At 46.4% G+C, this 56,763-nt stretch carries 53 protein-coding genes; 25 read left to right on the top strand and 28 right to left on the bottom strand.

All coding sequences use genetic code 11. The annotated features are described in order from the left end of the window. From ACNA7P_RS06360 to ACNA7P_RS06315, 10 genes are all read right to left on the bottom strand, one after another. Positions 1-414 (bottom strand): F0F1 ATP synthase subunit delta (locus tag ACNA7P_RS06360; RefSeq protein WP_416257783.1); only part of this gene is annotated, 414 nt, incomplete at its 3' end. Positions 415-431: 17 nt separating this feature from the next. Beyond that, positions 432-902 carry a F0F1 ATP synthase subunit B gene (atpF, locus tag ACNA7P_RS06355; protein ID WP_416257782.1) on the bottom strand — a complete coding sequence of 157 codons (471 nt, stop codon included), beginning with the start codon at positions 900-902 and terminating at the stop codon, positions 432-434. Between the two features lie 38 nt (positions 903-940). After that, positions 941-1,195: a F0F1 ATP synthase subunit C gene (gene atpE, locus ACNA7P_RS06350; RefSeq protein WP_143235714.1), complete on the bottom strand. Its 255-nt coding sequence runs from the start codon at positions 1,193-1,195 to the stop codon at positions 941-943. 86 nt (positions 1,196-1,281) lie between these two features. Continuing rightward, a complete protein-coding gene (gene atpB / locus ACNA7P_RS06345; protein ID WP_416257781.1) occupies positions 1,282-2,130 on the bottom strand; it encodes a F0F1 ATP synthase subunit A in 849 nt (282 codons plus the stop codon). Positions 2,131-2,145: 15 nt separating this feature from the next. Then, on the bottom strand, positions 2,146-2,559 hold the full coding sequence (locus ACNA7P_RS06340; RefSeq protein WP_416257780.1) for an ATP synthase subunit I: 414 nt from the start codon (positions 2,557-2,559) through the stop codon (positions 2,146-2,148). Between the two features lie 237 nt (positions 2,560-2,796). After that, positions 2,797-3,681, bottom strand: coding sequence for a ParB/RepB/Spo0J family partition protein (locus tag ACNA7P_RS06335; RefSeq protein ID WP_416257779.1), 885 nt, complete (start codon positions 3,679-3,681; stop codon positions 2,797-2,799). Positions 3,682-3,683: 2 nt separating this feature from the next. After that, the gene (locus tag ACNA7P_RS06330; protein ID WP_416257778.1) at positions 3,684-4,502 is read right to left on the bottom strand and encodes a ParA family protein; all 819 of its coding nucleotides are present in this window, start codon (positions 4,500-4,502) and stop codon (positions 3,684-3,686) included. Positions 4,503-4,524: 22 nt separating this feature from the next. Continuing rightward, positions 4,525-5,172: a 16S rRNA (guanine(527)-N(7))-methyltransferase RsmG gene (gene rsmG / locus ACNA7P_RS06325; protein WP_416257777.1), complete on the bottom strand. Its 648-nt coding sequence runs from the start codon at positions 5,170-5,172 to the stop codon at positions 4,525-4,527. A gap of 82 nt (positions 5,173-5,254) precedes the next feature. Then, on the bottom strand, positions 5,255-7,156 hold the full coding sequence (mnmG, locus tag ACNA7P_RS06320; protein ID WP_416257776.1) for a tRNA uridine-5-carboxymethylaminomethyl(34) synthesis enzyme MnmG: 1,902 nt from the start codon (positions 7,154-7,156) through the stop codon (positions 5,255-5,257). Positions 7,157-7,768: 612 nt separating this feature from the next. Continuing rightward, on the bottom strand, positions 7,769-8,215 hold the full coding sequence (locus ACNA7P_RS06315; protein ID WP_416257775.1) for a flavodoxin domain-containing protein: 447 nt from the start codon (positions 8,213-8,215) through the stop codon (positions 7,769-7,771). 423 nt (positions 8,216-8,638) lie between these two features. On the opposite strand from ACNA7P_RS06315, the gene ACNA7P_RS06310 reads away from it, so the two are divergent. Genes ACNA7P_RS06310 through ACNA7P_RS06295 form a run of 4 tightly spaced genes read left to right on the top strand, consistent with a single transcriptional unit; the run spans position 8,639 to position 11,826 of the window. Then, positions 8,639-10,117: a SulP family inorganic anion transporter gene (locus tag ACNA7P_RS06310; protein ID WP_416257774.1), complete on the top strand. Its 1,479-nt coding sequence runs from the start codon at positions 8,639-8,641 to the stop codon at positions 10,115-10,117. A 16-nt stretch (positions 10,118-10,133) separates the two neighbouring features. Then, positions 10,134-10,985 (top strand): universal stress protein, encoded by an 852-nt coding sequence (locus ACNA7P_RS06305; RefSeq protein WP_416257773.1) that lies wholly within the window; start codon positions 10,134-10,136, stop codon positions 10,983-10,985. Between the two features lie 13 nt (positions 10,986-10,998). Next, entirely contained in the window at positions 10,999-11,346 is a 348-nt protein-coding gene (locus ACNA7P_RS06300) for a TraR/DksA family transcriptional regulator (protein WP_416257772.1), read from the top strand. A 33-nt stretch (positions 11,347-11,379) separates the two neighbouring features. Then, positions 11,380-11,826: a hypothetical protein gene (locus tag ACNA7P_RS06295; RefSeq protein ID WP_416257771.1), complete on the top strand. Its 447-nt coding sequence runs from the start codon at positions 11,380-11,382 to the stop codon at positions 11,824-11,826. 76 nt (positions 11,827-11,902) lie between these two features. On the opposite strand, the gene ACNA7P_RS06290 is transcribed toward ACNA7P_RS06295, so the two are convergent. From ACNA7P_RS06290 to rpmH, 8 genes are all read right to left on the bottom strand, one after another. Further along, entirely contained in the window at positions 11,903-12,157 is a 255-nt protein-coding gene (locus tag ACNA7P_RS06290; protein ID WP_416257770.1) for a hypothetical protein, read from the bottom strand. Positions 12,158-12,262: 105 nt separating this feature from the next. After that, positions 12,263-13,423: a dicarboxylate/amino acid:cation symporter gene (locus ACNA7P_RS06285; RefSeq protein WP_416257769.1), complete on the bottom strand. Its 1,161-nt coding sequence runs from the start codon at positions 13,421-13,423 to the stop codon at positions 12,263-12,265. 150 nt (positions 13,424-13,573) lie between these two features. After that, entirely contained in the window at positions 13,574-14,470 is an 897-nt protein-coding gene (locus tag ACNA7P_RS06280) for a patatin-like phospholipase family protein (RefSeq protein WP_416257768.1), read from the bottom strand. A gap of 81 nt (positions 14,471-14,551) precedes the next feature. Beyond that, on the bottom strand, positions 14,552-15,985 hold the full coding sequence (mnmE, locus tag ACNA7P_RS06275) for a tRNA uridine-5-carboxymethylaminomethyl(34) synthesis GTPase MnmE (protein ID WP_416257767.1): 1,434 nt from the start codon (positions 15,983-15,985) through the stop codon (positions 14,552-14,554). A gap of 199 nt (positions 15,986-16,184) precedes the next feature. Then, complete coding sequence (gene yidC / locus ACNA7P_RS06270; RefSeq protein ID WP_416257766.1) at positions 16,185-17,855, bottom strand: membrane protein insertase YidC; 1,671 nt, start codon at positions 17,853-17,855, stop codon at positions 16,185-16,187. Positions 17,856-17,857: 2 nt separating this feature from the next. Then, positions 17,858-18,148: a membrane protein insertion efficiency factor YidD gene (gene yidD / locus ACNA7P_RS06265; RefSeq protein ID WP_416257765.1), complete on the bottom strand. Its 291-nt coding sequence runs from the start codon at positions 18,146-18,148 to the stop codon at positions 17,858-17,860. Next, positions 18,103-18,474, bottom strand: a complete 372-nt coding sequence (gene rnpA, locus ACNA7P_RS06260; RefSeq protein ID WP_416257764.1) for a ribonuclease P protein component — start codon at positions 18,472-18,474, stop codon at positions 18,103-18,105. Before rnpA ends, yidD begins: the two co-directional genes overlap by 46 nt. A gap of 31 nt (positions 18,475-18,505) precedes the next feature. Next, on the bottom strand, positions 18,506-18,640 hold the full coding sequence (gene rpmH / locus ACNA7P_RS06255; RefSeq protein WP_416257763.1) for a 50S ribosomal protein L34: 135 nt from the start codon (positions 18,638-18,640) through the stop codon (positions 18,506-18,508). Positions 18,641-18,901: 261 nt separating this feature from the next. Here rpmH and dnaA point away from each other — a divergent pair, with 261 nt between their 5' ends. From dnaA to gyrB, 4 genes are read left to right on the top strand one after another with little or no spacing between them, the layout of a single operon-like run. Further along, positions 18,902-20,401, top strand: coding sequence for a chromosomal replication initiator protein DnaA (gene dnaA / locus ACNA7P_RS06250; protein ID WP_416257762.1), 1,500 nt, complete (start codon positions 18,902-18,904; stop codon positions 20,399-20,401). Between the two features lie 40 nt (positions 20,402-20,441). Continuing rightward, a complete protein-coding gene (gene dnaN, locus ACNA7P_RS06245; protein ID WP_416257761.1) occupies positions 20,442-21,542 on the top strand; it encodes a DNA polymerase III subunit beta in 1,101 nt (366 codons plus the stop codon). A gap of 31 nt (positions 21,543-21,573) precedes the next feature. Then, entirely contained in the window at positions 21,574-22,662 is a 1,089-nt protein-coding gene (gene recF, locus ACNA7P_RS06240; RefSeq protein WP_416257760.1) for a DNA replication/repair protein RecF, read from the top strand. A 13-nt stretch (positions 22,663-22,675) separates the two neighbouring features. Continuing rightward, positions 22,676-25,099, top strand: a complete 2,424-nt coding sequence (gene gyrB, locus ACNA7P_RS06235; protein ID WP_416257759.1) for a DNA topoisomerase (ATP-hydrolyzing) subunit B — start codon at positions 22,676-22,678, stop codon at positions 25,097-25,099. A 135-nt stretch (positions 25,100-25,234) separates the two neighbouring features. Here gyrB and ACNA7P_RS06230 read toward each other — a convergent pair whose 3' ends face one another. The 3 genes from ACNA7P_RS06230 to glyQ are packed head-to-tail and all read right to left on the bottom strand — an operon-like array spanning position 25,235 to position 28,603. Beyond that, entirely contained in the window at positions 25,235-25,543 is a 309-nt protein-coding gene (locus ACNA7P_RS06230) for a hypothetical protein (protein WP_416257758.1), read from the bottom strand. 37 nt (positions 25,544-25,580) lie between these two features. Next, on the bottom strand, positions 25,581-27,650 hold the full coding sequence (gene glyS, locus ACNA7P_RS06225) for a glycine--tRNA ligase subunit beta (RefSeq protein WP_416257757.1): 2,070 nt from the start codon (positions 27,648-27,650) through the stop codon (positions 25,581-25,583). 2 nt (positions 27,651-27,652) lie between these two features. Continuing rightward, positions 27,653-28,603: a glycine--tRNA ligase subunit alpha gene (gene glyQ / locus ACNA7P_RS06220; protein WP_416257756.1), complete on the bottom strand. Its 951-nt coding sequence runs from the start codon at positions 28,601-28,603 to the stop codon at positions 27,653-27,655. Between the two features lie 100 nt (positions 28,604-28,703). On the opposite strand from glyQ, the gene ACNA7P_RS06215 reads away from it, so the two are divergent. From ACNA7P_RS06215 to ACNA7P_RS06205, 3 genes are all read left to right on the top strand, one after another. Beyond that, on the top strand, positions 28,704-29,285 hold the full coding sequence (locus tag ACNA7P_RS06215; protein ID WP_416257755.1) for a DNA-3-methyladenine glycosylase I: 582 nt from the start codon (positions 28,704-28,706) through the stop codon (positions 29,283-29,285). Positions 29,286-29,294: 9 nt separating this feature from the next. Next, a complete protein-coding gene (locus tag ACNA7P_RS06210; protein WP_416257754.1) occupies positions 29,295-30,488 on the top strand; it encodes a hypothetical protein in 1,194 nt (397 codons plus the stop codon). 204 nt (positions 30,489-30,692) lie between these two features. Continuing rightward, positions 30,693-31,175, top strand: a complete 483-nt coding sequence (locus ACNA7P_RS06205; RefSeq protein ID WP_416257753.1) for a GNAT family N-acetyltransferase — start codon at positions 30,693-30,695, stop codon at positions 31,173-31,175. Between the two features lie 22 nt (positions 31,176-31,197). Here the strand turns inward: ACNA7P_RS06205 and tusA are convergent, their stop codons facing one another. From tusA to fadB, 3 genes are all read right to left on the bottom strand, one after another. Beyond that, complete coding sequence (gene tusA / locus ACNA7P_RS06200) at positions 31,198-31,443, bottom strand: sulfurtransferase TusA (protein WP_416257752.1); 246 nt, start codon at positions 31,441-31,443, stop codon at positions 31,198-31,200. A gap of 197 nt (positions 31,444-31,640) precedes the next feature. Then, positions 31,641-32,804 carry an acetyl-CoA C-acyltransferase FadA gene (gene fadA / locus ACNA7P_RS06195; RefSeq protein WP_416257751.1) on the bottom strand — a complete coding sequence of 388 codons (1,164 nt, stop codon included), beginning with the start codon at positions 32,802-32,804 and terminating at the stop codon, positions 31,641-31,643. A gap of 18 nt (positions 32,805-32,822) precedes the next feature. After that, the gene (fadB, locus tag ACNA7P_RS06190) at positions 32,823-34,964 is read right to left on the bottom strand and encodes a fatty acid oxidation complex subunit alpha FadB (RefSeq protein WP_416257750.1); all 2,142 of its coding nucleotides are present in this window, start codon (positions 34,962-34,964) and stop codon (positions 32,823-32,825) included. Positions 34,965-35,385: 421 nt separating this feature from the next. On the opposite strand from fadB, the gene ACNA7P_RS06185 reads away from it, so the two are divergent. Together ACNA7P_RS06185 and ACNA7P_RS06180 are read left to right on the top strand one after the other, a co-directional pair. Beyond that, entirely contained in the window at positions 35,386-37,476 is a 2,091-nt protein-coding gene (locus ACNA7P_RS06185; protein ID WP_416257749.1) for a transglycosylase SLT domain-containing protein, read from the top strand. Between the two features lie 44 nt (positions 37,477-37,520). Continuing rightward, entirely contained in the window at positions 37,521-39,020 is a 1,500-nt protein-coding gene (locus ACNA7P_RS06180; RefSeq protein WP_416257748.1) for a TrkH family potassium uptake protein, read from the top strand. 51 nt (positions 39,021-39,071) lie between these two features. On the opposite strand, the gene trkA is transcribed toward ACNA7P_RS06180, so the two are convergent. Genes trkA through def form a run of 4 tightly spaced genes read right to left on the bottom strand, consistent with a single transcriptional unit; the run spans position 39,072 to position 43,322 of the window. Next, positions 39,072-40,454 carry a Trk system potassium transporter TrkA gene (gene trkA / locus ACNA7P_RS06175; protein WP_416257747.1) on the bottom strand — a complete coding sequence of 461 codons (1,383 nt, stop codon included), beginning with the start codon at positions 40,452-40,454 and terminating at the stop codon, positions 39,072-39,074. 2 nt (positions 40,455-40,456) lie between these two features. Beyond that, positions 40,457-41,818, bottom strand: coding sequence for a 16S rRNA (cytosine(967)-C(5))-methyltransferase RsmB (gene rsmB, locus ACNA7P_RS06170; protein ID WP_416257746.1), 1,362 nt, complete (start codon positions 41,816-41,818; stop codon positions 40,457-40,459). After that, positions 41,815-42,798: a methionyl-tRNA formyltransferase gene (gene fmt, locus ACNA7P_RS06165; RefSeq protein ID WP_416257745.1), complete on the bottom strand. Its 984-nt coding sequence runs from the start codon at positions 42,796-42,798 to the stop codon at positions 41,815-41,817. The genes rsmB and fmt overlap by 4 nt, the downstream gene beginning before the upstream one ends. A gap of 11 nt (positions 42,799-42,809) precedes the next feature. After that, positions 42,810-43,322 carry a peptide deformylase gene (gene def, locus ACNA7P_RS06160; RefSeq protein ID WP_416257744.1) on the bottom strand — a complete coding sequence of 171 codons (513 nt, stop codon included), beginning with the start codon at positions 43,320-43,322 and terminating at the stop codon, positions 42,810-42,812. Positions 43,323-43,518: 196 nt separating this feature from the next. Between def and dprA the strand changes: the two genes are divergently transcribed. The 12 genes from dprA to ACNA7P_RS06100 form a co-directional block, all read left to right on the top strand. Next, complete coding sequence (dprA, locus tag ACNA7P_RS06155) at positions 43,519-44,610, top strand: DNA-processing protein DprA (protein ID WP_416257743.1); 1,092 nt, start codon at positions 43,519-43,521, stop codon at positions 44,608-44,610. Positions 44,611-44,615: 5 nt separating this feature from the next. Next, positions 44,616-45,092 carry a DUF494 family protein gene (locus ACNA7P_RS06150; protein ID WP_416257742.1) on the top strand — a complete coding sequence of 159 codons (477 nt, stop codon included), beginning with the start codon at positions 44,616-44,618 and terminating at the stop codon, positions 45,090-45,092. 67 nt (positions 45,093-45,159) lie between these two features. After that, the gene (locus tag ACNA7P_RS06145) at positions 45,160-45,723 is read left to right on the top strand and encodes a topoisomerase DNA-binding C4 zinc finger domain-containing protein (protein WP_416257741.1); all 564 of its coding nucleotides are present in this window, start codon (positions 45,160-45,162) and stop codon (positions 45,721-45,723) included. A gap of 54 nt (positions 45,724-45,777) precedes the next feature. Further along, positions 45,778-46,356: a Sua5/YciO/YrdC/YwlC family protein gene (locus ACNA7P_RS06140; protein WP_416257740.1), complete on the top strand. Its 579-nt coding sequence runs from the start codon at positions 45,778-45,780 to the stop codon at positions 46,354-46,356. Further along, positions 46,353-47,285, top strand: a complete 933-nt coding sequence (gene hemF, locus ACNA7P_RS06135; protein ID WP_416257739.1) for an oxygen-dependent coproporphyrinogen oxidase — start codon at positions 46,353-46,355, stop codon at positions 47,283-47,285. Before ACNA7P_RS06140 ends, hemF begins: the two co-directional genes overlap by 4 nt. Before the next feature lie 150 nt (positions 47,286-47,435). After that, positions 47,436-48,014: an RNA polymerase sigma factor gene (locus ACNA7P_RS06130; protein WP_416257738.1), complete on the top strand. Its 579-nt coding sequence runs from the start codon at positions 47,436-47,438 to the stop codon at positions 48,012-48,014. Beyond that, the gene (locus tag ACNA7P_RS06125) at positions 48,011-49,105 is read left to right on the top strand and encodes a FecR family protein (RefSeq protein WP_416257737.1); all 1,095 of its coding nucleotides are present in this window, start codon (positions 48,011-48,013) and stop codon (positions 49,103-49,105) included. The genes ACNA7P_RS06130 and ACNA7P_RS06125 overlap by 4 nt, the downstream gene beginning before the upstream one ends. A gap of 137 nt (positions 49,106-49,242) precedes the next feature. Next, entirely contained in the window at positions 49,243-52,362 is a 3,120-nt protein-coding gene (locus ACNA7P_RS06120; RefSeq protein ID WP_416257736.1) for a TonB-dependent receptor, read from the top strand. 17 nt (positions 52,363-52,379) lie between these two features. After that, positions 52,380-53,579 carry a M14 family metallopeptidase gene (locus ACNA7P_RS06115; protein ID WP_416257735.1) on the top strand — a complete coding sequence of 400 codons (1,200 nt, stop codon included), beginning with the start codon at positions 52,380-52,382 and terminating at the stop codon, positions 53,577-53,579. Positions 53,580-53,693: 114 nt separating this feature from the next. After that, positions 53,694-54,470, top strand: coding sequence for a hypothetical protein (locus tag ACNA7P_RS06110; protein WP_416257734.1), 777 nt, complete (start codon positions 53,694-53,696; stop codon positions 54,468-54,470). A gap of 187 nt (positions 54,471-54,657) precedes the next feature. Next, the gene (aroE, locus tag ACNA7P_RS06105; RefSeq protein WP_416257733.1) at positions 54,658-55,527 is read left to right on the top strand and encodes a shikimate dehydrogenase; all 870 of its coding nucleotides are present in this window, start codon (positions 54,658-54,660) and stop codon (positions 55,525-55,527) included. Positions 55,528-55,553: 26 nt separating this feature from the next. Next, positions 55,554-56,763 (top strand): SLC13 family permease (locus ACNA7P_RS06100; protein ID WP_416257732.1); only part of this gene is annotated, 1,210 nt, incomplete at its 3' end.

Raw genomic sequence — 56,763 nt, 5'->3', positions numbered from 1 at the left:
CTTGATTTTGCGTGCGAGACGTTTTTCCAACGTTGCGCTTAAATTAGCCTGTTCAGCATCATTTAGAGCTACCGCAGAAGTAACTTCTACGGTTATCTCTTTTTCGTGCTCCGCTCGTAACTCGGCAAAAAGCCGAACAACTTCAGGAAGCGCCGATAAGCGTTCGTTATCTGCCATAACCTTAATTAGGTTTTGGCCGTTCTCATTGAGCTGTTCACCACAAACTCCAATAAATACATTGGTTACATGTTCACGGCTATTAGCACTTTTCAGAAAAGTGCGGATGTCCTCTTGAGTTGCCACCGCAGCAGCAAACTCCAACATTTCGTGCCAGTTCTGAATCGCACCCTGCTCAACAGCAAAATTAAAAGCTGCTTTAGCATAGGGGCGAGCAACCGTAGTAAATTCGGACATGTGCTCAACCCCCTTGATTACAGTTCAGCGACAAGTTTTTCAACAATGTCGCTTTGCTTCTGTGCGTCTATTTCCCGCTCAAGAATTTTCTCGGCACCGGCAATCGCTAAGATGGCTAGTTGCTTACGAAGTTCTTCACGAACACGATTGCGCTCAGTTTCTACTTCTGTATGACCAGAGGCGATAATCTTCTCACGCTCTGCATGACCACGTTGAGTTTCTTCTTCAACCAATTTAGTTGCCCGTTTCTTGGCTTGGTCGATAATTGCAGCGGCTTCAATTTTTGCCGCATTAAGCTCTTCATTGGCTTGTGCACGAGCTTTCTCAAGGTCTTTTTCTGCGAGATCTGATGCTTCTAAACCGCTAGCAATTTTTTGCTGACGTTCTTCGATAGCATTAATAATCGGTGGCCAAACGTACTTCATACAGAAGAGTACGAAAACCACAAACGCAATTAAAAGACCAACTAGAGTTAAGTTGATATCCACAACGGATCTCCTCTATGTTGGTGACCGTCGATGCTCAATTAACCCAGTAAGCCAACAAATGGGTTTGCAAATACGAAGAATAAAGATACACCAACACCAATCATTGAGATTGCATCGATAAGACCAGCTAAGATGAACATCTTCGTTTGTAATTGAGCAGCCATTTCTGGTTGACGAGCTGTTGCTTCTAGGAATTTACCACCCATGATTGCGAAACCAATCGCTGTACCAAGAGCTGCTAAACCGATGATGATCGCTACGGCTAAGATTGTAAACGAAACTACAGTTTCCATTTTTTTCTCCAGTTTTTCAGATAGTTAAAGTTAAAAGTAAAATCATTAAAAACAGTATTAAATGGGCCTAATCAAAAGCCCTAATTTTAGTGCTTCTCGCTTGCCATACTCAAATACACGATAGTGAGCATCATAAAGATAAACGCTTGCAAAACGATAACCAAAATATGGAACACAGCCCATGCGAAGTGCAACGGTAGCTGCCACAAACCAATCATTGCAATCAAAATAAAGATAAGCTCGCCGGCATACAAGTTACCGAACAAACGTAATGACAATGAAATTGGTTTTGCAATCAAAGTTACTAATTCAAGAACCAAGTTAAATGGTATTAAAGACCAATGGTTAAAAGGATTCAGCGTAAGCTCTTTAATAAAGCCACCTAACCCTTTATGCTTTACAGAGTAGAAAATAATCAGCAAGAATACACCGATAGCGAGCGCTAAAGTGGTGTTCAAATCTGTTGTGGGAGCGGCTTTCATGTAGCTCCATGGGTGGTCCATGGCGCGCTCAAAAATACCGGCATCATCTGGCACAGAGCCTTTTACAGCGCTACTGGCAAATGTTAAACCGAATAACCCGGCCAGCACTGGCACGAAATCAACCGGAATTAATTTCATGGCGTTCATTAAAAATACCCAAACGAAAATAGTTAGCGCTAACGGCGCTATCAATCGGCTTTTCGCATGAAAGGTTTCTTTTACTGATTTATCAACAAACTCAACTAACATTTCAATTGCGCATTGTAGTTTGCCGGGAACACCGGTTGTTGCTTTGCGGCCTACGCGCGCAAACAACCATAAGAAAAACACACCTAGCACTATAGCAATACCTAAAGAATCGATATTGACAGCCATAAAGCCTTCGCCAATTTGTAACGGCGTTAAGTGGTGAGAAATGTACTCAGTTGGAGTCATATTTCCGTTTGCAGCCATGATTAATAACCCAGATTAGTTAGATTTAAAATGTAAAATTGGTGCTAGCCAGTGCGTTAGGGTGATCGCTATAAAAACGGCGAAAAGAGGAAACCAAGGGCCGTTAAGAACAATAAATGCTAATACAAATAAAATTAGCGTAAGCGCCATTTTGGTAGCTTCACCCGCGTAAAAATTATTCACCACTTGTGGTGCTGCGCGAGCGCCTCCATGTCGGAACGCAATTGCCGCAAACGCGATATTGGGTATCAACCCAATAACAGCTCCGGCTATGGCCGTATACAATGCTGCAACGCCTAAAAATACGCCGAACAACACAATCATTAAAGTTGAAATACGTGCCTGCAGCCTAATTAACTTTGTTGCCATATTACGGCCACCATGCAACATTGCGCTATGGTTTGTTGCTTCGTTCCGATCGGCAGCCATTTGGTTTTCCTTGGTGCAAAAAACGTATCCAAAAAGATGCAAAATTAAAGCTGCGCAGATTATAAAGTTTTCGGTTGAAAATGCAACATAAGTGAATTTTTTTCGGGGAAGATACTTTAAAAGATTGTATTGGCATTGTTGGTTGCACTGTTAAATCCAACCCTGATGCATAATATTGAACGCGCAATAACGCGTTCAACAACCGGCTCTATAGTTGATTAGGGTGAGCACTACTGATTATTTAAAATGTTGTAAAATACCATCCAGCTCATCAAGGGAGGTATAGTTGATTACTAACTTGCCTTTACCTTTGCGGTTATGGCTAATAGCTACTTTGGCGCCTAAACGATCGCTAAGCGATGTTTCTAGCTGCTGTACATCTGGATCTGGCGTTTTCGTTTCTGGTGCATGTGGGTTAAGTGCTTTATTTATCAAGCGTTCGGCTTCTCGCACGGTCATCGCTTTTGCCGCTATTACCCGAGCTAACTCACTTTGCATCTCACCTTGCACGCCTAGCAATACTTTAGCGTGGCCAAGTTCGATATCCCCCCGTTCAAGAAGTACTTTTACATCATCATTTAGCTGCATTAAACGCAGTAAATTAGTAACCGTTGTACGCGATTTGCCCACTGCATCGGCAACGCTTTGTTGCGTAAGTTCGAATTCATCCATCAAGCGTTGCAACGCAATGGCTTCTTCCATTGCATTTAAATCTTCCCGTTGAATGTTTTCAATTAAGGCAATCGCAATAGCTGCTTCGTCGCCAACATCTTTAATAATACAAGGAACGGTATCTAGCTGCGCCAACTGAGCCGCGCGCCAACGCCGTTCACCGGCAATAATTTCGTAACTATCTTCCGCCAACGGCCGCACGATAATAGGCTGAATAATGCCTTGGGCTTTTACTGAATTGGCGAGCTCTTCTAGCGCTTCCGGCTCCATGTCTTTGCGTGGTTGGTATTTTCCGGGGCGTAAAAATTCGATAGGAAGCTTCCGCAGTTCACCTTTTTCAAGGTTTTCACTAAGCTGATCAAGCTGGGCTTGATGCCGAGCTGCAGCATTCGCGCTCGTAGTAAGTAAAGCATCAAGGCCCCGCCCTAAACCGCGTTTTTTTGCCGACATAATTATGCTTCCTCTTCGGTGTTCGTTGCGTGTTGTTGTGTTTGCTGCTCTGCGGCAACTTCAGCGCGGCGAATTACTTCGCCGGCCAACGCTAAATAAGCCTTTGAACCAGTTGATGATTTATCATAATACATAATGGGGCTACCAAAGCTTGGCGCTTCTGCTAGGCGAACATTACGCGGAATCACCGTACGGTAAACTTTTGCACCGAAATGCGCTTTTAGTTGCTCGGAAACATCAATGGAAAGGCGTACATTCGAGGCATACATAGTGCGTAACAAGCCTTCGATATAAAGCCCTGGGTTCACCACCGAGGCAAGCTGCTCGATGGTATCAATTAATGCGGTTAACCCTTCTAAGGCATAGTACTCGCACTGCATTGGTACCAACACAGAATCGGCAGCGGCCATAGCGTTTACAGTAAGCAAGTTCAACGAAGGAGGGCAATCGATAAAGATGTAATCGTAATAATCACGAACAGGTTCTAAGGCGCGGCGTAATCGAGTTTCCCGCGCAAATACTTCCATCAACTTAATTTCAGCGGCGGTTAAATCACCGTTCGCGGCAAGCAAATGATAGCCACCGCTCGTTTCCGTTTGAATTACGTTGGCTGCCGGCTTTTCATCTACCAATAAATCGTACACGGTAGCAGGTACGTCATATTTATCAACGCCGCTAGCCATAGTGGCATTGCCTTGTGGATCTAAATCAATAAGCAGCACTTTACGGCGAGTTGCTGCCATGGAGGCCGCTAAATTCACCGCAGTGGTGGTTTTTCCAACACCACCTTTTTGATTGGCAATTGCTATTACTTTAGCCACGAGATTTCCTCAGCAGATTTAATTATTCTTTTTGAATTTCAACCACATGGCGAGCTGCATCGAGCTCTGGCACATGTAACGCATATACCCCTTTAATCGAGTAAGGTAATGCCACTGTGGCTAATTCTTCTTCCGTAGGTTGGCCTTTTAATGCAATAAAACGCCCATCGGCCGAAGGCAAATGATGACACCAGCTCAACATATCTGCAAGTGATGCAAATGCGCGGCTAATTACCGAACTGAACCCTTGGCTCGGTTGGTAATCTTGAACCCGCGCTAACACTGGGGTTACGTTGGTTAATTTAAGCTCATGAACCACTTGCCGAATGAAATTAATGCGTTTACCTAAACTATCGAGTAGCACAAATTGCTTATCAGGATTACAAATTGCCAGTGGTAATCCTGGCAAACCTGGCCCGGTACCTACATCAATAATATGATCGCCGTGTAAATACGGGCTAATCACTAAACTATCGAGAATATGGCGCACTAGCATTTCTTGCGGATCACGCACTGAGGTTAAATTATAGGCTTTGTTCCACTTCTGCAGCATGGCCACCAAAGCAATTAACTGTTGTTCTTGTGCAGAAGTAATTACCAGATCTGTAGCGCCAATTAATTGCTGTAAACGGGCTAATAATTTTGCTTCAGGGAACGGCGCCTTGCTCATTACAGATCTTTCCTATGCTACTGAATGCGAATTAACGAATAATTGGGTGATACATCGCGCAGTATGGCGTTGTTAGGTACTTTTACGCACTTTTGCGCAATAACCCCTGCTTTTTCAGATGCACCAGTAACATAGATACCGCCGCCGGCGTTATTCCCGAAATGCGCATGGCTTGGCCAACGGTATCAGGGCGGTGCTCCGTTAACTTAGCAATTACCTCGTTAGATAACCCAGAAATCGTACTGTAATTAAATTCCGGTGGTAATTTCGTATTTTCATGGCGCAATGTTTTCGCGATTTCTTCTTCTTGGCGCTTAATGTAGCCAGCATATTTAACCTGAATTTCAACTTGCTCAGCGGCCAACGGATCTTGCAAACTTGGGCCTAAGCCTTCTACAGAGGTTAACCCCAGGTAGGTAACTTCAGGCCTACGTAATAATTCTTCCAAGCTCGCTTCTTTGCTAATTGGGGTTTTTAGCATGGGGTTAACCGCGCCAACTGCAGCATGATCTTTATGTAACCAAGTGCTGCGTAAGCGTTGTTTTTCTTGCTCAACAGCTTCTAATTTATCGTTAAACACTTGCCAACGATGATCATTTACTAAGCCTAGTTCACGGCCTTTGGTGGTAAGGCGCATGTCGGCGTTATCTTCGCGCAGCAACAAACGATATTCCGCACGGGAAGTAAACATTCGATATGGTTCTTTGGTACCCAATGTGGCTAAATCATCAATTAATACGCCTGTGTAAGCTTCATCACGGCGCGGACACCAAGAATCTTTACCATCGATAGCTAACGCTGCATTTACGCCCGCCATAAGCCCTTGAGCCGCAGCTTCTTCATAACCTGTAGTGCCATTAATTTGGCCGGCAAAATATAACCCTTGGATATATTTTGTTTCTAACGATTGCTTCAGATCGCGCGGATCAAAGAAATCATATTCTATGGCGTATCCTGGCCGCGTAATATGGGCATTTTCAAAACCACGAATGGAATGCACCAAGGCTAGCTGTACATCAAATGGCAAGCTGGTAGAAATACCATTGGGGTACAATTCATTGGTGTTTAAGCCTTCTGGCTCAACAAAAATTTGGTGCGAACTTTTATCCGCAAAGCGTACAACTTTATCTTCAATTGATGGGCAATACCGTGGGCCAATACCTTCAATTACACCAGAATACATGGGCGAACGATTTAAACCACTTTGAATAATTTCATGGGTTTGCGCGTTGGTATGGGTAATATAACAGCTGATTTGTTCAGGATGATCAGCGCGGCTACCAATGTAAGAGAATACTGGCCGTGGATCATCACCGGGTTGTTCTTGCATTACTGAAAAATCAACGGTTTTTGCATCAATTCGTGGTGGTGTGCCGGTTTTTAATCGATCTACCCGTAATGGTAATTCGCGTAATCGTTGTGCTAAAGCAATTGAGGGAGGATCGCCAGCTCTGCCACCACTGTAATTGCTTAAACCAATATGGATTTGGCCACCTAAAAAAGTACCCGTAGTAAGCACTACCGTAGGTGCATAAAACTTTAAGCCCATTTGTGTTATTACGCCTTCAACTCTTGGGCCTTGGCCTGTTTCAGTAACAATCAAATCATCTGCGGCTTGTTGGAAAATTTGTAGGTTCGGTTGTTGTTCTAAAGTTCGGCGAATAAACGTGCGGTATAACGAGCGATCTGCTTGTGCTCGAGTAGCACGAACAGCTGGGCCTTTTGAACCATTTAAGGTTCTAAATTGAATACCCGCATGATCAGCGGCTTGCCCCATGATGCCACCAAGAGCATCAATTTCTTTTACTAAGTGGCCTTTGCCAATACCACCGATGGCTGGATTACATGACATTTGCCCAAGTGTATCGATGTTATGGGTGATGAGTAGGGTGCGTTTGCCCATGCGAGCAGCTGCAAGCGCTGCTTCAGTGCCTGCGTGTCCTCCACCAATAACGATAACTTGGTATTGCGCGTTTGTTGCCATGTAGCTCGTAACCTCGGATCAAAAAAATAATGTGTGATTTCAATAAGGATCGTGAATGTAGATCGTTGCACGGGTATCTTCATGAATCACAGAGCCAAATAGTGTAGCACTTTTATGGTGATGTAAAAACGCTTTTACATGGTGTTAGTACTGAATTTAAGGGGGATCTTGGCTTTTTCTGAATTGCTGAAATACAGCCTAAACAAGTTTCTAGGAAGCTTGGTTTTGTTTCGATCGGTGGTTGGGGGTGGTTTGGTAATATATAGATCTATATTTCTTTAGATCTTTTTTATTATTCTTATTATTAGCTCGGCCTGAATCTGTGGGTATCTCGTTTTAGCGATTTTAAATCAATAACTTAGAATTAATGATTAGGTGTGCGTAAACAGCGATCTTAAATGCGTATAACCAGTGGGATAAATCGGCACTTATACACAATGGAAGTTATCCCCAGATCTATCCCCGGATCCGATCACAAGAAAGATCATAGCTTATCCCCAGCTTTTAAAAATTTTGTATAAGGATCTGCGTATAGTGTGGATAAGATCCGAATAAGTTTGTAAATCATACGAATATTAGGTGGTAGCAGCGTGGATAAAAAAATCTAGGTGTTTAGGTATAAGTTGCAATCCATTGGTTTAGCCAAGAAATTGCATTGGCTTCAGGATCTAGCTCATTGAACATATCGATCGTTAATGTTGGGGCGATCAACTGCGCATTTAGCTCTAAAATAATTGCTTCAGCATCGATGCCAGCTTTACAAAAAGTATCGTAACTAGAATCCCCAATCGCTACGATAGCAACTTTTACGGCGCTTAAATTGGGCTGAGTTGTGGTAAGTGCTTCCATAAAGCCAATAATGCTTTCAGCATATTCGCCTGCACCATGGGTAGCCATACATAGTAACCAATTGGCAGCGTTATCGGTTGGTACCTCCGCTAGTTCAGGTTGATCATGCAGGGTTGTGGTGTGGCCAAGGTAAGCTAAACGCTCACTCAAAGCATCGGCAAGATATTCGGTGTTGCCAGAGGTTGTGCCTACAAGTATATGGAAATGCATAAATGCCTTCTAAAATTAGATGTTCACGTACAAAAATAACTGTAATGGCTAAAACTCAACAAAAAACCCTAATGAAAGTGCTTGAATACTAACCGATAGGGAATTATCATGCGCTCACATTTTACTCCTGTTCTAGGAGAAAAGGCTCTAAATAGCTGTTTCGCTGTTTTTACATAGTGAATTATCGCTATTGCTCTACAACTTGAGCCTAAACTATCTATTTTGGTAATAAAAATGCTTGGCGGTATCCGAAAAAGAAGCTGAACTTCAGTTTTTAAAAGGATTACAGCCGAGCTAGCTGTTGTGTAAAAAAACGACAACCGCATTATTTCGATCTATTCTGGTGAAGAAACAGATTGAACACAAATGCCGATGGGTAAGGTTGCATCGGCTCTATTCTACATTTGGTATGGGAAAATTAACATGCGTCAAACATGGCAAAAAACTTGGTTTGGAAATATTCGCGGCGATGTACTCGCCGGGCTGGTAGTGGCACTTGCGCTTATTCCAGAGGCCATTGCATTCTCGATTATTGCCGGTGTAGATCCAAAAGTGGGATTGTATGCCTCATTTTGTATTTGTGTGATTATTGCATTTGTAGGTGGCCGCCCAGGGCAGATATCGGCCGCTACCGGTGCAATGGCGCTGCTGATGGTTACGTTGGTGCGTGACCATGGCCTTGAGTATCTACTAGTGGCCACGCTACTTACGGGTGTTATTCAGCTTATTTTTGGTGTGCTAAAACTGGGTAGCTTAATGCGCTTTGTATCGCGTTCGGTAGTTACCGGTTTCGTAAATGCGCTGGCAATACTTATTTTTATGGCACAGTTACCAGAACTAACAGATGTTACGTGGCATGTATATGCGCTTACCGCTGCAGCATTAGGAATTATTTACGGGCTTCCTTATATTACCAAGGCCGTTCCTTCACCGTTGATTGCCATTGTATTGATTACTGGCTTTGTAATGTACACCGGTGTTGATGTGCGTACCGTTGGCGATATGGGCGAATTACCAGATAGCTTGCCAATTTTCCTATGGCCAAATGTGCCGTTGAACTTTGAAACCTTAATGATTGTGTTGCCGTATGCGTTGCCATTGGCGATCGTTGGTTTGTTGGAATCAATGATGACGCAAACCATCGTTGATGATTTAACCGATACAAAATCGGATCGTAACAAAGAGTGCCGCGGCCAAGGTATTGCTAACATCGGTTCAGGTTTAATGGGCGGTATGGCGGGTTGCGCCATGATTGGTCAATCAATCATTAACATTAAATCGGGTGGCCAAGGCCGCCTATCATCTATGGTGGCGGGTGTTGCCTTAATCATAATGGTGGTATTTTTATCTGATTGGGTTTCAGCTATTCCAATGGCTGCCTTGGTAGCGGTAATGATTATGGTGGCAATTGGTACCTTTAGTTGGTCTTCGATTAAAGATATGAAGCAACACCCGATGAGTACCAATGTAGTAATGGTAGCTACTGTAGTGGTGGTAGTTGCAACACATAACCTTGCAATTGGTGTATTTGTAGGTGTATTACTAGCAGCGCTGTTCTTTGCAGCAAAAGTAGGTAACTACATGCATATCGCTTCAGACGTATCAAAAGATGGAAATCATCGCGTGTATACTGTAGTTGGCCAAGTGTTCTTTACGTCTTCGGAAAAGTTTGTGGAATCCTTTGATTTTAACGAAGCGCTTGATAATGTAACCATTGATTTAAATCGTGCGCATTTTTGGGATATCACCGCTGTTGCAGCGCTAGATAAGGTGATCTTAAAGTTCCGCAGAGAAGGTGCTGAAGTAGAGGTAGTAGGTATGAACAAAGCTACGGCTACAGTGGTAGATAAATTTGGCGTTGCGGATAAACCAGATGCCATCGATCGCCTAATGGGCCACTAAGAGAAGGATAGCAATAATGACAACACATACAGTTGCTTGTATTGATGGTTCAGCGTTAAGCGATACCGTATCGGATTATGCAGCATGGTCTGCAAAACGCATGAACACTTCTCTGGTACTACTGAATGTACTCGATGATGTGCGTTCATCAGATGAAACCAATTTTAGTGGCAATATCGGTATGGATGAGCGGCAACGTTTGCTTGCTGAAATTACTGATTTGGAAGAAAAGCGCGCGAAATTAGCCCGCCAACAAGGCCAAGCATTCTTAGAGGCGGCAAAAGAACATGTTGAGCCTTTGCATAAAGAGCCATTATTACGCCAACGCCACGGCGATTTAGTAGATACCCTTGTGGATATCGAAAATGAAATACGCTTGTTGGTGATCGGCCGCCAAGGTAAACGTGGCAATGGTGTGGGTGAAAAAATTGGCCATCAAGTGGAGCGAGTGATTCGTGCTCTGCATCGGCCTACATGGGTTGTTACGGGTAAATTTAAAGAGCCTGAACAGATCATGATTGCCTATGATCATAGTGCTACGGCCAAGAAAGCCGTTGAAATGGTTGCCAATAGCCCTTTATTTAAGGGGATTCCAGTTCATGTAGTAATGATTGCAGCACAAACTCATGATCACCAAGCGCAGCTTGAAAATGCCGAAGCGAAGCTTGTTGAACAGGGGTTTTCGGTAACAACAGCGTTGATTGCCGGAGATGTAGAAGAAGCGTTGTTGCAATATGCAGAAGAGCAGAAAATGGATGCATTAGTAATGGGCGCTTACGGCCATTCGCGTATTCGTGAGTTTTTTGTGGGCAGCCACACCAACAAATTACTCTCGAGCACGAAGATTCCATTACTGTTGCTGCGCTAGCGGAACTGCAGTTTTGGCTGATAATCGTAACTATAAAGAAAAGCTTCTCGCCATGCGCGAGGAGCTTCTTCTGGTTGAAAAATCAGCAGAAGATTCGCAAAAAATAGTGGAGCTTGATCAACAGAGTATAGGCAGGTTATCGCGGATGGACGCGCTGCAGGGCCAGCAAATGGCGCAAGCGAACCATAGGCGCAGAGAACAAACCCTGCGAGCGATACAAGCGGCGTTAGTGCGTATTGAAAAGAACGATTTTGGTTACTGTATTGAGTGTGGCGATGAAATTAATCCTCAGCGCTTAGCGATAGATCCAACAACGGCTATGTGTATTCAATGCATGCAAGATATGGAATCGCGTTGTTAACTTTGCATTAACGCAGTATTAACATGAGGTTTTATGCAAACCTTGCTCGATTTTTCTATTGTTATTTATCAACAGATGCAGCCGTGGTTACCGCTGCTGGCCAGCATTAGCATCCTAATGATGCTCGCTTCCATGATTTTTATTCCTATACTTGTTGTAAAAATGCCTGCAGATTACTTTGTTGCGGATCGGCGCATGCGGCATTGGACCATTGCCCGAGTTATCTTTTATATCCTTCGTAATATCGCCGCATTGGTGTTGTTGGTGGCAGGGTTGATTATGTTGGTATTGCCAGGGCAAGGTTTACTAACCATTATTATTGCGGCGATGGTTTCTGATGTGCCGGGTAAATATCGTTTCGAACGCTTTTTGGTGGGCCAACAGGGTGTTGTGCGGAGTATGAATTGGATACGTAAGCGTTATCAAAAAGAACCGTTACAAGTACCAGGGAAACACGGAAAACCTTATGTTGGTAAGTAATCACTAACTTTTGATTGGAATACTTATCCCACCGGTTGAACTTATTTCGAAACGCCTTGTTAGTGGGTACTCACTATCAGCTATCTACATAACGAGCAAATACGGTTTGCCCGGTTGTATTCACACCATTTACCGACCATGCGCCTGTAATCGGATTCTGCAACACGCGGCCACTTAAGGTAAGCACTTCGCCATTATCAAAGGTAACGCTAATTGCGCACATATGATTGGCTTCCATTTTAAAATCGGGCACTTCAACGCTTATCGGCTTAGGTTCTACGCCCGGTTTGCGGCGTTTGTGCCAACTCAGTTGGCGAATTTCAAAAGGCATACACATATCCTAGATAAGAAAGAGCTGCAAAAATGGTAATATTTATCGTTAAGCTTCACTAAACCACCCGATGTAGCGGTGGTTTAGTGAGCAACATACTAAATGCTAGTTAGCTTCTTTTGCTTCTGGTATCGCTTCATTTACCAATAAGGCAATGGCGCCATCACCGGTTACGTTACATGCCGTACCGAAGCTGTCTTGCGCCATATATAACGCAATCATTAACGCGATAGCGGTTTCGCCAAACCCAAGCATTGAGCCAAGCAATCCTACAGCTGCCATTACTGCGCCGCCAGGAACACCCGGTGCGGCCAACATTACGATACCGAGCATCATAATAAAGGGTAAAATAGTAATAAAGGAAGGCATCGCCAATGAACCATGTAATACCATTACGGCAATGGTACAGCTTACAATGGTAATGGTTGAGCCTGCCAAGTGTGTAGTGGCACATAACGGTACCGTAAAGTTGGCAACATCCTCGTTAACATCATTATTTTTTACACACTGCAACGTTACTGGAATTGTGGCTGCGCTAGACATGGTACCTAAGGCTGTGAAATAAGCGGGCAACATATTTTTAATCAGTTTTATCGGCGAGGCTCCTGCTTTGATGCCTGCAATGATAAACATGCTCACGATGTAAACCCAATGCAACGATATTGATAGCAGTAAGATTACCCCAAAGGTTTTGAGAGTTTCGAAAACGGTTCCGGCAGCGGCCATTTCGGCAAATACACCAGCAATATAAAAGGGCAGTAGTGGAATAATTACTTTTACTAACAACACTTCAATAATATCGCGGCCCTGATCAGAGGCTTTCTTCAAGGTACTAGAACCTGTAGCCGCAATTCCTAAGCCAAAAATAAAAGCCAATGTAAGCGCGGTCATTACCCCAAATACGGGTGGAATATCTAGTTGAATAAAAGGTTCGAGCACTACGCCGGTAATGCCGGCAACATCGGTATTCTCACCGGCCAAGAACGGCACAACCAGAGTTGCGGCGAAAAACGCAACAATACCAGCTAAAATTGTGGATAAGTAGGCAATACCAAGGGTTCTTCCCAGAAGTTTTCCAGAATTCTGCGGTAAACTAGCGATGCCGCTGGTGATAAAAAACAGAATTAGTAGTGGAATGGTGAAGAAGAGCAGTTGCCCAAACATTACTTTAAAGGTAAGCAGTAATTGTGTAACCCAATGCGGAGCATAAAGCCCGATAAAGCTACCAATTACGATACCGGCGATGAGTTTAAAGATGAGGCCCATAATCTATTCTCATTGTTGTTTTAGTGGTGCGCCGAAGCGCTAGTTGGTTTTATTCGTTCTACTTTAACGCGAGGGGCAGCATAGCACAAAGGTAAACATCAACAGGTAAGCGTTGCGTTATTTTGTTACGCCACACCGTTGGGCATTCGTTTAACGTTGTTGGTGCTTCACTAAAGTTTCGGAAATATAGCGCAAACCTACGTTTATGCCCTGATTATAACCCATATTTAATGCATCCAAATCGGTGGTAAAGCGCGATACGGGGAAGTTTTGTGGCGGTGCAATAATGTTAATTCGTACGCCACTGGGTGGGCTGGCAATAAAATCTAGTGCACGGTTGTATTGATCAGTGCGCAGCGTTACTGCTTTAAATAATTCAGGGTGTTCGGCGAATAAAGGCTTTAATAGATTAGGAAAACGCGCGGGCTTTTTCTTAAAACCCAACGGCTGAGAGAGTAATACCGTAATTTCCCGCGCACCTTGTTCGTAGGCGCGAATTACCGGAATGGAATCGGTTAAGCCACCATCGGTCATGGGTTCATCATTGATTGCCGGAAACTCTCGGAACACCACAGGCATCGCGCATGAGGCCGGAAATAGTTCATTCATATTGCTTTCATTTACTAAAAAATAGCAGGGCTTGCCGGTAACAATGCTGGTGGTTACCACCGTAAGTGGAATGTTGCGTTGAAAATAACTTTCTAAGTTGATGGGAATATCGCGCAACGATGTGTGCCACAGCCAACTTACATCGGCAAAATGGCCGCCCTTGAGGTACCGGCGAATATTCATAAAATCTTCCCGGCAAGCATAATCGGTAATCACCCGATAGCTGCGTTTGTGCGCGCCAGAAAGATAGCCAATCGCATTTGTAGAGCCAGCGGAAACACCAATTGCGGCGTTAAAAGGAAAGAAATCATCCTCGATAAATGCATCAAGCACCCCTGCTGCGAAAATCCCACGCATGGCGCCACCCTCTATTACTAGGGTGTGTTGCTGCGGATTTTCTGAGTTGTTTGAAGCTTTGGAAAGTTCATTCCCTGCCATACTGCACTCTACTTAGTTTTACTGTTATTACTTAAGGTTTAGCAAACTTTTTGGTTTAGATACATTAAGGTATGGAAAAATCTACTTCCCAATACAAAAACTACCAAAAATCTTACCTAATAAATCATCGCTGGTGAATTCCCCAGTAATTTCACTCAGGTGATGCTGAACTAGGCGTAATTCTTCGGCTAGTAGCTCGCCGGCTTGGAATACTTCCAGCTGCTCTTGGCCAGAAAGCAAGTGTATTTTAGCGCGGGCTATGGCATCGAGGTGGCGGCGGCGAGCCATGAAGCCGCCTTCCATACTCTCGTTGAAGCCCATGCATTGTTTTAAATGCTGGCGCAAAAATTCAATGCCATCGCCGCTTGATGCCGATAGCGATACCACCGGAATGCCTTGATGCTCGCTGAATCCAGGTGTTTCATGGCTTAAATCAATTTTGTTACGAATAACACTGAAGGGCATGTGCTCCGGTAAGCGAGCAAAGAACTCCGGCCAAATATCATCTGGGTGCAGAGCGTTGGTTTCGGTGCTATCCACCATGAATAACACCCGATCGGCTTGCTCTATTTCTGCCCACGCACGGGCAATACCAATTTGTTCTACTTTATCTGGGCTTTCGCGTAAACCTGCGGTATCAATAATGTGTAGTGGCATACCATCAATTTGAATATGTTCGCGTAGCACATCTCGGGTGGTGCCAGCAATATCGGTAACAATGGCGGATTCGCGGCCGGCCAAGGCGTTTAGCAAACTGGATTTACCCGCATTTGGGCGGCCAGCAATAACCACGCGCATACCTTCGCGCATTAACGAGCCTTGTTTGGCTTGTTGTTCAACCGCGGCGAGCGAATGGATAATTTCCTGTAAATCACTGGCTACTTTTCCATCGCTAAGGAAATCCACTTCTTCATCAGGAAAATCGATGGCTGCTTCTACATAAATGCGTAAATGAATTACTGCATCAACGAGCTGATCGATTTTATGGGAAAATTCCCCTTGTAGGCTTTGTAGCGCCATCCGTGCCGCTTGCTCAGAAGTAGTGTCAATAAGATCAGCAATCGCTTCGGCTTGGGCTAAATCGAGCTTATCGTTCATGAACGCGCGTTCACTGAACTCACCAGGGCGGGCTAAGCGTGCTTGCTGGGTGGCTAAAATGGCCTTGATGAGCATATCTATCACTACTGGGCCACCATGGCCTTGCAGCTCAAGGATATCTTCACCAGTGAATGAATTCGGCCCTTGGAAGTACAGGGCAATCCCTTGATCGAGAAGATTACCTTCGCCATCGCGAAACTCGGTGTAATCAGCGTAACGAGGCTTCGGGCAGTAGCCAATAATGGTTTGTGCAATGGCTTTGGTGGCTGGCCCACTCACCCGCACAATACCTACACCACCTTTGCCGGGCGGGGTGGCTTGGGCAACAATAGTATCGTTGCTATTGGCAAGAGAACTGTTTGCGGAAGAGCTGTTAGCAACATTACTGCCAGTGAAATCGTTAGCCGAATCGGTCATGGAATCCTCAAACAAATAAATACGCAATGAATCTGTACATGATAGAGCAAAAAGCGCTCTAAATCAGGAGCTAGCAGCGAATAAACTTCCGGCTTCCGGCGCGTAACATAAGCGGCAGAACGGCAACACGAACTCGATAAAAAAAGCCACCATGGCGATAAACGCAGCATAGTGGCTTTTAGGTTTTAAGAGCGCTTATTTAGCGCGCTTTCACCTTACTTTTATTACTATCTTGTTTATCGATTTGCCGGTAAATCCAGGTCATTTGCGTAATCGAAATCAAGTTACTCACCAACCAGTACAATACCAAGCCTGCTGGGAAGAACAGGAAGAATACCGTGAAGATGACCGGCATAAACTGCAGAATCTTCGCTTGCATTGGGTCTGTTACAGGCGTTGGTTGTAAGCGTTGCATTAACCACATACTTGCACCCATCAATAATGGCAATACGAAGTAAGGGTCGCGGCTGGATAGATCGTTAATCCATAGTATGAAATCGGCATGGCGAATTTCTGGGCTTTCCAATAGAACCCAGTATAGTGCTAAGAAGATCGGTAACTGTAGAAGCATGGGTAAACAGCCGCCGAGCGGGTTTACTTTCTCTTCTTTGTACATTTTCATCATTGCAGCCGACATTTTTTGCCGATCATCACCGAACTTCTCTTTCATTTCTTTCATTTTCGGTGCGATTTTACGCATTTTCGCCATAGAAACGTATTGCGCTTTAGTAAGCGGATACAACAGCGATTTAATAATGATGGTTACCAGGATAATGGCCAAACCCCAGTTAATAACAATGCTTTGTAGCAATGAAAGTAACCAATATATTGGCTGCGCTAACCACCACAAGAAACCATAATCAACGGTAAGGTTTAGATGTTCAGCAAGTTCTTTCAAGCGGGCTTGGTTTTTCGGGCCCATATACAACGCACTACGCAATTCAAGCGATTCGCCTGGAGCGATAGTATGTGCTGGGCCAATGAAGCCCACCATGCCTTCGCCAACCGCGTTACTGTTGGTATAAATACGGTTGGTTACGTCTTGATCAGGTACCCATGCAGTAACAAAGTAATGCTCGAGCATAGCTACCCAGCCCGCTGGTGTGTTAATGCTTAGTGCACGGTCTTGAATGTTCTTGAAGCTATACTTTTTATAGCGTTGGCTTTCTGAAGAATAGGCTGCACCGCGGTAAGTAGGCATAAACATGCTATCGCGGCCACCATCAATCATGGTTTGTTTTAATTGGCCATACATGTTCATGGTTTTTGCACGATCGCTGTTATTCACTACTAGATATTCAACGTTAATCGCGTAATCGCCGCGGGTGAATAAGTAGGTTTTGGTGATTTCAGTGCCATCTGCCTGTGTGTAAGTAAGCGGAATACGCAGGGTATCGCCGTTTATTTCATAACGCCGCTGCGGTACAGAATAAACTGGCCGGCTATCTGCGCTATCCACCCCATCTGGGCCAATCAGGCCGCTTTGGGCAATATGAAGGTTGCCAGGGCGTTGGTACAAGATGGTGTAACGTGCCTCTTCGCCAAGGCGATCGGCATGTTGTAGCAATTCGGCTTTAATTAAATCACCGCCGCGTAAGCTAATTTCTACGCGCAAAACATCAGTTTCCACGATAACGGTATCGCCGGTAACTGCTGTAGTTTCAGCAGCAGGAACAGAACCATCATTACCAGCAACTGGAATATCTCCAGTTACTTCTGGAACATCAGCGTTTGGAGCAGGCTCGGTTACTTGTGGTGCGCTGGTAGGATCGATGCCTGGGGTATTGCCACCTTTTAGTTGCCATTGTTGGAACATAAAAAATGATAGAACCAATAAGGCAATAACCAGAATTGTACGTTGCGAATCCATAGTTACTTATTCTCTCGTTGCGTTTCTTGGTGTTCCGTATCGCATTGCGAACCGGGAACCGGATCAAAACCACCGGGATTTCCCGGATGACACTTGCTAATTCGTTTTATGGCGAGCCAGCTGCCTTTCAACACTCCGTACTGCTTTAACGCAATAATAGTGTACTCAGAGCAGGTTGGATAAAAACGGCAACGTGGCCCTAACAGCGGGCTAATGGCCAACTGGTAGAACCGAATCATTGCAATCATTATTCCGCGGAATATTGCTTGCAGCGTTTGCTTAATTTTCGCCATAAATAATCCAACAGATCGCTGAGGGCATCATTGTCTAATTTCGTTACCCCAGGCTTGGCGATAACGATGATATCAAAGCCGGGCAATTTATGCTGCTTTAAACGAAAGGTTTCACGAATGATTCTTTTAATGCGATTACGATCGACGGCGCGCTTAGCAACTTTTTTGCTAATAGTAACGCCCACGCGAGGGTAATCCCGCTCATTTGGCTTAGCAAGGAAAGTGAATTCGTTACTTACAGCTTTAACTGGGGGATTATTGAAGACGTTTTGGAAATCTGCGGGAGTTAACAGACGTAACTCCCGAGGGTATGCATACCTACTCACTCAGCAACCTGAGCTAATCGAACGGAATCGATTAAGCACTTAGGCGCTTGCGTCCTTTTGCACGACGACGAGCAATAACCTGACGGCCGTTCTTGGTTGCCATACGTGCACGGAAGCCATGAGTACGCTTGCGTTTTAATACACTTGGTTGAAATGTTCTTTTCATAGCTGTTCTTCCGTAGCTGATCTGAGTTCAAAATTGAGCGCGGATTCTACCCAGAAAAAGGATCGCTGTCAAATAATTTCGCTAAAAAAAGGCTGTGGATAACTTTGAGTTTTAGGCGCCAAAATGCTAGCGTACACCTAGTATTTTACGTAGAATGAAGGGCTCGGTTTTCGTTAGGCGCATAGAACCAATTAGGAATGATCAAAGCCGAGATCAATTAATGGTTTAGAACAATAATTACAGGAGTAGGTGGGGTGATCCGTGAGTAATTCACTGTGGCATGATTGTGCAACGCGTTTACAAAACGAATTGCCAACTCAACAGTTCAACACTTGGATTCGCCCGTTGCAGGCTGATTTTGAGCGCAATACGCTATTCTTGTACGCCCCCAATACCTACGTAATGGAATGGGTAAAAGATAAATACCTCAAACAAATTATTACCTTCTTGCGCAGTTCCGGCGGCGAAACAGTGCCAAATGTGGAGCTGCGTGTAGGCGGTTCGCGGCAGCCGCGTAATGCGGGTGACACCAAGAATTCTGCAGGTAATGATGATTCGGTGGTAAATGGTTCGGCTAATCATACCTCTGCTAAACAAGGTTCGGGGCAAGGCTCGGGTGGCCAACGCCACAGTGAAGGTGCGCTGAATACAGCAAACAATGGTATTGCAACGAGTAATGCCCAGCCAAACTACACACCACAAATTCAAACTAACCCGATGGATCGGCCGATATCGCTGCAACACAGTAATTTGCAGCCCACCTATACCTTCGATAACTTCGTAGAAGGCCGCTCGAACCAATTGGCTCGTGCAGCGGCGGTACAGGTTTCCGAAAATCCAGGCAAAGCATACAACCCGCTGTTTATTTATGGCGGTACCGGTTTAGGTAAAACTCATTTATTGCATTCAATTGGCAACGGTATTCTTGCGAATAAACCTGATGCAAAAGTATTTTATTTGCGTGCAGAGCGTTTTGTGCAAGATATGGTGTATGCCATGAAGCATAACAAAATCGATAGCTTTAAAGAAAGCTATCGTAGCGTAGATGCATTGTTAATCGATGATGTGCAGTTCTTTGCGAAAAAAGACCATTTCCAAGATGAATTTTTCCACACCTTTAATTGGCTTCTTGAGGGAAATCAGCAAGTTATATTAACAAGTGATGTGTACCCGAAAGAAATTGAAGGGGTGGATGAACGTTTGAAATCGCGCTTTGGTTGGGGTTTAACAGTAGCCATTGAACCACCAGAGTTACCTACGCGAGTGGCCATTTTAGAGCGCAAAGCGGAAGAGCGGAAAACGAAGCTGCCGCACGAAGTTGCATTCTTTATTGCCAAACGGCTGCGTTCAAATGTTCGTGAGCTTGAGGGTGCCCTGAATCGGGTTATCGCCAATGTAACCTTAACAGGTCGCGATATAACCATTGATTTCGTAAAGGAAGCATTGCGCGATTTAATTGCAGCGCAAGAGCGTTTAGTTACCATTGATAATATTCAGCGCACCGTTGCCGAGTATTACAATATTAAAGTATCGGATTTAACATCGAAGCGCCGAACTCGCTCTGTAGCGCGGCCGCGGCAAGTAGCGATGGCATTAGCAAAAGAGCTTACCAGCCATAGCTTGCCGGAAATAGGCGATGCCTTTGGTGGCCGTGATCATACAACGGTTTTGCACGCTTGCCGAAAAGTAAAAGAGCTAATAGAGTCTGATCATGAGATTCAGGAAGATTATCGCAATCTGAATCGAACCTTGTCGGTTTAATGTTGCTGTTAACGAAATAATAATAAGGGGAGTTATCCGCATGAAATTCACTATTACCCGTGATGCTCTATTAAAGCCACTGCAAGTGGTAAGTGGAGCTGTGGAACGTCGCAACACGTTACCGATTTTAAGCAATGTGTTGATTCAGGTAACGGAAAGCCAGATGCGCATGACAGGTACCGATTTAGAAGTAGAGTTGGTATCACAAATTGATTTGGAAGGCGCAACACCAGGTGAAGTAACGGTGCCAGCGAAGAAGTTGCTAGATATCGTTCGCTCGTTGCCAGAAGGTGTGGATGTAAGTTTTACCGCAAGTGATGACAAAGTGATTGTTCGAGCTTCTCGCAGCCGGTTTACCTTAAGCAGCTTACCTGCTTCGGACTTCCCGAATATTGATGAATGGGAAAGCGAAATTCAAATTCAAATGGTCCAAGGCGATTTGAAAGATTTAATGGAAAAAACGCACTTTTCGATGGCGAACCAAGATGTACGCTATTACTTAAACGGCATGCTGTTTGAAGTAAATGATGATGTGTTACGAACCGTGGCTACTGATGGCCATCGTTTGGCATTATCAGCGGTATCGCTGGAGCAAAGCGCACTGCCGCATAAGCAAGTAATTGTGCCGCGCAAAGGGGTATCGGAATTGTTGCGTTTACTCGGCGACGACGACGCGATCATTTCCTTATCTTTAGGGCAAAACCACGTGCGTGTAACAGCGGGTAATATGATTTTCACGAGCAAGTTACTTGATGGTCGTTTCCCTGATTATCGCCGCGTATTGCCACAAGGTGGTGATCGTATTGTAGTTGCGGATCGTGATTTACTGCGCCAATCCTGTGTGCGGGCGTCTATTTTATCAAATGAAAAATTCCGCGGTGTGCGCATGGCGCTTTCGCCAAATGAAGTAATTCTTACAGCCAACAACCCTGAGCAAGAGCAGGCGGAAGAGCGTTTAGAAGTTGAATATTCAGGCGAATCGTTTGAAATTGGCTTTAACGTAACTTACTTACTGGATGTATTGAATGCGATTCAAGGCGAACAAGTAAAACTTACGTTAAGTGACCCTAATAGCAGTACCATTGTGGAAGATAATAGCGATGATGGTGCGCTTTACGTTGTGATGCCAATGCGTTTATAACTTCGGGTTATTAGCGCATTGCGAAGGTTGTATGCAGATAACAAAGCTGGCTATCGAGCACTTTCGAAACATAAAGAGTGCAGTGCTGCTTCCAGCGCCACAAATTAATATCATTAGTGGTGAAAATGGCAGTGGTAAAACAAGTGTTTTAGAAGCCATTTATAGCTTGGGATTTGGGCGTTCTTTTCGCACTCACCAATCTAGGCAAGTAGTTCAAGATGAGTACGATTCATTTACATTGTTTGCGCAAGTAGTTGCACCACAGAATGAAAACGCAGTGAAAGTAGGTTTTCGCCGGCAGCGAAACGGTGAAACCGAGATTCGCATTAACGGTGAGAATGAGCGTAAGTTTAGTGCGCTAGCCCGTTTGGTGCCGGTGCAACTCATCACTCCCGAAGGTGTGGCGTTAATCACGGAGGGGCCAAAGCAACGGCGACAGTTCATGGATTGGGGCTTGTTCCACGTGGAACCAAGCTACTATGAACACTGGTTAACATTTTCGCGGCTGCTGAAGCAGCGCAACTCGCTATTAAAGCAAAAGTTGTATGATAGCCAAGCGGGCGCTCTTTGGGATAAGCAGTTAGCCACCGCAGGTGAACAAGTTACCGATGCTCGACGCAAGTATTTATTAGGATTGAACGAACAGTTAAACGTTTATTGCCAGCAGTTTTTACCGCAATATCAGTTTGAGTTTCGTTTACTTAAAGGTTGGGCCGAGGATATTTCCTTTGCTGAGGCTCTAGCAGATAAATTAGAGCTAGATCGGCGCCAAGGATTTACTAGCGTTGGCCCAACTAAGGCTGAATGGCAAATTCGCGCTGATGGTATTGATGCTCGCGAACGGCTATCAAGAGGCCAGTTGAAACTATTGGTTGCTGCTTTGAGGTTAGTGCAAAGCGCAGATTATAACTCGCATCGGGGTCAGCCCTGTGTCATCTTGGTAGATGATTTACCGGCAGAGCTTGATAGCGAGAACCAACAAAAGCTCTGTGATGCGTTAGTACAGAGTGGAAGTCAGGTGTTTGTTACGGCGATACATCAAAAAGAATTAAGAAGCCGGTTTAGTAACACCGAAATCCGATTGTTCCACGTGGAACACGGAACAATCAAAAATGATTAAACAGGAATAATTTATGTCTGCTAGTACTAGTAATTACGATCAGTCGAATATTAAAGTTTTAAAAGGCTTAGATGCGGTACGAAAGCGTCCGGGAATGTATATCGGTGATACCGATGATGGTACAGGCCTGCACCACATGGTATTCGAGGTGGTGGATAACTCCATCGATGAAGCGCTAGCAGGGCACTGCAACGAGATTTATGTAACCATGCATACCGATGGTTCGGTTTCTGTGCGTGATGATGGCCGTGGTATTCCTGTGGATATGCACGAAGATGAAGGCGTTTCAGCTGCTCAGGTAATCATGACCGTTCTTCATGCCGGCGGTAAGTTTGATGATAACTCATATAAAGTTTCTGGTGGTTTGCACGGTGTGGGTGTTTCAGTTGTAAACGCACTTTCTGAAAAGCTGCAACTTACTATTCAGCGCACAGGCAAAGTTTGGAAACAAACCTACACTCACGGTAATCCAGATTCCGATATCGTAGCTGTTGCAGATACTGATAAAACCGGTACCGAGATTCGTTTTTGGCCAAGCCACGAAACCTTTACGCAAACCGAGTTTCACTATGATATTTTAGCTAAACGTGTTCGAGAATTATCATTTTTGAATTCGGGTGTTTCTATTCACCTAATTGATGAAAGCTCTGGCCGTAAAGATCACTTCAAATATGATGGTGGTATTGCCGCTTTCGTAAGTTACTTGAATGATAAAAAACTACCGATTCACCCGAAAGTATTTCAGTTTTCCATCGAACGCGAAGATGGCATTTCAGTAGAAGTAGGGTTGCAGTGGAATGATTCATTCCAAGAGCATATCTATTGCTTCACCAATACCATTCCACAGCGTGATGGTGGAACGCACATGGCGGGTTTCCGTGCTGCACTTACGCGTACATTGAATACGTACATGGAGCAAGAAGGCTACACCAAAAAAGCAAAAACCAGCGCTACCGGTGATGATGCCCGTGAAGGTTTAACTGCGGTAATCTCAGTTAAAGTTCCAGACCCGAAGTTTTCTTCGCAAACCAAAGATAAATTGGTTTCCTCTGAAGTAAAAACAGCGGTTGAGCAAGCCATGAATGAACACCTTTCGAACTATCTGTTGGAAAACCCAACCGATGCGAAAGTAATTGTGCAGAAAATTATTGATGCGGCGCGTGCTCGTGAAGCTGCGCGTAAAGCACGTGACATGACCCGCCGCAAAGGCGCTCTAGATTTGGCTGGTTTGCCAGGGAAACTAGCGGATTGTCAGGAAAAGGATCCGGCACTTTCAGAACTCTACATTGTGGAGGGTGATTCTGCGGGTGGCTCTGCCAAACAGGGGCGCAACCGTAAAAACCAAGCTATTTTGCCGTTAAAAGGTAAGATTCTTAACGTTGAAAAAGCACGTTTCGATAAAATGCTTTCTTCACAAGAAGTAGCAACCCTTATTACCGCCATGGGTTGTGGTATTGGCCGTGATGAATATAATCCAGATAAAACTCGTTACCACCGCATTATTATCATGACGGATGCCGACGTGGATGGTTCTCACATCCGTACGCTACTCCTCACTTTCTTCTATCGGCAAATGCCGGAGTTGATAGAGCGTGGCTACATTTATATTGCGCAACCGCCGCTTTATAAAGTGAAGAAGGGCAAACAAGAGAGCTACATAAAAGATGATCCAGGCTTGATTCAGTACCTTACTACTTTGGCGCTAGATCGGGCATCGTTACACGTTAACGCAGATGCCCCTGGTATTACCGGCCTTGCGCTAGAGAAGATGGTGCGGGATTACCAATTCGCCATGGATACCATTAAGCGTTTAAGCCGTGTGTTGCCAAAGCATATGTTATCGCGCTTGGTTTATGCGGAACGTTTAACGGCTGAAAACCTTAAAGATGAGCACTACGTAAATAATTGGGCTACTGCCTTTACCACTAACTTGATGGAATCAGAGAAAGATTCTGCAAGCTATGAAGTGTTCGTAAATAAAGATGATGAGCGTGATGTGTTTTTGCCAACCATACGTATGCGTCGCCATGGTGTACACACCGATTATCCACTTACATATGAATTCTTAGTATCTCGCGATTACGATCGTTTGGCCTCTGTTGGTAATGATATTAACGGCCTTATTGAAGAGGGTGGTTATGTACAACGTGGCGAGAAAGTGCAAGAAGTTGATGATTTTGTTGAAGCCATTGAGTGGTTAATCAACGAATCTAAACGTGGTTTATATGTGCAGCGCTACAAAGGGTTGGGTGAAATGAACCCAGGGCAGCTTTGGGAAACCACGATGGATCCTGAATCTCGCCGTATGCTGCAAGTGAAAATTGAAGATGCGATTGGCGCAGACCAATTATTTACTACCCTAATGGGTGATGATGTTGAACCGCGCCGTGCGTTCATTGAAAGTAATGCACTGAAGGTTGCTAACTTAGACGTGTAAACTTTTTCGATTATTTTATTCAGGAAAATAACACGGAAAAATGATAAGTAAGCGCAAGAAGAATAACTGGCGCTAAAATATAAAAAAGCCCTCACTTTGCAGTGAGGGCTTTTTTGGATGCATTAAACAGTTTACTTACTTAGCTTCAGGTTTTGGCTGATTTCGCACCATTTGGCACACAATCACCGAAATTAATGCTCCGGGCGTTGCTAGAAATGCGTAAAGCACCACATTCAATGACCGTTCACCGGCAATTTCGTTGCCAGTAGCGCTATCAGCAAATAATGGCGCTAGCAGTTCATAACCAGTACTAAACACGAAGATAAGTAAAAAGGGCAGTACGGCAGCAACAACAATACTCAGCGCAGGATGTTTTAGTTTGGCAGCCTGGTTGCCAAACCAAATGCAGATGGCAAACACCACGATATACACTAAGAATGCCATTGCATGCCTCCGATTATCTTGTTGCCGGCCCGTCGGTTTATTGCAGCAACGAAATATCCGCAACCTTTAAGAATTGGTTGCGAAGTTCGTTCAGCAGGGCTAAACGATTACTTCTTACTGCTTCATCATCTGCGTTTACCATTACTTGATCAAAGAACGTATCTACAGGCTCTTGTAACGTTGCTAACGCGTTTAAAACATCGCTGTAGCTTCCTGCCTTCGCTGCCGTGTCAATTTGCGCTACAAGGCTGTTAAGCACCTGATTCAACGCTACTTCAGCGGGCTCACTCAACAAATCTTCCCGCACAACACCAATCTCGCCTTCAACCTTGGCTAGAATGTTAGAAATACGCTTATTTGCGGCAGCAAGAGCCTCTGCTTGCGGCTTGCTTCTGAATTCAGCCACCGCTTTAACTCGCTGGTCAAAATCGAGCGCAACAGTAGGGCGGCGCGCGAGAACGGCTTGAATTACATCTACAGCAATCTGCTGATCTTGATACCATGCTCTGAATCGGCCAAGCAAGAAATCAGCCACTTGGGTAGTAACACTTTCAGGGGCTTTTACTACCGAGCCATAGCTTGCAACAGCAATCGCTACAATGGCCTCAATATCCAGAGGCAACTTGCGTTCAACCAGAATGCGTAGCATACCGATGGCTGCGCGGCGCAAACCAAAGGGATCGCGATCTCCTTTCGGGGTTTGCCCAATCGCAAAAATACCCACCAGCGTATCAAGCTTATCGGCCAAGGCTACCGCACATGCTTCAGCGCTTACTGGTAAATCATCGCCTGCAAAGCGTGGGCGATAATGCGCTTCAATAGCTTGCGCTACCAGCTCATTTTCACCATCGTTGCGCGCATAGTGCATGCCCATTACACCTTGCACCTCAGGGAATTCCATTACCATGTTCGATACTAAATCGGCTTTGGCCAATAGGCCTGCGCGGCCGGCGGCTTCGCTATCCGCACCAAGCACTTTTGCGATAGCAGCTGCATTCGCAGAAATACGCCGAGCTTTATCGCCAACACTGCCAAGCTCTTTCTGGAATAATACCGAATCTAGTTTCGCTAATCGGCTTTCTAAGCTTGATTTCTTATCTGTTTCAAAGAAGAACTGCGCATCTTTCAGGCGCGGACGCACCACCTTCTCGTTCCCTGAAATTACCTGCTGCGCATCTTTGCTTTGAATATTGCTAATGAAGATAAAGCGCGGCAACAAGTTGCCTTGTAAATCAGTAAGCGGGAAGTAACGCTGATCGTCCTTCATGGTATAAATCAATGCTTCTTTTGGCACCGATAAAAATTCTTTATCGAAGCTAGCAACCATAGGCACAGGAAACTCAACTAGGGAAGCTACTTCATCGATCAAATCCTCATCCCATACGGGTACGGCATTCTCACTCTGAGCGAGCTCTATAACCGCTTGCTTAATGGTATCTCGCCGTTCTACGAAATCTGCAATAACATGGCCAGAGCGCAATGTTTCTGCATACTCGTTGGCATTATTGATGGTTAAAAGCTCGGGATGATGAAATCGATGCCCGGTCACCTTATTGTTGCTTTGTATGCCAAATAGGTTTGCCGGAAGCACTTCGCTACCAAGTAATACCGTAAGGTGGTGGAGTGGCCGAATGAAATGGTGGTCGCCCATACCCCAGCGCATTGTTTTTGGAATCGGCAATTGTTTCACTGCAGTATCCAACATACCTTGCACTAGCTCGCGAATCGATTTGCCCGGCAGGGTGGCGTTATACATCAACCACTCGCCTTTATCGGTTACTAATCGTTCTGCTTGTGCTACCTCAATACCCATGCCACGTGCCCAGCCTTGGGCAGCTTTGGTAGGATTACCCTCAGCATCAAAAGCGGCCGCTACAGCGGGGCCGCGCTTCTCTACCACTTCATCTTGCTGTGCTGTTTCTAGGTTTTTTACAAGAACACCAAGGCGGCGAGGCGAGGCAAAGGCGCGAATCGAATCAAAGGCTAAGCGCGCATCGTTCAATTGGTTGGCAATACTATTGGTAAAGCTCTCGCTCAAACCTTTTAATGCTTTCGGTGGCAGCTCTTCGGTGCCGAGCTCGATCAGTAAATCGTTACGCTGATGCATGCTTATGCTCCCTTTTTGCTGCTGTTGTACTGCGCCAATACGGATTTTGCCAACTCTGGCTCTGCCAATGGAAAGCCAAGTTGGGCACGGCTGGCAAAATAAACTTCCGCACATGCTTTTGCCATGGTGCGAACGCGCAGAATATAACGTTGCCGTTCGGTAACAGAAATCGCATGGCGGGCATCGAGTAAGTTAAATGCATGAGATGCACGCATTACTTGCTCGTATGCAGGTAAGGCTAAATTGTGTTGAATGAGAAGTTCACATTCCTTTTCACAGGCATCAAAGCGCGCAAACAGAACATCTACATCGGCATATTCGAAGTTATAAGTAGATTGTTCAATCTCATTTTGCAAAAACACATCACGGTAATAAATAGTACCGCGCGGTCCGCTGGCCCACACTAAATCGTAGATGCTATCAACACCTTGAATGTACATGGCTAAACGTTCTAAGCCATAGGTAATTTCCCCGGAAATTGGTTTACATTCAATACCACCTACCTGTTGGAAGTAGGTGAATTGAGTAACTTCCATGCCGTTAAGCCACACTTCCCAACCTAGGCCCCATGCGCCAAGGGTAGGAGATTCCCAGTTATCTTCCACGAAGCGGATATCGTGTACTAGTGGATCAAACCCAAGCATCTTTAAAGAGCCAAGGTAAAGCTCTTGAATGTTTGCTGGTGATGGCTTCATGATCACTTGAAATTGATAATAGTGTTGCAAACGATTCGGGTTTTCCCCATAGCGGCCATCGGTAGGGCGGCGGCAAGGTTGCACGTATGCGTAGCTCGCCGGCTCAGGGCCGAGAGAGCGGAGGAATGTCATGGGGTGAAAAGTACCCGCGCCCACTTCCATATCGAGTGGCTGAACAATGGCACAACCTTGCTGTGCCCAATAATCTTGCAGAGCGAGAATAAGGCCCTGAAATGTTTTTACATCAAATTTTGCCATGGGATGGTTCCATTTCATTCAATCGAATTTCCGCTTCGCGGCGGCATGGGTTTGTGTGATTATACCGTAACCATTCGTGCGATTTATAGGGAGAAACGCAATGGATGCAAGCAATAATGCAATTAATCGCTGCCCTTGGTGCGGTAACGCTGCAGATTACCAGGAATATCACGATAAAGTATGGGGTAGGCCGGTTCATGATAGCCAAGAGCTGTTTGCGAAATTGTGCTTAGATGGACAGCAGGCAGGGCTAAGTTGGATAACTATTTTGAGAAAGCAGAAAGGGTATGAGGCTGCGTTTTTCAATTTCGATGCACCTCGCCTTAGTAAGATTAAAGGTAAACAAAGAGAGGCGTTTATTATTGAGCAAATGCAGAATACGGCAATCGTGCGGAATCGCCTAAAGATAGAATCCATTTTTCGCAACGCCGATGGTTACATGCAGTTGCAGAACGAAGGCATAGATTTCAGTGAGTTTCTTTGGGGCTTCGTAGGTGGAGAGCCGATCATCAATCACCCTGCGAGTATGGCAGAGGTACCAACCCAAACAGAGGAATCGGTGGCTTTATCAAAAGCGCTTAAAAAGGCGGGATTCAATTTTGTTGGTCCAACGATTGTGTATGCTTTTATGCAAGCTGTGGGCATGGTAAATGATCATGTTGCTGAATGTGATTTTAAATAGGGACTTCGTATGAAACGAATAAAGCGGATTGTTACGGGTGTGGGCAGCTGTTTACTGCTATTCCCATTGGCCGGCTGCACTAGCCTTGTTGAGAGGCAGATATTGAATATGGAGCCCGTGAGAGGTATGGCAAGCGTTGAACAAGTTGTTGCGCCGAACCGCCGGAAGATTTGCGATGAAACGTTAGCGCAGCGGTGTTTGCATTATCTCGATCTGGCAGATGTGGAAGCGCTCTACGAAGAAGGCGAGAAAGTTCTTCATAAGGATTTCACCTGGACCTTAACTTTGCGTTCAAATATGGAAAAGGACCGAGCAATTAATGATTACTTTTCGGAGGAAACGCTGTTCCAATTCCCGGAGCTAATGAATGATTCCCCAATTGCGATTGTTGCTCCTGGGTATGGAATGCGCTCAGCACATCTGTTTGCGCCAACGGGGGTATGGTTGCGTTCACTCGGCATACGGCCCTTGATACTAGAGGGCCCAACGGAGCGAAAACCGATGGCGTTTGGTTTGCCAGAGCTGGCGCTAATTCGTGACTATGTTAGCGATCATTACGCCAATGCGCCGATTGTGTTAGTGGGCTTTTCCATGGGTATGATGGCGATAACCGAACTCGAATTGCTGTTCAAGCGCGAAGAGGTTACGCCAGCAGCTTTAGTATTTGTTGCTCCAATGACAGATTTTCGTAGCGATGCGAACTTCATGTTTCGACAGATAAAGGAAAAAGATTGGCGCGTACGCTGGTTCGTTTCCGAATCACGGTTCAATAAAGCGCTAGCCAATATCATACTCCGAAGCGGAGAAGCTGAGCGCCTCACGAACCTGGGCCTGCGGCTGATGGCTACGGAATCTCCGGCGCTTGTGCTCGTTGGTCGTGACGATAAGGTTGTTGATGTGAACGATAGTAGGGCAGCGGTTGAGGCCTGGCTGGGTATTAATGGTTTAGAGAGGTTAGGTGATTATCCGGAAGAGCCGGTTAGCTTTCCACTGGTGTTGAATACACCGAATGAAGCGATAGAACGGTATAGAACCTTTCAAGTGGGGGAAGGTAAGGATCGCTATATTGAGTATGAAATGCTCGGCCACAGCACTCTGATTACTATGTTGATGCCGGTACGCGAGGATGTCGAGAGTTGGCTAGAACAACTCGTTGAATTTCGCAAAGCACCACCTGAGTTAGATATTCCTGAAGTGATGTAATGTAATTTACCCGTGCTGTAGAGGTTCCACGTGGAACCTCTAAATCATTACGCTGTTGTTTTAGTCGTTCTCCGAGCGTCATTTTGTTATCCTCATATTATTAATATTATCCCCATGGCTATCTCTAAGAAAGCTATGGTGTTGAGGTTATTCTTAGCTATGCATTGTGGCATAAGAAGATGAATAATAGGGAATATATAAGAAATGTTACGAATAGAGCCGGTAGATTATAAAAATCCAGAACATGCAGCGGCTTTAATAGCGCTTCTTGATCATTATGCGCAAGACCCAATGGGCGGAGGTGAAGCTTTACCAGCTGCAACACGCCAGAACTTGATTGGCGAAATGGCGGCTAGGCCAACGGTGTATAGCTTTATTGCGTGGCATGAAACAGATGGGGCGGTAGGGCTTATTAACTGCGTGGAAGGATTTTCTACTTTTGCAGCAAAGCCTGTATGTAACCTGCATGATATCGCCGTGAAAGCGGGTTATCGAGGGCAGAATATAGGGCAAAAGCTTATCGCAGCAGCAGCGGCAAAAGCAAAGCAACGGGGTTGTGTGAAACTAACCTTGGAAGTATTAAGCGGCAATGAAACGGCTCGTTTGGCTTACCTGAAGTTTGGCTTTAAGCCTTATCAGTTAGATCCAGAAATGGGGCATGCTGAATTTTGGGAGTATAAGCTTTAGGGTTCCACGTGGAACATGTAGCTTATAAACCCTTTTGAATAAGGTAGTGGTAGGGCGCTTCATCTGTTTGTGCTGCAAGTAACTGATGATCCATAAAACGGCAAAACGCGGGAACGTCCCGAGTTGTTGCTGGATCATCGGCTATTACCAATAGCGTTTCGCCATCCGCCATATGCCGAATTCTGCCACGTATCAACATCACAGGCTCAGGACAACGTAAACCTATAGTATCGAGATGGTGATTGGCATTACTAAATGGTGGTGCCATTGATAAAACCTCTTTAGAAAAAATAGCGAACAGCACTAGTATAAATGCTCGTTACCGATAAAAAAATCCCGCTAGGCATATTCTCTGCCAAAGCGGGATTTTCATTTGCAGGGCGATGCTACAAACTAGCGGCATCACTAGCTATTTGCGATACCTCTTGTTGTTAATACAACGTATCGCCCAGCTAAATCGCTACTTTATACACGCTCAAATACAGTGGCGATACCTTGGCCAAGGCCAATGCACATGGTAGCTAAACCAAGAGTTGCATCTTTCTGTTCCATCAAGTTTATCAAGGTAGTGCTGATTCGCGCTCCTGAGCAACCAAGAGGATGGCCAAGGGCAATAGCGCCGCCGTGCAGGTTCACCTGAGTATCCATTTTATCTTCAATCTTCAGGCCGCGCATTACTGCTAACGCTTGTGCTGCGAATGCTTCATTCAGCTCAAACAAATCGATATCCGCTAGGCTTAGGCCAGCACGTTGTAATGCTTTTTGTGTGGCTGGCACTGGGCCGTAACCCATAATTGAAGGATCACAACCGGCTACGGCCATCGAACGAATACGCACGCGTGGCGTTAAACCCAAAGCTTTAGCTCGGTCGGCAGACATAATCAGGGTTGCTGCTGCACCGTCGGAAATAGCCGAAGAAGTGCCTGCTGTAACGGTACCGTTCGCTGGATCAAACACCGGGCGCAATGCGGCAAGTGCTTCTACCGTGGTTTCTGGGCGAATTACTTCATCATGCGCAAAGCGTTTTAATACGCCGTGCTCATCATGGCCATTAATGGCATGTATTTCGTTTTTAAAACCGCCGTTTAAGGTTGCTTCGTGCGATAAACGATGCGAGCGCGCACCAAATTGGTCTTGCTCTTCTCGGCCAATGCCAAACTTTTTGCCGAGTAACTCTGCAGTTAAGCCCATAGAGCCAGCTGCTTTTGCTACGGTGCGGTTCAAACCAGGGTGAAAATCTACTCCGTGCATCATCGGCACATGGCCCATGTGCTCTACACCACCGGCGATGAAAATATCACCGTTACCGGTTTGTATGGCGCGGGTAGCATCGTGAATGGCTTGCATTGAAGAACCGCACAAACGGTTCACAGTAACCGCACCCACTTGGTGCGGAATGCCTGCAAGTAACGCACTGTTCCGCGCTACGTTAAAACCTTGCTCTAAGGTTTGTTGCACACAACCCCAGTAGATATCCTCGAGTTCATTTGGATCTACATTCGGGTTACGTGCTAATAGGCCTTTCATCAGTTCAGCAGATAAATCTTCTGCGCGAACGTTGCGGAAGGCACCGCCCTTCGAACGGCCCATTGGGGTACGAATTGCATCTACAATAACGACGTCTTTCATAACATTCTCCGTTCGTGGTTAGCTTTTAAAGTAAGTGCCGCCAGTTTTGGCTTTTTCGCGTAACCCATCAGTTACCTGATAGATTTCGCCCAAATCGGCATATTTATCGGCCAACTCAACAAATTTCTGTAAGCCTAAGGTTTCGAGGTAACGGAAAGCACCACCACGGAATGGCGGGAACCCGATACCGTAAATTAACGCGATGTCGGCTTCTTCTGCTGAACCCACAATGCCTTCTTCAAGGCAGCGCACCATTTCGTTTACCATTGGGATCATGCAGCGCGCAATAATTTCATCTTTCTCTGCGCTCGCTTCCTTCGCACCAATAATTTCGTAAACTTTAGGGTTTACTACTTTCTGCGGGCGGCCGCGTTTGTCTACGCTGTATTCATAAAACCCTTTGCCGTTCTTCTGGCCGTAACGTTCAGCTGCGGCTAACTGCGCAATAGCGCCGTTATCATCGCGAGCCATACGCGTAGGGAAGCCTTCAGCCATCACGTTAGTTGCATGATCTGCTGTATCTAAGCCCACAACATCACATAAGTACGCAGGGCCCATTGGCCAGCCGAACTCTTTTTCCATTACTTTATCGATGCCGGTGAAATCGACGCCATCATCAAGCAGTTTGCTGAAGCCTGCAAAGTAGGGGAATAGTACGCGGTTTACTAAAAAACCAGGGCAATCATTTACCACAATCGCAGTTTTCCCCATTTGCAGGGCATATGCGGTTACGGCTGCGATGGTTTCATCGGAAGTATGCTTGCCGCGGATAATTTCTACCAATGGCATTTTATGCACAGGGTTAAAGAAGTGCATGCCGCAGAAGCGAGAAGGGTCTTCTAAGCTTTCCGCGAGTTTATCGATAGAAATCGTAGAAGTATTTGAAGTAATAATGGCATCTTTTGCCACTACCTTTTCAACTTCGGCTAATACAGAAGCCTTAATTTTCGGATTCTCAACAACGGCTTCAACAATAATATCTACATCAGCTAGTTCACTGTTATTTAACGTAGGCGTGATCGAGGTTAGCGTTTTTGCCACAACTTTCTGGCTAATCTTGCCGCGCTCAAGAGCTTTACCTAAAATTTTCGCAGCTTCATTTAGGCCTAAATCAAGTGCATCACGGCGAATATCTTTCATTACTACCGGTACCCCACGCGAGGCCGATTGGTAAGCAATGCCACCACCCATGATACCGGCACCTAAAACGCCCGCGCGTTTAATTTGCTTGGTAGCGGATTTAGCCGATTTCTTACTTTTGCTTTTCACTACTTGATCAGCGAGGAAAATGCCAACCTGAGCTCGTGCTGCATCAGTTTGCGTTAGCTTCACGAACAGTTCATTTTCGATATTCAGCGCTTGTTCACGCGCTTCACCTGCACCGCGCTCTACTACTTCAACGGCAGCATGTGGAGAAGGGTAATGCTTACCCGCTTTTGCCCATACCATACCTTTGGCGGTGCTGAAGCTCATCAATTTTTCAGTGTCGTTCGCTTTTAACGCTTCTAATTTCGGTTGGCGTTTGGCCTGCCAATCAAGATCGCCGGCAATGGCATCACGTAGCATAGCGAGTGCGCCTTCCTTTAACCGATCACTACTGGTAACCGCATCCACTAAACCTACCGCTAAGGCTTTCTCTGGTTTGTGGTTCATGCCGGTAGTAATGGCTTCGAGTGCGTTATCCGGGCCGATTACGCGAGGTAAACGAACGGTGCCGCCAAAACCAGGAATAAGGCCTAGTTTCACCTCTGGTAAGCCGATAACCGCAGTTTCATCGGCGATACGGTAATCACAAGCGAGTATCGCTTCGCAGCCGCCGCCCAACGCAAACCCATTTACCGCTGCAATTGATGGAACTGGTAAATCTTCTAGCTTGTCAAAAACGCGAGAGGCTTTGCGAACCCACGTTTTAGTTTTTTCTAAATCAGCAAAAAGGGTGAGGAATTCGGTGATATCTGCGCCTACAATGAAGGTAGATTTGGCGCTGCGAACGAGCACACCTTTTAGATCGGTGTTGCCAGCTAGCGTGTCTAGCGCATCACTAAATTCGTTAAGCGTTTTTTCGTCAAATTTGTTGACCGAGCCCGGTGCATCGAAGGTAACTTCGGCGATGCCTGGCTCAATAAAATCAACATGAAGGTTAGTACCTTGGTAGATCATCTTTGGTCTCCCGACTAGTGAGCAGAGCGAACCTCTGCCAGCACTCAAGTTTTTTGCTTGCGTGTTACAATGCATGTACTGTTCGTGGCAAACTGTTGTAAGCGAACAACATACAAGAGTATGGTAAAAAAATCGCGACTAATCATCCCATAATGAGAAAGAAAATTAAACACCCGTTTGAAAGTAACTTTTAGCTGTAGTTAACGAGATATAAAAACGAATGTGTAGAAGTAGTGTATCAGTGCAAAAACAGGTGCCCAAGCAGATACAAAAAACTGCGTTTGTACAATTATGTATGCTGTTTAGCGCAGCGTTATTGGCTTTAGCGAGTATGGGTACAGTTCAGGCGCACAACATTATAGTTAAGACGCACAATATTAAGCCGAGTAATGCTACTACGCATCATTTTATCGCACATAGCATGAGTGCGCAGCCAGGATTCAGCAACGAATCTATTCCTGATATTTTCACAGCGGATGAGCCGCACCTAAATGCACAGCAAGCGCCAATTTCAACTCTGGTTACGATAGCGCAGCAGGCGAGCCAGCCGAATAGCCCGGCAGGCCCCTTTAATCCTCTAATTCAGCCGTGGGGATTACATGTTGATCAGCAACTTGAGAGCCAACGTGAATTATATCAAACCGTAAGAACTTTAATTGAGCGGCGCCAGCTTACTGATGCCCGAAGCAAACTTGTAGAGCTCAGCGGCTATCCGTTATTTCCCTATGCCGAAGCAGCATTGCTAGAAACGAGTGTAAATTATGCCAATGAAAGCGTAATTCAGGAATACCTTGCTGTATATGGCAATACGCCCCCAGGCCGATCGTTGCGTTCTTCATGGTTGGAGTTTCTGCGCAAAGAAAATGATTTTGCTCGGTATGTGCGCGATTATCAGCCGCAAAGTTCATTAACGTTGCAATGCCATGCATTGCGTTCGCGTTATCGTTTGCGAGATAACTGGCAAGGTAATGATGAGGCAGATTTTTGGCAAGAAGTAACCGATTTTTGGGTGCATGGGCGTAGCTTACCCTCTGCTTGTGATGGCTTATTTCGCTTATGGGCAGAGCAAGGGCTGCGCACCAATGCTGTAGTGTGGCAACGTGCTGAGTTGGCATTGAGAGAAGGGCAAACGTCGCTATTTCGCTATTTATTGCGGTTTTTACCGCGAGAGCAGCAACAGCTATTAGAATTGCAGCGTCGATTACGCGCGAATCCAGGGTTGGTGCGGCGATACCAATATATTAGCGCCACCGGTGATGAACAAACCGATCAATATTTACGCAGGTTGGTGATAAGTGCGCTCAGCCGCCTACGTTGGAACGACCACTTCGATACGATTGCCGCATGGGAACATTATCAACAGAAGTTCACCTTTAGCGAGCGCGAAACCAATCAAGTAAATGCTGAGATAGCGGTTACCTTGGCGTTGCGTGGCGAGCCGAATGCATTAGCATGGTTTCAGCGGTTGGCGATTGAGGATATGTCACCGATTGTGCTGCAGTGGTATTTGTCGAGTTTATTAAGAGATCAGCGTTTCGATTTAATTAATGATTTAGTATTAGCAATGCCGCCAGAGCAACAGCAGCAGGCGCAGTGGCTGTATTGGCGGGGCCGCTCGCTGGCGCTGATGGGGGAATTAGAAGACGCCACTGAGCTTATGGTGCAAGCAGCGCAAGAGCGGAATTATTATGGCTTTCTTGCCAGTGCGCGTATGAGCTTACCGCCGAATCTAAATAACGAAACCACCGAAATTGTGGCAGATAAGCTAATTGCCTTAAGCCAACGGCCAGAAGCGCAAAGGGCGCGCGAGTTTTTGCATCTAGATAATCACCTAGCCGCCCGTAGGGAATGGAATGTATTGCGCGCTCGCGCTAGTGCGGAAGAGCAAGTATACATTGCCTTATTAGCATCAGAATGGGGCTGGCATGATCAAGCCATTTTTGGCTTCGCAAGTAGTAACGCTTTTAACGATGTAGCCCGCCGTTTCCCGCTCGCACACCATCAGTTACTAACCGAATGGGCGGAGCAAGCCCGCGTGGATTCAGCGTGGGTGTTTGCTATTGCGCGGCGGGAAAGCTCATTTCAAGTTGATGCTGTATCGCCGGTGGGCGCTCGAGGTTTAATGCAGGTAATGCCGGGCACCGCTGATTACTTAAATAGACGCACGGCTTCCAGTGCTACGCGTACGCGGCCGAGATTGCAAATTGATCGGCCAGAAGATAACGTGCGCATGGGCACGCAATACCTTGCAGAGCTTTTGTACAGAAAAGATGGTAATTGGTTGCTCGCTACTGCAGCATACAATGCGGGGCCAAATCGGGTAGCGCAATGGCTACCAGAATCTGATTTAGCCGCAGACATTTGGGTAGAAATGATCCCTTACCAAGAAACACGCGATTACGTAAAAGCGGTGCTTGCGTATCAGCAAATTTATACGCTGTTGCTCGGAAAAGATGCTAATGTATTACAACCTCTGGTGCGTATGCAGATTAATGGAAACGGCCAAGGTTAACTTAAACAACAAATAATAAAAACTGCTCGAGGAACGGCTTTTCAATGCAAATACGCACAATATTGCGGATTTTAGGCCTATTAATAGCCATTTTCAGCGTAACCTTATTGCCGCCAGCAGCGCTTGCCTATTTCTATGAGGACGGCGGTGGTTGGGCATTTTTGCTCGCATTTGTATTAAGCCTTTGCATTGGGTTGCTTATTTGGTACCCGAACCGCGATAAACGCCAAGAACTGAAAACTCGCGAAGGCTTCGTAATTGTGGTGATGTTTTGGGTGGTATTGGGTTCGGTGGGAGCAATCCCGTTCTGGATGCCAGATGCATATTCGCTAAGCTTCACAGATTCAATGTTTGAATCATTCTCAGGGCTTACCACTACAGGCGCAACCGTTCTTACCGGCATCGATGAACTTCCACATGCTTATCGCTTTTATCGCCAACAGCTGCAATGGTTGGGTGGTATGGGGATTATCGTACTTGCCGTGGCAATTCTGCCGCTGCTCGGCATCGGTGGCATTCAGTTGTATCGAGCGGAAATTCCTGGGCCAGTTAAAGATTCAAAAATGACCCCCCGCATTGCTGATACGGCAAAACAGCTGTGGTTTATTTATTTAGGCCTTACTATTGCTTGTGCGCTTGCTTATTGGGCCGCAGGCATGACCCCATTTAATGCAATTGGCCACGCCTTCTCCACGGTAGCTATCGGTGGCTTTTCTACGCACGATGCCAGCATGGGATTTTACGATAATCCTGTAATCTATATGATTTGCGTACTTTTCTTGCTGATTGCCGCGGTGAACTTCGCCCTGCATTTTGCCGCTTTCCCGCGCTTGTACAGCCGTAGAATGGAAGGCAAAAATCAATACGATTGGAATAAGGGCTCGTTTTCGGTATACACCCGAGACCCTGAAGTACGAGCGTTGTTCAGTATCCAGTTGGTACTGATGGCATTAGTGGTGCTTACGCTGCTGAGCCAACAGTTTTATAGCGATTGGAGTGATTCGCTATTTCATGGGATTTTCCAAGCCGTATCCATTGCTACTACGGCTGGCTTCACTACTGCAGAATACGCTACTTGGCCATTATATTTGCCAGTGCTGTTGATATTCGCCAGCTTTATCGGTGGTAGTGCAGGTTCAACCGGTGGTGGTTTGAAGGTAATTCGTGTGCTGCTACTTTATCGGCAGGGCATGCGAGAAATTAATCGCTTGGTGCACCCGAAAGGGGTGTTTACGGTTAAATGGGGCAATAGGGCATTGCCAGATCGAGTAGTTCAAGCTGTTTGGGGTTTTTTCGCAGCATATGCATTACTTTTCGTGATTATTATGCTGTTATTTATTGCTACCGGTTTAGATGATTACTCAGCGTTTGGGGCCACCGCAGCCACGTTAAATAACTTGGGCCCAGGATTAGGCGAAGTAGCAGGTAATTTTACTAGCGTATCTGCAGCGGGTAAGTGGATAGCCGTTTTGGCGATGCTATTTGGGCGCTTGGAGATCTTCACCTTGCTGGTGTTGTTTACGCCAGCATTCTGGAAGCATTAGGCCTACAGTTTAAAGGTAACTTAGCAGGGTTTAAACGGTACCAACCTAGCCCTAGAAGTATAAGGCGCCTGGCGCAAATAAGCGTTCAATTTCATGCACGTATTTCTTATCTACTAAGAATAGAATAACGTGATCATCGGCCTGAATGAGCGTGTTATCGTGGGCTATTAATACCTCGCTGCCACGCACTACTGCACCAATGGTGGTGCCCGGCGGCAGTTTTAACTCGCTTACTTCTCTGCCTACCACTTGCGATGTTTTTTCATCGCCGCGCGCTACCGCTTCTATCGCTTCTGCGGCGCCACGGCGTAACGAATAAGCACTGGCAAAATCAGATCGATGAATATGCTTCAATAGTGCTGAAATAGTGGCTTGCTGGGGAGAAATGGCCACATCAATCTCACCGCCTTGTACCAAATCTACATAGGCGCTGCGTTGGATGAGTACCATGGTTTTCTTGGCGCCCATGCGTTTAGCGAGCAGGGCGGCCATAATATTCGCTTCATCATCATTGGTAACTGCGATAAAGGCATCAATATCCTCGATACGCTCTTCGCTAAGCATTGTTTGGTCTGTAGCATCACCAAGTAAAACGAGTGTTTTATTGCTGAGCTCTGCGCTCAATTGTTCGGCGCGATCTTGGCTAAGCTCGATCAGCTTAATACGATGGTTATCTTCCAGTTGCCGCGCTAAACCGGCACCAATGTTACCGCCACCCATAATCATGATGTTGCGGTAGCGCTCCTCTAGTGGTTGCAATTCTTCCATTACCACCCGAATATCTTTGCTATCGGCTACGAAAAATACTTCGTCATCTGCCTCAATAATGGTGCTTCCTAATGGCCGAATAGGGCGGCCTTGGCGGAATATGGCCGCAACTCGGGTATCAATATTAGGGATATGTTTACGCAACGCAGCGATAGCGTGGCCAACTAACTTGCCGCCATAGGAGGCTCTTACGGCAACCAAGCTTACTTTGCCTTCTGCAAATTCAATTACCTGTAGTGCCCCGGGGTAATCAATTAAGCGCTTTATGTAAGTAGTTACTAACTGCTCGGGTGATATAATATGATCTACAGGAAGTTGTTCTTTACGAAACAGCTGATCGTGATATTTGGTGTATTGCTCTGAGCGCACGCGGGCGATTTTTAGTGGCGTGTTAAAAATGCTATGGGCTACTTGGCAAGAAAGCATGTTCACTTCATCTAAGCTACTTACCGCAATGAGCATATCGGCATCATCTGCCCCTGCTTGCCGCAATACATCAGGATGCGCACCGTTCCCCTGAACCACTCGTAAATCATGTTTATCTTGCAACTGGCTCAGCAATACGCGGTTTTGATCGATAACCGTTACCTCGTTGCGTTCGCTTACTAGGCTTTCCGCAAGTGTGGCGCCTACTCGGCCAGCTCCAACAATAATCACTTTTTTCATAGTTAGGTGCGCTTCTGTAACAAGAAATAATAAAAACCATCACCGCCTTCGGCATTAGGCAGTAGTTGCCAACCTGTAGCGGCCGAATCTGCAATACCCGCAATAGGAACTGCTTCAGCATCATTCACTGTAGCTAGAAATTGTTGAATTTGCAGCTTATTTTCTTCAGGCAATACAGAGCAGGTAGCATACAGTAATTGGCCGCCGGGTTTTAAAAGTTGCCATTGTGCTTGCAATATCTGTTGCTGCAAGGCTACCAGCGTATCGATATCATCAGCCCTGCGTAACCATTTAATATCCGGATGGCGACGAATAACACCCGTGGCAGAGCAGGGTGCATCAAGCAAAATGCGATCAAATAATTGGCCGTTCCACCATCCCATGGGTTGGCTGGCATCGCCACACACCACATCCGCCTGTACTTGCATACGGGCTAAATTATCGTGTACTCGTTGCAAGCGGCTAGCATCGGCATCTAAGGCAGTAACTTGAATGTTTGCATACCGCTCTAGCAAATGCACTGTTTTACCGCCGGGTGCTGCACAGGCGTCCAATACGCGCATCCCGGCCTCTGCCTGTAGCAGATGAGCGGCAAATTGAGCGGAACGATCTTGCACGGATACATGGCCTTCGCTAAAGCCGGGTAATTGCGTTACATCTGCACCCTGAAGTAGGCGAATTGCTGCATGTTCACTGGCAAAACCAGTGGGCAGTTGGCTATCGAGTTCGGCGGCAATGCCTTCAGCGTGTAGTAACGCGAGGTATTCCGCGCTGGTGTAGTGCTGGCTATTCACTCGCAGCCAGAACGGCGGCGGTTGGTTGTTTGCCGCGCAAATGGCGGGCCAAGTATCGGGATAGGCGTTTTGTAATCGCTTCACTAACCAACTCGGATGCCCATGCAACAATGCTGGGCTCAGTGCAGCTTGGTTCGCGAGTTGTTTTTCCAGGCTCTCTTGTTGGCGCTGATAGGCGCGTAACACAGCATTTACCATCCCTTTAAGGTTTTTTTGCCGAACTTGTGTGCACGCCTCTACTGTTTCGGCGATCGCCGCGTGGGCTGGCACGCGCATATCGCGCAGCTGGCAAAGCCCTACTAAGAGGATATAGTGCACAATCCGAACTTTGCTTTTCAGTGGTTTTTCAATCAGCTGCGAGATCAGCCATTCATATGCAGGGAGTTGGCGCAACACTTGGTAGCAAATAGCTTGGGCAAATGCCCGTTCACTTTGCGTTAAGCGCTCTGTTCCGCTAGCTGTTTCGTTAGCTGTTTCGTTAGGTATGGCTTGGCTGAGTGAGCGCCCGTTGTGCAGTACTTGCTGCAATATACGGGCAGCGGCAGCGCGAGAGGGCGCTGCTTTACTCATTGCGAATCACCAGTATTGTTGGTTGAATCTGGAGGTAGTAATTGCGTACTCGGCGCAAACCAATCGGCGCGCGCATTGAGTAAATCGGCTACGGGCATAGTTTTCTTGCCTGCTGGTTGCAGCTGTAATAAGCGTATAACACCTTCGCCACAGGCTACATCAATGCCTTGTTTGCTGCTTTCGATAATTGTACCCGCAGCAGCATTGCTGGTAGATGCAAGTACTTCTGCTTGCCATACTTTCAGCGGCGCATCGGGATGCGCGGGGTGGCTGAACGTACTGCCCGGCCAAGGGTTGAATGCGCGAATACAGCGCTCGATAAAACCGGCGCTTTGCTGCCAATCGATAATGCCTTCTTCTTTGCTTAGTTTCTTTGCATATGTAGCTTTGCTATCTTCCTGGGCAGCCGCATAAGTATCGCCGGTTTTCATGCTTCGCAAGGTTTCCACTAAGGCGAGAGGGCCAAGTTTTGCGAGCTTTTCATAGAGCGAAGCGGAGGTATCTGATTTTTCGATGGAAATGCGCGATTTTGCAAGCATTGGGCCGGTATCCAACCCTTCGTCCATTTGCATAATGGTAACGCCGGTTTCACTATCGCCAGCCCAAATGGCGCGCTGAATAGGAGCAGCGCCGCGCCATCGTGGTAATAGCGAACCATGCACATTTACGCAACCTAAGCGCGGCGCAGCTAGCACGGGTGCTGGTAAAATAAGGCCATAGGCAACCACTACCATTACATCTGCTTGTAACTCGGCGAGCTCAGCTTGGGCCTGCTGGGTTTTTAAATTCTCGGGCTGAAAAACCGGCAGGTTGCGCGCAAGTGCTAATTCTTTTACGGCACTGGCCTGCAGCTTCTTGCCTCGGCCAGCTGGGCGATCGGGTTGCGTATAAACGGCAACCACTTGCATATCTTCCGCTTCAATTAGTGCGGCTAAATGGCGTGCTGCAAAATCCGGCGTGCCGGCAAAAATGATACGCACTAATGTATTCCTTAATCTAATTTAGCAGCCAAGCGCGCTTCTTTTTCCAGCTTTTTGCGAATCCGATCGCGCTTCAACGGCGATAAGTAATCAACAAACAATTTGCCGTTCAGATGATCAATTTCGTGCTGAATACAAATGGCTAATAACCCCTCAGCTTCACGTTCGAAGGTATCACCATTCTTATCGAGTGCACGTACTTTTATCTTTCCAGCGCGCTCCACTTTGGCATACACATTTGGAAAACTTAAACAGCCTTCCTCATTCTCATGCAACCCATCACGCTCGATAATTTCTGGGTTAATAAAGGTGAGTGGTTCATTGCCATTTTCGCTGCAATCAGCAATAAACAAACGCTTGTGCACATTCACTTGGGTAGCCGCCAAGCCCACACCTTGCGAGCCATACATCGTTTCGAACATATCCTCGATAATTCCGCGCAGGGCATCATCCACCTGCTCAACGGGTTTGGCTACGGTGCGAAGGCGCTCATCTGGATATCGCAAAATTGTCATTACTGCCATGATTTATACTCTCTACTTGTTCGTAAGGTGCTGCCTATAGCACGCGGATACGAGTTCTTCATTCGAATAGCTTAATTTTAGCAAGAAGATCGCTGAATTGTCAGAGTTTCTCTTGCTCAGCGAAGAATCCTTTCTATATTCCTAGTTCTTATACCAAATATGGTGCTGCAGGCACCAAAATACAAGGACGTATGCTATGCATTGTATCGATTGGGATCATCGAATGATTAGCCAATGGCTGAGTTTACAACGAGCGCCGGTAAAACTGCGCCGCGAGATACTTACATGGTGGCAGCAAACCGGCGAACAGCAAATTCCACTTTCCCATACAGCGAGCCTACCAACAGCGCCTTGCGCGGAAGTGCAGCGAGTATTTGATTGGTTAGGCGAGAGTAGTAGCCATTTCCTGCTCAGTTACCACTGCGCAGATTATCCGCAATCGCTGCGGGAAATTTACCGGCCGCCTATTCTGTTGTTTGGGATTGGCGATAAAGCACTGCTGAACCATCGTTTACTGGCTGTAATAGGTAGCCGTAAAGCCTCGCCGCTAGCACTTTCACTTACCGAAGCCATGGTTACTGATTTATGTAAGGCAGGCTGGGGGATTGTGAGCGGTATGGCGCTTGGTATTGATGGTTTGGCACACCGAACGGCACTAGGAATGCAGTTGCCAACGATAGCGGTACTGGGTTGTGGCCCAGATCTCAATTACCCACCGCGGAACCGCGCTCTGCGCCAAGAAATATGTGCCCAAGGGGTGGTGCTAAGTGAATACATGCCCGGTACACCGGCGAAAACTGAACATTTTCCGGCCAGAAACCGTATAATAAGTGGCATTAGTGCAGGGGTGTTGGTTGCCGAAGCGAATATGCGTAGTGGCTCGTTAATTACCGCGCGCTACGCCATTGAGCAAGGGCGGGAAGTGTTTGCGATTCCCGGGCCGGTGCCGCACCCCGGTAGTGCAGGGTGTCATTTATTAATTCAGCAAGGCGCTAAACTCGTTACTTGCGCGGCCGATATAATAAATGAATTACCCAGTTGGCCAGCAAATACTGCAGCAAATGGCCAGCAACAGTTAGAATTAGCAACTAAATCTGGGGAAAGTGTGCCGAAGCTATTGGCAAACGCAGAATTATTGGCTAACGTGGGTTATGAAACCACATCATTTGATTGGCTGTTACAGCAAACAAATGAATCGGTTTCTGAAGTAGTGAACCAGCTCATCAGTTTAGAGTTGGATGGATGGATTAAAACAGTGCCTGGCGGCTACGTTAGGGTGAGGAGGTGAGAGTTATGTTTGATATCCTCATGTACTTGTTTGAGAACTACGTCCATTCTGAAATGGAAGTGGTAGTAGACCACGATGAACTAACTGACGAGCTTACTCGCGCAGGTTTCCGAGAACCGGAAATCGATAAGGCGCTCGCTTGGTTAGAGCGCTTGGCTGATTTACAAGACAGCCAAGAGAATCCGTACTTGGTGCAAAGTGCACCAGCGGCATCGTTTCGGGCATACACTCCAGAAGAGCAAGCACGGCTGGATGTGCAATCGCGAGGATTTTTACTGTACCTAGAACAAATAGGTGTACTTGATTTTACCACCCGAGAAATGGTGGTTGATCGGGTTATGGAGCTCGATACGCCGCAATTTTTACTCGAAGATTTGAAATGGGTAATTTTGATGGTGTTGTTTAATGTTCCTGGCCATGAAGATGCCTATTCACAAATGGAAGAGCTCTTGTTCGAAGAGCCTACTGGGTACATGCACTAAGTGACCAGGGGTGCGCCCCTGGTTACGAGATGTTTCGCATTACCTTGCTACTAAACCTGCGAACAAAATGACATCAAAGCACCTATTTTCTGCAAACCAAGCCACTAATATTCGCAAAGAGCCTTGTCCGCGTTGTGGCGGAGAGGTGCGCATGAAACACATTGGCCAGAACTCGTTTTGGGGGTGTAGCCAATATCCGCAGTGCGAATACACCCAATCATTGCATGAAACGGGTGATTTCGAGCCACAAGAGCTACCGGGCGAAAACTGTCCTGAGTGCGGTTCGGGCTTATTGCTGAAAAAAGGCCGCTACGGCTTATTTATCGGCTGCAGCGCCTTTCCAACTTGCCATTTTATGCTGGATCCAACTGCCGATCCAACGCCACAAAGTGAATCTCCTGTGTGCCCTGCATGCGCAGTGGGCCATCTGCACGTGCGCACGAATCGGCAAGGAAAACAGTTTTATGCCTGCGATGCTTATCCGCAATGTAAATATGCCTTGAATGAAGAACCGGTGGCGAAAACATGCCCAGATTGCGGCTGGGGTGTGTTAGTGAAGCGGGATTCGGCAGCAGGGGTGCGGTTGCGTTGCCCACAAAAATTATGCGGCTACAAATCGGAACCGTTATAATCTAACCGAAGCTGTTACCCTAAAACCATATACCCCTAATGAATGAGATAAACGATGTTGGAAGCTCCGTTGGATAACGCGCATGATGAATATGCCGGCGCGCGTAAAGCGATACAAAACCATGGCATTATTGCGTACCCTACCGAAGCGGTATTTGGCCTAGGTTGTGCACCCTACGATGAACTTGCGGTGCGTAAGCTATTGGCATTAAAAAAACGGCCAGAGCACAAAGGCGTTATTCTTATTGCGGCTGATTATAGCCAGCTACTTGATTATGTAGATGATAAAAAAATCCCCCAAGATAAGCGCTTTACGGTGTTTCAACATTGGCCGGGGCCTATTACCTTAGTATTACCAGCGCGCCCTGAGGTACCGCGCTATCTGCGCGGTGATTTCGATACCATTGCTGTGCGAGTTACGGCGTTTGAACCCGTGCGGAAGCTTTGCCGGGCATTAAACACACCGTTAGTTTCTACGAGTGCGAACTATGCTGGCGAAGAACCATTGCGGAATGCCGAAGATGTGTATGCGCAAATGGACAGTGATATTGATTGGATTATGGCCGGCGATACCGGTGGCAGAGCCAGCCCAAGTATTATTCTAAATCCACTAACCGGTGAGGTGTTACGGTGAAGGAACATGTTTATTTAGAGCGGGTAAAAGAATACTTGCAGCAGCTGCAAGATAATATCTGCGCTGAGTTAGAAATTGCCGATAGCCAGGGCAAATTTGTTGAAGATAGCTGGGTGCGCGAGCTAGGCGGCGGTGGCCGTTCTCGGGTGCTGAAAAATGGTGCAGTAATCGAGCAAGGTGGCGTTAATTATTCCCATGTATTTGGTGAATCGATGCCGGCTTCAGCTACAGCGCATCGGCCGGAACTTGCTGGCCGCAGCTTTAATGCTTGTGGTGTTTCTTTGGTAATTCATCCGCATAATCCGCATATTCCCACTTCCCATGCCAACGTACGTTTTTTTATTGCCGAAAAGCCAGGCGAGGAGCCGGTTTGGTGGTTCGGAGGTGGTTTCGATCTCACGCCGTTTTATCCCTACGATGAGGATATTGAGCATTGGCACAAAACAGCCAAAGCCGCTTGTGAACCGTTTGGGGCTGAATATTACCCAGAGTACAAAGCGTGGTGCGATCGTTACTTCTATTTGCCGCATCGCAATGAAACACGTGGCGTAGGCGGTTTGTTTTTTGATGATTTAAACACTAATCCCGCAGGTGAGCTTGATTTTGAACACGCTTTTGCCTTGATGCGTTCCATTGGTGATCAATACACTAAAGCATATGTGCCAATAATGGAGCGCCGCAAGGATACGCCAAGTACTGAGCAGCAACGGCAGTTTCAGCTGTATCGCCGAGGCCGGTACGTAGAATTTAACCTAGTATACGATCGCGGAACCTTATTTGGCCTGCAAACAGGAGGCCGTACAGAATCGATTTTAATGTCGATGCCGCCGTTAGCGCGCTGGGAGTATATGTACCAAGCGGAATCAGGTTCGGCCGAAGCTCGTTTGCAACATTATTTACAGCCAAAAAATTGGTTAGCACAGGAGTAGCTGTTGTGCTGCTATGCTTGGGAGAGCTAGCCCGCAAGTTAGTATTGCCGTAATCATGTGAATTATTTTTGGAGGTTTTTTCGTGTTGCTGCGTATATATTAAGTAGCGATATCCTCCCGGATCCGCTAAAAACAGTGAGAGCTTAAACGGTGTTAAAACCTGTTAGTGTAAAGCAACAAGCTAGCCACAAATTAATTGAGCGTTTACTTGCGGAGCACGATATGGCAATTCGCCGGTTTATTCGCATAAAAACCGGCGGCAATCAAGATTGTGATGATGTGATGCAAGATTTATATGTGCGCTTAAGCCAAATAGACGATTTACCTGCGCGTATGGCCGATAGGTTAGATACCGCCCGCAGCTATTTGGTGCAAATAGCCAATCATTTATTGATTGATAGGGCGCGCAGAGAAATTAGCCGTTGCCGTGATTTGCATAGCAGTATTGAAACGATTGAAAATGAACCTGCTAGCGCAATCCATGAGCCGGAACGTAGCCTGATGAACAAACGTAAGTTACAGTTAATTGATAAGGCTCTCATGCGTTTAAAGCCTGAGCACCGTAAGGCTTTTTTGCTGCACAGAGTTGAAGGCCTAAGCTATCGGCAAATTAGCGATCAGCTTGCGGTTTCGGTGAGCACAATAGAGAAATATATATCAGCGGCACTGGTGGCTATTCGGAGTGAATTAGCGCGTAGTGAAATGCCGCAGGCAGGGTGGAAACCATGAATAAGGAAGCTGTACGCGCGCAAGCCGCTATGTATGTTACGCGGTTACATTCGGGTGAAATTACCGCAGGCGAGGAATGGCGTATTAATGAATGGTTACAAACTCCAGAACATCAGGCTGAATTTGATGCGATGTTGGCCACTTGGGATTTAACTGAGCAGCTGTATCAATCGCCCAAGCCAGCCATAAAACCACGGTTTAATTGGCACTGGCTAGGTGCAGGTTTGGCAGTGGCAGCAAGTGCTTTGCTGGCCTGGGTTTGGGTATTGCCACAAATATCACCTCATGCCCATCAATCAACATGGCCTGTTGCGAGTGAACAACGTGTGGATCCTGCGCCAGTAATACATCCAATTACCTTTGATCACTTTCGGATTACTGAAATTGAATTAGCTAGCCAAGAAGAAACGTTAGCGTTTCTCTCTGATATTGGCGAAGTTCGCCATATTAACTTAACCGATGGTAGCGTTATTTCACTGAATACCAATACGAAGCTGCAGGTAACCTTTACCGATAACGAACGCTTGGTAGAATTAATTCGGGGTGAAGCATTTTTTGATGTGGCGCACGATGTTGAAAGGCCATTCATTATCAACACCGGCGAACAACGTATTCGGGTTTTAGGTACGCAGTTCAATGTGCGCATGCGCGAAGATGAGGCTATTTTACAGGTATCAGTGGTACAGGGGCGGGTATCAGTGCAACCGCAGCGCGCGCAAGCGGTTACCGCTATCGGCGAACCAACAAATCCAGTACCGGCGGAAGAAAATTTACTGAATGCTGGTGATATTGGTGCATTTGGACCAGAAAATAAAATTGTTAGCCAAAATGAACTTCAATATGTAAGTGCAACGCAGAGTTGGCGGCACGGTGTATTTCGTTTCGAGAATGAATCATTAGAGCAGGTAGTGAACGAGTTAAACCGTTACCGAAATCAAAGAATTCAGATTATAGATGCGGAAGCGAATGCGTTGCGCATTAGTGGCGTGTTTCATTTAAAGAACGGTGAAAATATTCTACTGGCGTTAGAAAGCTCGTTGCCGATTCGGATTGAGCGGGAAAATGATAACGTTTTTGTTCATATACGTTGATTTGCAGCAGCGCTGTAACAGGGTGATGAAGTTGCGGATTTAGCCACCTTAACAACAATAGTAAAAAAATTGGAGGGGTTTGGGTTCGCTTCCGTATTAACGAATAACAATAAAAAAACAACAACGGGAACCCTACCATGAAGCGTTTAAACCGCAAGTTGAATTACCTTACGTGCTGCACGTTACTGGCACTCGGTGCTGGTGTTGCAGCTAGCGTAAGCACGCCGGCTTATGCCCAGATAGCAGAAGAATCTACCCCTTATGAATTAAGTATTCCTGCCCAACGCACGAGCTCGGCCTTGTTAGAGCTAGCAGAAGCTACCGGTGTACAAATTGTGTTTACCCCCGATTTAACCCGTGGCCAAAACTCTGAAGCCCTGGAGGGTAGCTATTCGGTAACAGAAGCCTTAACTGCGCTTTTACGCGGCACTGGATTAGGATACACCAACACAGGTGAAACTACTTATGTGGTGAGCCGAGCCGCACAATCATCGGGTAACCGCGTACAAAGCGGTTTTGCTGATCAAGTGGCTTCCGCGCAAGGTGAGAATAGCCGTGATAGCGTAGAACGCATTCAAGTAGTAGGTACTAATATTCGTGGTGCACGGGCGGCGGGCAATTTACCTGTAACTATTTTGAGCGAAGAAGATATTCGCGACACTGCCGCGGCTACGGGTGATGAGCTAATGCGCTCAATTCCGCAAGTAGGCGATATTAGCTTCAATAATGAACGTACGATTGGGGGTGTTAATGATGCCCGCGGTGATGTTGCTTCTATTAATTTACGTGGCATTGGTACCGGTAACACCTTAACGTTGCTGAATGGCCGCCGATTGGTATTGCATCCTGGCACGCAAACAGAAAACTTTGTGCCGGTTACCACGGTAAATTCGAACACCCTACCGGTTGCGGGTTTACGCAGATTAGAAGTGCTACGTGATGGTGCTGCGGCACTGTATGGCACCGATGCCATTGCCGGGGTAATTAACTATGTGCTTAAAGACGATGTAGATACTACTACCCTGAACTTAACTTATGGCCACTCAGAAGGTACTTCATTAGATCAATTAACTTTCAACGCTTCTTCGGGATTTAGTTTTAATGATGAGAAAAGCCATTTGTCGCTATCATTTGCCTATTATGATAGAAGCGCAATGCCGGCATCGGAGCGCTGGTATGCTGCGGATCAAGATCGCCGTTTTGCGCCAGGCATTCCCGAACAATATCAAGGTAACACTGCTCTAGATAACCGCACGCTGTCGAGTATTTGGGGTATTTTTAATGGCCCAGGATTAGGCACCTTCCACATTCGCCCAGAAGAGATGGGCAACTGTTTTGAAGTACTGGAAAATGGCGTGTGCGCCGCCAGCGGAAGCTTGCCTAGAGATTTGTATTATGACCCTGCGATTGCCGATCAAACCTTGAGCTCGGCAGTAGAGCGTTACAATTTGTATGCGTATTACACCCAAGAGCTTAATAGCACTACCGAGCTCTTTGGTGAAGCGTTGTATTACTCGGCAGAATCACGGCGCTTGCGAGAACAAAACGCTAATTTAACCGCTCAACGCTTTACCATTAACGCTGATGCGGCGGTAAATCCGTTTGGTGTAAATGTTCAATTAAGAAACTTTCGCCCTATTGATACCGGCCAACGGCGAGTGGTAGTTGATGATACCAGCTATCGATTACTGGCTGGTTTACGTGGGTTTCGTGATTTATGGGATTGGGAAACTGCGGTGCTGTATTCCCGCGCCGATACCTTAGATACTGCCTACAATCGCATTGATATGAACGCCTTTTATGCGGCAGTGAATCAAACCGATATTAATCAGGCCTATAACCCATTTATCGGTGGCAATCTGGCTAATGTAAATAGTGGTTTTGGCGCTCGTAATAGCGATGCAGTAATTGCTGCAATTACTACCGATGTTACGCGCGATAGCATGAGTGAGTTAGCTTTGTGGGATTTTAAAATATCAAACCCGGCTATCGTTGAGTGGTACGCCGGTGATATTGGTATGGCTGCTGGAGTAGAATATCGCTACGAAGGTTATGCAGATGATCGTGATGATTTGCTGGATGGTACTCGGCCATTTGTTAACCCAACCACTGGCGCATTAATTTCCGATTCGGGTGTTATGGGTAGTAGCGCTACTCCTGATGCGAGTGGTAGCCGAAATGTTATCTCGGCTTACACCGAGTTTTTGGTGCCACTGCATGAAACGGTTGATATGCAAGTTGCTCTGCGCCATGAAAATTTTTCTGATGTAGGCAGCGTTACCAAGCCTAAATTAGCGCTTAGTTGGGTACCAGCCAATTGGTTGCAGCTGCGCGGCTCTTATGCCGAAGGCTTTCGTGCACCAAACCTTCCTCAGGTTGTAGAGCAAGGGGTTACTCGTTCTAATACCCGCACCGATCCCGTTATTGACCGTCGTTATAGCGTTGCAGAAGTTCGCGGTGGTAACACTACGTTAGCGCCAGAAGATTCTAAAACGTTAAGTTATGGGTTTGCGGTAGCCCCGATTGAGAATTTATTAATTACGGTTGATTGGTGGAACATTGAGCAAACGGGCGTGATTGGCATTCTGAATAGCCAAACCCACTTACTCTACGATTCTTTGTTGCGTTCAGAAGGCTCACGTAATGAGGCTGTGGTGCGTAACGATGAATTAGAAGTTGTGTTTGTGGAAAACCAATACAGTAACTTAGATGTGCGCGAAATTAGCGGTGTCGATTTTAGCGTTGCGTATCGCTGGGATACGCGTATTGGTCGGTTTGATTGGAAACTAAATGCGGCTCACTTGAGTAAGTTTGAGCAAACGCCAGACCCGATTAGTGCGATTGTATTGGCTGCGCAAGCTGAAGGAAACCCAGCAGTTCCGGTTGATATTTCGGTAGTAGGCGCGGGTGATTTATTGCGTATGAATGGCAACCCGAAATGGCGTGGCTTTAGTTCTCTTAACTGGCGCAACAATAATTGGGGTGCGGGTGTTCGGGCCAATTATGTAAGTGATTTTTACGAAACGAGTGTAAATGTTGCCGGCGAGCCCATGGGCATTCCAAGCTGGTCTACCATTGATGTATTTGTTGATTATCGGTTCCGTTCTGGGCTGCTTGATGGCTCTCGTTTGCGAGTTGGCGCCCGCAATATTGGCAACGAAGATCCACCTATTGCAGATGAAAGTTTCGGCTATTTCTCGAACGTTCATTCTAACCGTGGCCGTTATTGGTACATGAATTACACCTATTCGTTTTAAGTGAAGTAACTATGCATATGTGGAAAAAATTACTCACGCTACTCTTTTTGAGTAGCGTGGGGATGGCTAGCCATTTCGTGGCGGCCAGCCAAACAGCAGTAACAACAGATTGTGAGTTTACTACAGTGCGTTTCGTTACGGATTTTTCTATGGGCCGCTTAGATGGTTGTGAGCAGGTAGCGGAACACCGTTTTGTGTTGCACTTACGGCCAGAAAACACGCCGATTAACCCAAGCCCGTGGTATGCTTTTCGGGCCGAAAACTTAACCGATAGCGTGCAAGAAATACAAATCACCTTGCAATCCCACAATGGGCCAGCGCGGTATTTGCCGAAAGCTAGCGTAGATAAGCAGCGTTGGCTGCCAGTGGCGCACAGAAGCAATGATAATCGCCTGCAATTTCAGCTGGCTTTGCAACCTGCAACGCCGCTTTATATTGCTGGCCAAGAAATTATTGATAATCGCGCGTATACCCGCTGGTTAGCTAGTTTAGCTCAAGAAGATGCGCAAGAAATACTTACCCTAGGTTATAGCACCGAAGGTAGGCCGCTGCCGGCATTGATGCATTATGCCGATGGTAATAGCCCGAGTAACAACCCGCCGCAATGGTTGGTGCTTATTGGCCGGCAACACCCACCAGAAATCACCGGGGCATTGGCTATGTTACATTTCACTAACTGGTTGTTTAGTGACGATGAGCTAGCTAACCGATTCCGCGCTCGTTTTAACATTCTGGTGGCGCCGAATATGAACCCAGATGGGGTACAAGCGGGCAACTGGCGCCACACGAGTACTGGCTTGGATATGAATCGTGATTGGCGGCAGCGCACGCAACCGGAAACTCAGGCCTTGCATGCGATGCTCGAGCAGCTGGTGGATAATGGTGAAGAATTAGTATTTGCTCTCGATTTCCATTCTACTTGGCGGAATATTTATTACACTATGCCAGCAAGCTATGTGAATGTGGCAGGCAATCGTTTATATAACCGCAATTTTGTTGATCAGTGGTTAGCTCAGCTGGAAAAAGAGATTAACTGGGAAGTAGTGAACCGTCCCGGACACAACCAAGATAGCGGTGTGTTTAAGCAATATATGGCCGATGCGTTTGGCATTCATGCGGTAACTTACGAAGTAGGTGATAACACCGATCGAGAAGAAATTAAGATAACTGCTGAAAAAGCGGCTCGAGTTATGGCTCAACAAATGCTGCAGCAGTAGGAATTGCTTCTCCCGGAGCGTTGCATTGATGAATATAAACGCCAGCACTTGCCAGTGCTGGCGTTTAATATTATTCTGGATTCGAATAAAAATTAATCGAATCTAGGGGCTTTCATGGCTAGCAATTTATTTCTTCTTATTATCGTTGTTATCGTAATTGTGTTTTTGGCGCGCAGAGTGTTTATGAAACCAGGCTCTGGAGCTACGGTAGACGCTGAGCCGGTAACAAAATCAAGCGCACAGATTGAAGCCGAAGTGGCTGAGAAAGAGCAAACAATTGCGGAAAAAGCCGCTAGCGTTGCTGAAAATATTGAATCTTCGGCGAAAGAAGGAAAATCTTCGGCGCAGAACACAACTAAGAACACAACTAAGAACGCAACTAAGAGCGCAAGCAAGCCCGCAACCAAGAAAGTAGCCAAAAAAGCAGCGCCAAAATCAGTAAGCAAAGATGTAGACCCGGTTATCGATAGTGGTGATAAATCACAACCATCACCGATTGGTGCGGAACTGCCAGATGAAATTGCTAGCCCAGTGGCTGAACTTGAGAAAAGCAAAGATCCCCTAGCGCGGCATCGTTTGTATCAGCAAATTACCGAATCAAGCTACAAGAACCGTACTGATGCAGCATGGCGGCAGATTAGCAAAACCTTCTCTAACCAGCACATCAGTGAATTTGCGGACATCTTGAAGCCACTTAAGAAAGCGAACGGCGGCTCTTTACCGCAAGTGCTTACATTCCAGAATTATGCAACGTTGCTTGCGGAAGACAAGCAATACGATGAGGCCATTGCAGTATGTGAAAAAGCCTTGGAGTTTGGTTTAGATGATAAAACCAAAACCGGTTTCGCTGGCCGCATTGAACGTATTCGTAAGCAAAAAGCGAAAGGTTAATTTTTTAATTATCGCAACTAAGAAGGAAGGGCTGTGGCGTGGGCTGCGGCCCTTTTTCATGCCGATTACGAAAACCCGGCAAAAATACGTTATGATTTGCTGAATTAGTGGTTGCATATTGTGCCCTTGATAGGGATTCGATCGCAGGTACCCAAGCATATTTTCCAACAACTAGGTTGCACTGTATATGAAGCTCGCTGTTTTTGGCAGCCCTATTGCCCATAGCCGCTCGCCACAGATTCATCAGGCGTTTGCAGCACAACATGGCCGGCAAATTGAGTACACTCGTATTCTAGCCGAGCCGGAAAGTTTTCCAGCGATCTTTGCGCGATTTCAGGTAGCCGGTGGCGCAGGCGCAAACGTAACGGTGCCGCTAAAAGAGCTTGCATTGCAGTTATGTGATCAGCTTAGCTTGCGCGCAGAGCAAGCCGGCGCAGTAAATACCTTAATTAAGCAAGGTGAGTTGTGGTTGGGGCATAATACCGATGGCGATGGTTTAGTGGCAGACCTCCTGCGCCATGGCCTTAGCTTGCAAAATGCGCGGGTGCTTCTGGTGGGAGCGGGTGGCGCCATTCGTGGTGTGTTAGGGCCTTTTGTAGATGCGGGTTGCCAGCATATCCACATTGTTAACCGAACCGCCCGTAAGGCCGATACCTTGGCACGAGAATGGCAAACGCGGTTAACGGCTGCTGCCGGCGCCACCGGATCAGCGGTAACTTCTAAGCTGGCGCCGCCGAGAATTACCAGTGGTGGCTTGCCAACAGCTGCGGGTGAGTGGGATATGATTATTAATGGCACCTCTAGTGGGCTTAGTAACCAGCGGCCCGAGTTACCGGAAGGTGCCTTACAAGAGCATCCTTTTTGCTACGATATGGTGTATGGCAGCGAGTTACCGCCCTTTTTGCTTTGGGCACAAGCCCATAATTGTGCGATTGCTGATGGTTTAGGAATGTTAGTTGAGCAAGCGGCCCTTAGTTATTTTCAGTGGACCGGGGATGTACCAAATACGCAAGCGGTGCTAGATTCAATGCGAAGCGATTTAACGCGCGGCGAATAGCTGCGGTATAGGGAAGAGAGCGCCGTATGACAACACCACAATTGGCTATTCTTGGCATTTTACTAGTAACCTTGATTATGTTTATTTGGGGGCGCTGGCGCCATGACATAATTGCTCTAGGCGCACTGCTTGCTTGTGTGGTATTTGGTTTGGTGCCAGGCCCCGAAGCGTTCTATGGATTTGGCCATCCTGCGGTGATAACCGTTGCTTGTGTATTAGTGCTAAGTGCAACGTTGCAACTTACCGGCGCGATTGATGTGGTGGCGCATAAACTTACGCCCACTTCCGGTGGTGCAATCACCACGATTGCGGCGCTCACCGGGCTTGCAGCTGTGCTCTCAGCGTTTATGAACAATGTAGGTGCTCTTGCGCTACTCATGCCGATTGCGATTCAACTGGCCGCAAAAAATGGTATGCCAGCAGGAAGGGTGCTGATGCCGGTGGCATTTGGTTCAATTTTAGGAGGCATGACCACGCTAATAGGTACTCCGCCGAATCTTATTGTTTCTGGCTATCGGGCAGAATCGTTAGGCACTGGCTATCAGATGTTTGATTTTGCCCCCGTGGGTATATTGGTGGCCTTAGCGGGTGTGGCGATTATCGCGATTGGTGGTTGGCGGTTAGTACCAAAACGTGAACGAACCGATGCGGAAGGTTTTGATACAGGTAAATATCTTACGGAAGTACGTGTTACCGAAGATGGCAAAGCGAATGGCATGTTAATTCGCGAGCTAGATGAAAAACTGCAAGATTCAGAAGGTGAAATTATTGGCATGGTGCGCGATAAAGTGAAGGTAGTGCACCCCTACGGTTACCAGCGCTTGAGCAAAGGTGATTTACTGATCATTAAAGCCGAGCCAGAAACCTTGAGCCAAGCGATTAGCGTGCTCGGTTTACGTTTGGTTGATAATGTAAAACCGCCAAAGCCCGATGAGCACAAAGGCGAAGATGATATTGCGGAAATCCATCAGGTTGATGAAGAATTCGAAGAACGTCCGCAATGGGTGGATAGAAAAGTAACTGCCTATGGCAAATATACTCTGCGTGGCGGTTTAACCAGCCGCGCCGATGCGGATTCGGTGGCTCGAGCTTCCGATGATAGCGAAGTAGTATTAGTTGAAATGGTGGTGATGCCGGATTCCGCCTTAATTGGTAATACCGCTGCGGAACTGCGCTTGCGCAGCCGGTTAGGGCTAAATTTATTGGCCATGTCGTTCAAGGGTAATCAGCGCGTTA

This window comes from Aliidiomarina sp. (genome assembly GCF_047920995.1).
Taxonomy (GTDB): Bacteria; Pseudomonadota; Gammaproteobacteria; order Enterobacterales; family Alteromonadaceae; genus Aliidiomarina.
Note: the sequence above shows the minus strand (reverse complement) of the source record. Positions and strands in the feature narration are given on the sequence as shown.

Coding starts and splice junctions, on each gene's coding strand:
- atpE (WP_143235714.1), bottom strand. CDS start 1,195: ATGGAAACTGTAGTTTCGTTTACAATCTTAGCCGTAGCGATCATCATC.
- atpB (WP_416257781.1), bottom strand. CDS start 2,130: ATGGCTGCAAACGGAAATATGACTCCAACTGAGTACATTTCTCACCAC.
- ACNA7P_RS06340 (WP_416257780.1), bottom strand. CDS start 2,559: ATGGCTGCCGATCGGAACGAAGCAACAAACCATAGCGCAATGTTGCAT.
- ACNA7P_RS06335 (WP_416257779.1), bottom strand. CDS start 3,681: ATGTCGGCAAAAAAACGCGGTTTAGGGCGGGGCCTTGATGCTTTACTT.
- rsmG (WP_416257777.1), bottom strand. CDS start 5,172: ATGAGCAAGGCGCCGTTCCCTGAAGCAAAATTATTAGCCCGTTTACAG.
- mnmG (WP_416257776.1), bottom strand. CDS start 7,156: ATGGCAACAAACGCGCAATACCAAGTTATCGTTATTGGTGGAGGACAC.
- ACNA7P_RS06315 (WP_416257775.1), bottom strand. CDS start 8,215: ATGCATTTCCATATACTTGTAGGCACAACCTCTGGCAACACCGAATAT.
- ACNA7P_RS06310 (WP_416257774.1), top strand. CDS start 8,639: ATGCGTCAAACATGGCAAAAAACTTGGTTTGGAAATATTCGCGGCGAT.
- ACNA7P_RS06305 (WP_416257773.1), top strand. CDS start 10,134: ATGACAACACATACAGTTGCTTGTATTGATGGTTCAGCGTTAAGCGAT.
- ACNA7P_RS06295 (WP_416257771.1), top strand. CDS start 11,380: ATGCAAACCTTGCTCGATTTTTCTATTGTTATTTATCAACAGATGCAG.
- ACNA7P_RS06290 (WP_416257770.1), bottom strand. CDS start 12,157: ATGCCTTTTGAAATTCGCCAACTGAGTTGGCACAAACGCCGCAAACCG.
- ACNA7P_RS06285 (WP_416257769.1), bottom strand. CDS start 13,423: ATGGGCCTCATCTTTAAACTCATCGCCGGTATCGTAATTGGTAGCTTT.
- ACNA7P_RS06280 (WP_416257768.1), bottom strand. CDS start 14,470: ATGGCAGGGAATGAACTTTCCAAAGCTTCAAACAACTCAGAAAATCCG.
- mnmE (WP_416257767.1), bottom strand. CDS start 15,985: ATGACCGATTCGGCTAACGATTTCACTGGCAGTAATGTTGCTAACAGC.
- yidC (WP_416257766.1), bottom strand. CDS start 17,855: ATGGATTCGCAACGTACAATTCTGGTTATTGCCTTATTGGTTCTATCA.
- yidD (WP_416257765.1), bottom strand. CDS start 18,148: ATGGCGAAAATTAAGCAAACGCTGCAAGCAATATTCCGCGGAATAATG.
- rpmH (WP_416257763.1), bottom strand. CDS start 18,640: ATGAAAAGAACATTTCAACCAAGTGTATTAAAACGCAAGCGTACTCAT.
- dnaN (WP_416257761.1), top strand. CDS start 20,442: ATGAAATTCACTATTACCCGTGATGCTCTATTAAAGCCACTGCAAGTG.
- recF (WP_416257760.1), top strand. CDS start 21,574: ATGCAGATAACAAAGCTGGCTATCGAGCACTTTCGAAACATAAAGAGT.
- gyrB (WP_416257759.1), top strand. CDS start 22,676: ATGTCTGCTAGTACTAGTAATTACGATCAGTCGAATATTAAAGTTTTA.
- ACNA7P_RS06230 (WP_416257758.1), bottom strand. CDS start 25,543: ATGGCATTCTTAGTGTATATCGTGGTGTTTGCCATCTGCATTTGGTTT.
- glyS (WP_416257757.1), bottom strand. CDS start 27,650: ATGCATCAGCGTAACGATTTACTGATCGAGCTCGGCACCGAAGAGCTG.
- glyQ (WP_416257756.1), bottom strand. CDS start 28,603: ATGGCAAAATTTGATGTAAAAACATTTCAGGGCCTTATTCTCGCTCTG.
- ACNA7P_RS06215 (WP_416257755.1), top strand. CDS start 28,704: ATGGATGCAAGCAATAATGCAATTAATCGCTGCCCTTGGTGCGGTAAC.
- ACNA7P_RS06210 (WP_416257754.1), top strand. CDS start 29,295: ATGAAACGAATAAAGCGGATTGTTACGGGTGTGGGCAGCTGTTTACTG.
- ACNA7P_RS06205 (WP_416257753.1), top strand. CDS start 30,693: ATGTTACGAATAGAGCCGGTAGATTATAAAAATCCAGAACATGCAGCG.
- tusA (WP_416257752.1), bottom strand. CDS start 31,443: ATGGCACCACCATTTAGTAATGCCAATCACCATCTCGATACTATAGGT.
- fadA (WP_416257751.1), bottom strand. CDS start 32,804: ATGAAAGACGTCGTTATTGTAGATGCAATTCGTACCCCAATGGGCCGT.
- fadB (WP_416257750.1), bottom strand. CDS start 34,964: ATGATCTACCAAGGTACTAACCTTCATGTTGATTTTATTGAGCCAGGC.
- ACNA7P_RS06185 (WP_416257749.1), top strand. CDS start 35,386: ATGAGTGCGCAGCCAGGATTCAGCAACGAATCTATTCCTGATATTTTC.
- ACNA7P_RS06180 (WP_416257748.1), top strand. CDS start 37,521: ATGCAAATACGCACAATATTGCGGATTTTAGGCCTATTAATAGCCATT.
- trkA (WP_416257747.1), bottom strand. CDS start 40,454: ATGAAAAAAGTGATTATTGTTGGAGCTGGCCGAGTAGGCGCCACACTT.
- rsmB (WP_416257746.1), bottom strand. CDS start 41,818: ATGAGTAAAGCAGCGCCCTCTCGCGCTGCCGCTGCCCGTATATTGCAG.
- def (WP_416257744.1), bottom strand. CDS start 43,322: ATGGCAGTAATGACAATTTTGCGATATCCAGATGAGCGCCTTCGCACC.
- dprA (WP_416257743.1), top strand. CDS start 43,519: ATGCATTGTATCGATTGGGATCATCGAATGATTAGCCAATGGCTGAGT.
- ACNA7P_RS06150 (WP_416257742.1), top strand. CDS start 44,616: ATGTTTGATATCCTCATGTACTTGTTTGAGAACTACGTCCATTCTGAA.
- ACNA7P_RS06145 (WP_416257741.1), top strand. CDS start 45,160: ATGACATCAAAGCACCTATTTTCTGCAAACCAAGCCACTAATATTCGC.
- ACNA7P_RS06140 (WP_416257740.1), top strand. CDS start 45,778: ATGTTGGAAGCTCCGTTGGATAACGCGCATGATGAATATGCCGGCGCG.
- ACNA7P_RS06125 (WP_416257737.1), top strand. CDS start 48,011: ATGAATAAGGAAGCTGTACGCGCGCAAGCCGCTATGTATGTTACGCGG.
- ACNA7P_RS06120 (WP_416257736.1), top strand. CDS start 49,243: ATGAAGCGTTTAAACCGCAAGTTGAATTACCTTACGTGCTGCACGTTA.
- ACNA7P_RS06115 (WP_416257735.1), top strand. CDS start 52,380: ATGTGGAAAAAATTACTCACGCTACTCTTTTTGAGTAGCGTGGGGATG.
- ACNA7P_RS06110 (WP_416257734.1), top strand. CDS start 53,694: ATGGCTAGCAATTTATTTCTTCTTATTATCGTTGTTATCGTAATTGTG.
- aroE (WP_416257733.1), top strand. CDS start 54,658: ATGAAGCTCGCTGTTTTTGGCAGCCCTATTGCCCATAGCCGCTCGCCA.